Consider the following 57215-nt stretch of genomic DNA (forward strand, 5'->3'; position numbering starts at 1 on the left):
CCACCGCGGCGTGGGCGGCGCGCAACGCCTCGCGGTCGCTCGCCGGGTCGAGCAGCGACAGCGCGTCGGCGACGGCGAGAAAGCGATCGGCATCGCCCAGCTCCTCGGCCGTCACGTCCACCCAGGCGCCGCCGGCCGCCTCCACCGGCGCCCGGTAGCGGCGCTGTCGGTTCTCGATCTCCAGCGCGTACCAGAAGCAGAGCTGGTAATCGCTCCACCGCTGCCAGCGCGGCAGCGGCAGCACGCCCGGGTCCGCCGGATGGAGCAGGTACTTGAGACCGAGCTTGCCGCGCCCCGGAACGGTGCGGCGCGCCAGCAGGCTCGCCGCGACCCGCCGCGGCGCCCGCCGCAGGGCGATCGCCCGCGGCGCCACGCCGAGCGCCAGCAGCGGCTCGAGGAACCCCTTGCAGAAGAGGTGGCCGGTCTCGACGTAGCGCCGGGTCGGCACGGACGCGATGAACGGCAGCTTGTACTCGAGCAGAAAGCGCCGGGCGAGCGCCGGGTCGCGCTGCGCCAGGCGCAGGACGGGAACGAACGACGGCTCCGGTTCGTGCAGGCTGGTGGTGTCGGGACAGCGCGCCAGCAGGTGGGTGAGGAAGGTGGTGCCGGTGCGGCCAGCGGTGACCGTGAGCACCACGGTCTTGGCGCGCACCGCGGCGAGCAGGCGCGCCGCGTCGGCCGGCGGTCGGTGCCAGGGCGCCAGGCGCGACAGCCGCCGGCGCTGTTTGGCGAGGAACGCGCGCTCGCGCAGCTCGAACCACACCCCCATGCGCGTGCTGTAGCACGCGACCGGCACGCCGGCAGCGACGCCGCGCCCGCCGGTTGTGTCGGCGCGCGCCTCGCGTATGCTCGACCCGTGCCCGCCCAACGCAAACGGCCGACCCGGCAATCGCGCGTGCCGGCCGGCCGGTTCGAGCGGCTGGCGCGGCTCGGCCTGCTCGCCGGCGAGGTGGCGATCGGCGGCCTCGGCGAAGCGGCGCGACGCCTGGTCGGCGGCGACCGCGCCGCCGACAGCGTCTTCGTCACCGCCACCAACGCGCGCAAGCTCGCCGCCCGCTTGTCGCGCATGCGCGGCGCGGCGATGAAGCTGGGGCAACTGCTGTCGCTCGAGGGACAGGACCTCTTGCCGCCGGAGGTCGCCGACGCGCTGTCGATCCTGCGCGCCGAGGGCGACAGCATGCCCGAGGCGCAACTGCGGGCGGTGCTGGCGCGCAACTACGGCCGACAGTGGGAGCGCCGGTTCCGCACCTTTGGCATGGATCCCATCGCCGCCGCCTCGATCGGGCAGGTGCATCACGCGATCAGCATGGACGGCCGCGAGCTGGCGCTGAAGATCCAGTATCCGGGCGTCGACCGGAGCATCGAGAGCGACGTCGACAACATGGCCTCGATCCTCCGGCTGTCGCGCCTGCTGCCGAGCGGGGTCGATCTCTCCGGCGTGCTCGCCGAGGCGAAGCGCCAGTTGCGACAGGAATGCGACTACGCGGTCGAGGCGCAGCACCTGCGGCGCTATGCCGAGATGCTCGGCGACCAGCCCGGGGTGGTGATCCCGCGCGTCCACGACGACCTGACCACCACCCATATCCTGGCGATGGACTTCGTCGAGGGGCAGTCGCTCGACGTCCTCGCCGGCCCGGGACACGGGCAGCGGCAGCGCGACCGCATCGGCGCCCTGCTCTACCGCATCCTGTTCCGCGAGCTGTTCGAGCTGCGCTACATGCAGACCGATCCCAACTTCGCCAACTACCTGCTGCTCGCCAGCGGCGACATCGCGCTGCTCGACTACGGCGCCGTGCGCGAGCTGCCGAAGCCACTGAGCGAACGCTACCGGCGCATCTTCCGCGCCGGCATGGACGGCGACCGGGCCGCCCTGCGCGCGGCGATGCTGGAGGTCGGCTTCTTCGACGCGCGCGAGCGGATCGATCGGGTGGACGCCCTGCTCGACCTCTTCCTGATCGGCTGCGAGCCGTTCGCCCACCGCGGCGTCTACGATTTCGGCGCCTCCGACATCCCGGCCCGGGCACGCGAGGCGGGCATGGAGCTCACGTTCGGCAAGGGCTTCCTGCGCCCGCCGCCGCCGGAGACGATCTTCCTGCACCGCAAGCTCGGCGGCACCTACCTGCTGTGCGCCCGCATCGGCGCGCGCGTCAACGTCCGCGCCCTGCTGCAGCCGTTCGTCGCCGACCCGCACCCGCGCGGCCACCGCGCGGCGTGACCCGCCGACGGCGGTCAGCGATCGGTGGCCCGCTGACCGCCGTCGGCCGCGGGCCGCTCAGTGTTTCGCGGGCGGCATGGCGGGCGGCGCCGCCGCCGGCGCGCCGGCCGCAGCGCCGCTTGGACCGGGGATGTTCTTCAGCGCATCGCGGCCGGTCGTCTTGCTGAACTCCTGCGGCACGGCGAACAGCGCCGCGTCGACCGGCTTCTGCTCCACGGCGATGATCTCCTCGATGCGATAGCGGCCGCCGCCGAGATTCTGCACCATCACCGGCAGCCCCTTCTGCTGCAGTTGGCGGCGGACGTTCTCCTTGCGCATGTTGGCCGGCGTCAGCTTCTCCATCCGCTCCGACACCGTCAGCAGCGCCTTGTTCAGGTCCGGCTGCTCGTCGGTCACCCAGGCGACGACGGTGTTGTCGTCCTCGCTGGCCTGGTATCCCGAGGCGTGCATGCCGTTGATCGTCTGCTGCTTGTTCAGCGGCCTGATGGCAATCGTCGGCTCCGGCGCCGCATGGTCCTCGGGGAGCTGCAGGTTCTTCATCATCGCCTCGAGCTGCTTGCGCTGATCGGGCGGCAGCGAGGCCATGCGCTCGTTCATCGCCTTCTTCATCTGCGCCATCTTCTCGCCGATCGCCTTGGCATCGGCCTCGGACCACTCGATGTACCGTTTCTCCGACGGGATCACGAACCAGGTGACGCCCTTGTCGAGATCGACCACCGCGTAGCCCGATCCCTTGCTCTCCAGCGGCATGTCCATGCGCACCTTCGCGCCGGCGACGTAGACCATGCTCTCCTTCACCTGCGCCTTGCCGCCCTTGGCGAGCTGCTCGGGGGTCATGGCGAGGATCGCCGCGTTGTCCGGCGTCTTGCCGCCGCCCGCCTCGCCCAACTGGTCGGTGCTGGCCGCGGTGGTGCGCAGCTTGATGGTTCCCTCGAAGGCCGAGGCGTTGATGGCCAACAGCAGCGCCGTGGCGCCGATCACCCATGCGTGTCTCATCTGGTCGTGTCCTCTGGTTGCGGTACGTGGAGAGAGGAGCCGGCACGGCGGGCGCGCGCGCCGCACCGCGATCCGAGCGCGCGACAGCCCCCGCATGGCGGCCACGCGGCACGAGCGGAAACGGCGGCGCGGCGCGACATGGATTGCCGACCCTGCTCACCCCGCTGGTTCGCAGTCAAGCGCCCCCCGGCCAGCCGACATCCGACGCGGCTCCGCCGTGGACGGAGGCGGCGGGCTCCCCTCGTTCGCGGCGCGTCGACCCGCAACTGGCTGCCGCCCACGTGGACTTTCCCCCCGCGCGCCGCTACCGTCCGCCGGCGCGCGCCCGTAGCTCAGGCGGACTAGAGCGGCTGGCTTCGAACCAGTAGGTCGGGTGTTCGAATCACCCCGGGCGCGCTGTTTTCCAGCGCTGGCGTTCGCGCGCGGTGCGGGTCGGCACCTCGTCGGCCAGCGCTTGGGGCGTGGCGGGGCTCGATGACGGCGGCGGGGCGCGTCGGCGCCTCCATCGGTCCACGGCTGACTACCCCGATGGACATACGGGAATTTCCCCGGTTGCCGACAGTGGACGCGGCCGCTTATCGCAGGCCCACCGGGGGCAGGCGTGGCAGGAATCGACGTAGCGGATGCGCTCGGACAATTCGAATCCGAGCTCGAGGCGGGGTGCGCGCCGGGTCGCCGGGCGTTGATCCGCGCCATCCTCGAACGCTGGCGCTACGACCGGGACCTCACCGAGGACTCCCGGCGACGTGCCGCCGCCCTGCTCCGTCGGTGGTTGACCGACGATCCCGACGCCATGTGAGCGCGGTCGCCCGCCCGCGCGGCCGGCGCGGGCAGCGTCAGCACATCGGCGGTGACGTGGGGCGGCGGGACGATCGAGGGCTGGTCGAACGCTCATCCGCCAGGCGATCGGTCGCGGCGCCGGCCACGCGCGACCGCGGCGCGCGGGCGAGGCACGACATGGTGGTCGCGCCATGCGCTCCGCTCCCATCTGTCAAATGCCGCCCGCGGACATCCCGCGGCGGCGCCGGCGGCTCACCCCGGTCCGGGCTCAGCGTTCGATCACCACCTTCAGGGCCTTGGTCTCGGCGGCGCGGGCGAAGGTGTCGTAGGCGGCGAGCATGTCGTCGAGCCGGAAGCGGTGGCTGATGAATCGGTCGACCTCGAGCCGGCCCTCGGCGATCAGCTTCAGCAGCAGCGGCGTCGTGTTGGTGTTCACCAGTCCCATGCTGATGGTGATGTTGTGGATCCACAGGTCCTGCAGGCGCAGCTCGGCGGGCTGGCCATGCACGCCGACGTTGGCGACGTGGCCGCCGGGGCGGACGATCCGGGTCGCCATGTCGAAGGTCGCCGGCAGACCGACCGCCTCCACCGCGACGTCGACCCCCCAGCCGTCGGTGAGTGCCATCACCTGCTGCTGCCAATCGGCGTCGCCGGAATTGACGCCGTGGCTGGCGCCGAAGTGACGCGCCTGCGCGATGCGGTTGGCATCGAGATCGATGGCGATGATCTTCGCCGCCCCGTACAGGCCCGCGGTCATCATCACCGACAGGCCGATCGGCCCGGCGCCGATCACGGCGACCACATCGCCGGGCTTGGTCTGCCCGTACTGCACGCCGATCTCGAAACCGGTCGGCAGGATGTCGCTCAGCAGCACCGCCTGCTGGTTGGTCACCGGCGGCGGCACCTTGTGCACCGAGGTCTCGGCGTAGGGGACGCGAACGAATTCCGCCTGCGTTCCGTCGATGAGATGCCCGAACACCCAGCCGATGCCACTGGCGCCCTCCTCGCCCAGGCAGTGGGCGAAGATCCCCTGCTTGCAGAACGCGCAGCGGCCGCACGACTTGATGCAGGAGAGGATGACGGTGTCGCCGACCGCGAGCGTGCTCACCGCGCTGCCCACCTCGGTGACGACGCCGACGCCCTCGTGGCCGAGAATCCGGCCCGGCGCGACCGCCGGCACGTCGCCCTTGAGGATGTGCAGGTCGGTGCCGCAGATCGTGGTCGTGTCGATGCGGACGATGGCGTCGGTCGGCCGCTGGAGGCGCGGATCCGGAACCTCCTGCCACGCCTTCCTGCCGGGGCCCTGATAGACGAGCGCCTTCATACCGCACCTCCGGGGGCGGCGCGTCCCGCGCGCCGCCGAAGGGACCGTTCGCAGTCGACCGCAGCCGCCGCAATGGGTGACATGCTCCGGCCGCGCGACGGAGCCGCCCCCTCAGGGGCGCGGCCCGTCAGGCGCGGTCGCGCAGGCGGCGGATCAGGCCCTCCTCGCCGAGCGGGCGGCGCTGCGTGACGCGCAGGCCCCCGAAGCCGCCCACGCGCGTGACCACCGTCGGGCCAGGCGCTGATGAACGACCCGCCGGGCCACTGGGCGTGCGCGACTCCGGCCTGACGAGCCAGCGGAAGCTCGGGATGGTGATCGTCCGCGTGCCGGTGGATCCCAGGGCGCCGCGCATCGCCCCGTCGCTGGTCATCGCCGTCCGGCCCGCGCGCCCGGTCTCGGGCCGTCGTGTGGGTATTTCCCGACTTGGCGACGCCACGCGCGGCATGACACTGGTGCTCACCGGCCTGGGAGGGACGCCCGCATGATTCGCACGCCGCTCATCGCTTATGCGCTTCTGCTCCCGCTGTGCTCCAGCGCGGTTCCCACCATCGTCCACGCCTGGGGCTGCGACGGCCACCAGACCGTGGCCCTCATCGCGAGCCAACAGCTCGGCGATAGGGCGGCCAAGCAGGTCGACAAGTTGCTCCGCAACTACCCCATCGATCCGAGTCTGACGCGGGTCTGCAAGCCCCAGGGGCTCACTCGATTTGCCGACGCCTCGAGCTGGGCGGATGACGTGCGCAACACGCCGAGATTCGCGCACACGGCGTCGTGGCACTTTCTCGATATTCCGCGTGGCGCGTCGCGCGACCAGATGATGACCTTCTGCCCCGACAGCGGCTGCGTCACCGAGGCGATCACGGCACAGATCGCGGTGCTCAAGAGCAATGCGAAGGGCAAGAAAAAAGCCGATGCCCTGCGGTTCCTCATTCACTTCGTTGGCGACATCCACCAACCACTCCACTGCACCACGAACGGGGATCGCGGCGGCAACTGCGTGCCGGTCGCCTTCTTCGGCCGCAATCCGTCGGTCACAACCGCCGGCAAGGCAACTCCGAACCTCCACAGCGTCTGGGACAGCGGGCTGATTGAGCGCAACCCGGCCAACACCAATCCGAAGGCGTTCGCCGACCACCTGCGCCAGCAGTTTCAGTCGAAGATGGGCACGTGGCGCGCTGGCGCCATCCACGTCGACGATTGGGCGTGGGAGAGCCACGAGCTTGCCGACGGCACGGCATACGGGCAACTGCCTACTGCCATCCCCGTCGAACCCGATCGGGGCGAGTTGAAGCGGTGCGTGGTGCACGGCGACAACATCAGCGAGCGCATGCTCGGATTCCACGAGCACCTGGCCCAACCCTACCAGGACGTCGCCCAGCCGGTGATCGAGGAGCAGCTCGCCAAGGGCGGCACGCGGTTGGCGATGATCCTCAACGACGTCTGGCCGTGAGCGGACGCCGGCGCTCTCGATGTGCCAGCGGATGAGCTGGCGAATGACCCATTGCCGCACGCGCCGTGAGCGGATCGGGCGGGCCCTCGGCGGCGCCGCCGAGGCGGGTCCGGTGCGTTCCGTTCACACGCGGCGAATCGGGCCTGGGTATCGCCCCAGCAGCGGATCGGCCGTGAGGAGCGTCACGCTCTCGATCTGCGCCTGGGCGACGAGCAGCCGATCGAATGGATCCGTGTGGATCGGCGGCAGGCTGTCCACGGCGAGCGCATGCTCGCCGCCGATGGCCAGCTCGGCGTAGCCGTTGTCGAGCCGGCCGCGGCGCAGCAGGCGCGGCTCGACGCGGAAGTCGTCCCGCCCGAGGCTGCGCGTGACGACGATCTCCCACAGGCTCGCCACGCTGAACAGCAGCTCGTTGCGCGAGTCGTTGATCAGCTTGCGCGCAACCGCCGACAGGCGCTTCGGCTGGCGGTGAACCCGAAGGCAACCTCGGGTCTCGCCCGTGAGCACCTCACTGGCGCACCGAAGACGCCGTCGACCAGGTGCGCGGCGCGTACCGCCGTGTCGATGGCGATGATCTTCGCCGCGGGCCCGTCCCCTCCGGAGCGCGGCCCGTCAGGCGTGGTCGCGCAGGCGGCGGGCGAGGCTCTCCTCGCCGAGCGGGCGGCGCTGCTTGACGCGCAGGCTCTCCGCCCATTCGCGGGCGAAGTCGCGCTGCGTGTAGCGGTTGATCGCCGCCGTGATCAGCATGGCGATGACGGCGCCGGCCGTCGCCAGCGCCATGTCCTTCTGCGCGTCCCACGGATCGCCCTGGGTGCCGAGATAGGCGACGCCGAGGTCGCCGCCGAAGAGCACGGCGGCGCCCCACTCGATGAGCTCGTAGAGCATCGAGGTGGCCATGACGACGTCGAGCGGCAGATAGTAGCCCCAGAAGCCGCGCACGCGGGCGACGCGCAGGAAGACCTCGCGCGCCGGATAGGCGAGCAGCAATCCGTACGACAGGTGCACCAGGCGGTCGTAGTGGTTGCGCTGCCAGCCGGTACGGCTCGAGAGGGTGCGGCCGGTGAGCGCCTCGATCCAGTCGTCATAGGGGACCAGCGAATAGGTGTAGTGGGCCCCGATCGTGTGCAGGCAGAGGAAGAGGAAGATCAGCGTGTACGAGACCCGCGACAGCGGCAGGGCGCGGTGGCTGGCGACGAGCGCCGCGACGGCGGCGAACAGCAGGGCGTTCTCGAGCAGCCAGTCGGCGCGGTCGTGGGGCGCGATCGCCAACGCCAGCGACAACGCGGCGAGCAGGGCCAGCAGCAGGCGCGGATAGCGCCGGTGCGAGAGCCAGGACCGCGATGCCGCCATCGCGCCCGGTGAACACCGATCCGGGCGCAAAGGCAACCGTCGCCGGGGCGGCCAGCGCCGGCGTCGCGCGCCGACTCAGGAGCGGCGCCGGCGCTGGCGCGTCGCCGGCGCGGCGGCCGGCGACGCGACGACCGATCGCGGGCCGAACACGGGCTGCGCCGCGAGCTTCGGCGGCGCCGCCAGGCGGTAGCCGTCGGCGAGGAAGTCGGCGATCTCGTGCCAATCGAAGGCGCAGTCGAGGCGCACGCCGACCCAGCCCGCGGGGCCGACGTACGGCGGGCGGAAGAAGCGCTCGGGTTCGGCTTCGACCAGCAGCTCCTGGACGCCGGTCGGCGCTTTGATCCAGAGCGCGATGCGACCGTCGCCGTGATGGTCGTCGAGGTACATGGCGAACAGCCGGTTCCGCACCCGGAAGGTCGGCGCGCCCCAGGCGACCTTCTCGGACGTCTCGGGCCAGGAGAGACAGATGGCGCGGACCTTCTCGAGCAGGCGCGGGCGGCGGTTCCGGCGGGCGGGATGGCTCATGGCGTCAGGCGGCCTCGGCTTCGACGACGCTGAACGCGGTGGCGGTCGGCAGGATGCGGTTGACGCGCAGGCCGGCGGCCTCGCACAGGGCGCGATACTCGGCCTCGGTGCGCTCGCGGCCGCCGGTCATCACCAGCATGTTGAGGTCGGTGCCGGCGATCATCTGATCGAGCGGCGCGGTGCCCGGGCGCTCCGGGACGACGACCTCGATCAGCAGCAGGCGAGCGCCGGGGCGCAGCGCGGCGCGGCAGGCGCGCAGGATGGCGCGGCTGCGCTCGTCGTCCCAATCGTGGATGACGCTCTTCAGGAGGTACACGTCCGCGCCCGGCGGCACCGAGTCGAAGAAGCTGCCGCTGGCGAAGCCGCAGCGGTCGCCGACGCCGGCCTCGCCGGCCAGGCCGGCGGCGCCCTCAGCGCAGTGCGCGAGGTCGAACACCGTGCCGCGCAGGTGCGGGTGGGCGGCGAGCACGGCGGCGAGCAGCGCGCCGTGACCGCCGCCGACGTCGACCACCGTGCGCGCGGCGGCGAAATCGTAGGCGGCGACCAGCGCCGGCGCGGCGCGACGGGTGAGCTCCTGCATCGACTGATCGAAGATGGCGCGCTCGAGCGGATGGTCGGCCATCGACTCGAAGGCGTCCTTGCCCTCGAACAGCCGCGGCGCGCACTCGCCTGCGCGCACGCAGTCGGCGAGCCGCCCCCAACTGCGCCACACCATGTCGCCGCCCATCAGGAGCACCCAGGCGCGTACCGAGTCGGGCGCATCGGCGCGCAGGCAGGCGCCGAGCGGCGTGAGGAGGAAGCGGCCGTCGTCGGTCCGGCGGCAGAGCTCGAGCGCCACCAGGGCGCGCAGCAGGCGGTGGGTGGCGAGCGGATCGGCGCCGATGGCGCGCGCGACGTCGGCGCTGGCGGTGCCGTCGGCGGCGATGGCGTCGGCGACGCCGAGCCGGGCCGCGGCGTGCAGCGCTTGCGGGATCCACAGGCTGGCGGCCAGGCGCGAGACCTGGAGGGACGGCGGGATCCCGGGGTGGCTCATGGACCCTCTTCTACCGAAGACGACGGCGGCCGTCTTGGAGAAAAGTCGGGCGCCGCGGCCATGCGGCGCATACCGGCGGCGGGATCATCTCGGGTGCGCGGTGCTGAGCGACTGGGCGTAGCGCCGCGCGGTCGCGAACTGGCGCGGGGTCATGCCGGCCATGGCGCGGAAGTCGGCCAGCATGTGCGGCTGGTCGTAGTAGCCGGCCGCCAGCGCCACCTCGACGGCGGGCAGCGCGCCCTCGTGCAGCAGCGCCAGGGCGTGCCGGAAACGGAGGATGCGCGCGTAGCGCTTGGGGCTGAAGCCGATCTGCTCGCGGAACCTGGCCACCAGGCGGCTGGTCGAGAGCCCGGTCTCGGCGCGCAGCGCGGCGATCGGGACCGTGCCGCCACTGCGCTCGATCGCCGCCGCGCTCCAGGCGACCGCGGGCTCGGCGACGCGGGCCGGCGCGAGGCGGGCGCGCGTCCAGTCGTGGACGATGCGGAACCGCTCGCCGACCGACGTCGCCCCGGCGACGCGCTCGGCGAGCTCGCGGGCGACGCGGCCGACGACGTCGTCGAGGCCGACCGTCAGGTCGCTGACCTCGGCCAGCGGCCGGGCGAGCAGCGCGTAGGCGCCCGCCGGCCGCAGGCGCAGTCCCAACGTCTCGTGGCTGGCCCCCATCTCGATCGCCAGCGGCCCGGAATGCAGGCCGCTCAGCGTGCCGCCGACGAAGCGCCCGACGCCGCGGCCCTCCACCAACCGCATCGGCTCGCCGAGCGTCACGATGAGCTCGACCATGCCGTTGGGGAAGATGCGCTTGCGCGGCAGGGCCGCCGAACCGGCGCTGTGCCACAGGCAGTCGACCAGTCCGGCGAGCAGCGGCGGCTTCCACTCGTGGTAGAGCCAGCGGCCGAGCGCGTCGTCGTGGTGGAGCGTCCGCATGCCGGGCGGCGTCGTGCCGCGCCGGCGCGCGGCAGCGCGCGGCGCCCGGCTCATTCGATCTTCCAGGTCGTTCCCTGGGGGCCGTCCTCGAGGACGACGCCCTTCGCCTTGAGCTCGTCGCGGATGGCGTCGGCGCGCCGGAAGTCCTTCGCCCGGCGCGCGGCGGCGCGATCGGCGATCAGCGCCTCGATCGCCGCCGGCGACAGCGCGCGATCCTCGAGGCCGCGCGCCTTGCCGCGCGCCACCCAGGCGCGCGGGTCCTGACCGGCGACGCCGAGCACCCCGGCCATCGCGGCGATCGCGGCGCGCGCGCCGGCGGCCTGCGGCCACTCGCCGGCGTCGGCGTGGCGGTTGAGGGCACGCACGGCGTCGAACAGCGTGGCGAGCCCGCGCGCGGTGTTGAAGTCGTCGTCCATGCCGGCGCGGAAGTCGTCGAGGCAGGCCTCGCGGACCGCCGCGTCGGGCGCGACCGGGTGCGCGGCCAGCGCCTCGTCGATGCGCGCCAGCGAGTCGTAGACGCGGTCGAGCGTGCGCTTGGTCTCGAGCAGGCGGTCGGGCTGGAAGTCGAGCGGCCCGCGGTAGTGGGTGCCGAGCACCAGCAGGCGCAGCGCCTCGCCGCCGACCTGCGCGGCCGCGTCGGCGACCGTCCACACGTTGCCGAGCGACTTCGACATCTTCTCGGTGCCGAGCGTCACCATGCCGTTGTGCAGCCAGTAGCGGGCGAGCTGGCAGCCCTTGGCGCCCTCGCTCTGCGCGATCTCGTTCTCGTGGTGCGGGAAGATCAGGTCGTTGCCGCCGCCGTGGATGTCGAACGGCTGCCCGAGGTACTTGCTGGCCATCGCCGAACACTCGATGTGCCAGCCCGGCCGGCCCGGCCCCCACGGGCTGTCCCAGAACGGCTCGCCGGGCTTGCTCGCCTTCCAGAGCGCGAAATCCATCGGATGGCGCTTCTGCTCGTCCACCTCGATGCGGGCGCCGGCCTGCATGTCCTCGAGTCGGCGACCGGAGAGCTGGCCGTAGGACGGCAGCTTGTCGACCGCGAAGTAGACGTCGCCGTTCGACGCGTACGCGAGCCCCTTCGCCTCCAGCTCGCGGATGAGGGCGATCATCTCCGCGATGTGCTCGGTGGCCTTCGGCTCGACGTCCGGCGCGGCGCAGCCGAGCACCTGCATGTCCTCGCGGAAGGACGCGATGTTCGCCTCCGACACCTCCTGGGCGGTGAGCCCGCGCTCCAGGCCGCGCTTGATGATCTTGTCGTCGACGTCGGTGAAGTTGCGGACGAACGTGACCTCGTAGCCGGAGAACCGCAGATAGCGGTAGATGACGTCGAAGCAGACCAGCGCCCGTGCGTGGCCGATGTGCGAGCGGTCGTAGACGGTGACGCCGCAGACGTACATGCCGACCTTCGGCGGGCGCAGCGGGCGGAAGTCCTCGAGCTGGCCGGTGAGGGTGTTGTGGACGCGGAGGGTCATGCGGAAGGCTGTTACGCTGTCAGGGGGTTAGGCTGTCAGGGGTCTGGAGAGCGGTATTGAGACGAGGCGCCTTCCTCTAACAGCCAACAGCCTGACAGCCAACAGCCTATTCCTCGTCTTCCCGCAGCTTCGCCAGCACGGAAAGATCCTCCAAGGTGGTCGTATCGCCGAGCGTCTCCCGGCCCGACGCGATGTCGCGCAGCAGGCGGCGCATGATCTTGCCGCTGCGCGTCTTCGGCAGGGCGTCGGCGTGGCGGAGGTCGTCGGGGCGGGCGAAGGCGCCGATCTCCTTGGCGACGTGCTCGCGCAACTCCTTCTCGAGCTCCTTGCTCCAGGTGTAGCCGGCCTCGAGCGACACGAAGGCGGCGATCGCCTGGCCCTTGAGGTCGTCCGGGCGGCCGACGACCGCGGCCTCGGCGACGGCGGGGTGGCTGACCAGGGCGCTCTCGACCTCCATGGTGCCGAGGCGGTGGCCGGAGACGTTCACCACGTCGTCGATGCGGCCCATGATCCAGTAGTAGCCGTCCTCGTCGCGGCGGGCGCCGTCGCCGGTGAAGTAGACGCCGTCGATCTGGCTCCAGTAGCTCTGCACGTAGCGGTCGGGGTCGCCCCAGATCGTCCGCAGCATGCCCGGCCACGGCTTGCGGATGACGAGGAATCCGCCCTGGTTGGCGCCGACCGGCTGGCCGTCGCGGGTCATGATGTCGGCGTCGATGCCGGGGAACGGCCGCGTCGCCGAGCCCGGCTTGGTCGGCGTCGCGCCCGGCAGCGGGGAGATGAGGATGCCGCCGGTCTCGGTCTGCCACCACGTGTCGACGATCGGGCAGCGGTCCTTGCCGATCTCCCGCCGGTACCAGATCCAGGCCTCGGGATTGATCGGCTCGCCGACCGAGCCGAGCAGGCGCAGGCGGTCGAGGCGGTGTTTGCGCGGCCACTCGCTGCCCCACTTCATGAACGAGCGGATCGCCGTCGGCGCGGTGTAGAGGATGCTGACGCCGTACTTGTCGATGATCTGCCACAGCCGGTCGGGCTGCGGCCAGTTGGGGGCGCCCTCGTACATCACCGTCGTCGCGCCGTTGGCGAGCGGGCCGTAGACCACGTAGCTGTGGCCGGTCACCCAGCCGATGTCGGCGGTGCAGAAGTAGGTGTCCTCGTCCCGCAGATCGAACACCCACTTGCTGGTGATGTAGGTGTGGACCATGTAGCCGCCGGTGGTGTGGACGACGCCTTTCGGCTTGCCGGTGGTGCCGCTGGTGTAGAGGATGAACAGCGGGTGCTCGGCCTCGAGGGGCGCGCAGGTGCCGACGTCGCTCGCCTCGTCCATCAGCTCGTTCCACCACAGGTCGCGGCCTTCCAGCATCGGCACGGTCTGGCCGGTGCGGCTGACGACGACGACCTTCTCCACCGACGGCGCCTGGCGCAGCGCCTCGTCGACGCTGGCCTTGAGGGGCACGATGGCGCCGCGGCGATAGCCGCCGTCGGCCGTCACCACCACCTTCGCCTGGGCGTCGTTGAGACGGTCGCGCAGCGCCTCGGCGCTGAAGCCGCCGAAGACGACGCTGTGGGTGGCGCCGATGCGGGCGCAGGCGAGCATGGCGATCGCCAGCTCGGGAATCATCGGCATGTAGAGGCCGACCCGGTCCCCCGCCTGGACGCCGAGGCCCTGCAGCACGTTGGCGAAGCGGATCACCTCGCGGTGCAGATCGGCGTAGGTCAGCACCCGGCTGTCGCCCGGCTCGCCCTCCCAGATGATCGCCGCCTTGTTGCGGCGCCAGGTGCCGAGATGGCGGTCGAGGCAGTTGTAACAGAGGTTGGTCGTGCCGCCGGCGAACCACTTGGCGAACGGCGGGTTCCACTCCAGAACCGACTCCCAGGGTTGGAACCAGTGCAGCTCGGCGGCGATCCCGGCCCAGAAGGCCTGCGGATCGCGGGCCGCGTCGCGGCGGATCTCCTCCAGCCGCTCGGCGCCGGCGACGTGGGCCGCGGCGCTGAGCTCGGCGGGGGGCGGGAATACCCGCTCCTCCCTGAGCACGGATTGGATCTGGTCTGACATGTGGCGCTCCTGGACCGCGCCGGCGCGGGCGCGCCGCGGGTCGGCGGTGACGTTACAACAGGCGGCCGGCGAAGTCCCTACGAACGCCGGAGACGGGTGCGCGCGCGCTGGACGGCCTCAACTGGGTGGCGTCGCCTGCGCTTTCGCCTTGGCGTTCTCGGCGAAATCGTTGATCATCTCCCGCGCCTCCTGGGCCCGGGTCTCGATGCGGTCCATGCGATTGCGCTGGGTGCGCAGCTCGACGTCGAGCTCGCCCAGGCGCTCGTGGGCGTCGCTGACCACGTCGTCCAGGTCTCGCCGCGCCTGGTCGGCCGCCGCGTCCACCGCCTTGCCGATGTCGCCGTTCTTCTTGCGGGCGGCGCGCACCACCTCGTCGAGCTGCTTCTGGAACTCGCGCACCTCGGTGGCGAGGGCGCGGCGCGCGTCGCGCACCACGCGCTCCGACAGCGCGTAGGGGTCGGGGCGCAGGAAGGTCCATGCCACATACCCGCCGACCGCCAGCACGGCTACGCCAACCGCGATCAAGAACGACGCGCTCGCCCGCCCCCGCTCACTCATGACCCGGGTGGACATCGCACGAGGGTATCGGGAAAGTCAAAACGCGAGCGCTCGCCGGCGCACGGCGCCGGGCGCGGGGGCCCCGGCGGTTTCGTCCACCAGACGCAGCGCGGCGGCCGCGGCGGGGTTGCAGGTCGGCGCCGGCTCGTGCTCGGGTGCGGCGATGCGCGTCGCGATGCTCGCCGGGCTCCTGTTGGTCGCCGCCACCGCGCTGGTGAAGGCACCGCCGGCAGCGCGCATCGTCAGCCAGCAGGCGCGCTGGAGCGGGCTGGCGCAGGTGGGCGAGCTGGGTGCCGGCGCGGAGGAGCTGTTCGTGATCAGCGGCGAGGTGCGCAACGACGGCGCGGCGCCCCTGGCCGCCGTGCGCCTGGTGTACGAGCTGACGGCCGACGGCGAGGTGGTGGCCCGCGAACACGGATTCAACCGGCGCGCCGAGGCGCTGCGGGAGCCGGCGGTCGAATCCGGCGCCGTTGCCGCCGCCGCGCTGGCCATCGCGCCCTTGCAGCCGGGCGACGCGGATCTCTTCCGCATGGCGTTCGTGCGCGGCAGCGTGCCCCGCTTCGACGGCTGGCGGGTGCGCGTCGACGACGGCTTCGCCACCCTCCCCGCCGCCACCCGCGACGCGCCCCGCGCCCGCTGACCCGCCATGCAACTGCACCTGATCGACGCCACCTTCGAGCTCTTCCGCGCCTTCTACGGCCAACCCGCCCGCCGCGCTCCCGACGGCCGCGAGGTGGGCGCGGTGCGCGGCCTCGTCCGCTCCACCCTGCCGCTGCTGCGCGACCCCGCGATCTCCCACCTCGCGGCCGCGACCGACCACGTCATCGAGTCGTTCCGCAACCGGCTCTACCCCGGCTACAAGACCGGCGAGGGCATCGACCCGGCCCTGTGGTCCCAGTTCCCGCTCGCCGAGGACGCGCTGCGCGCGCTCGGCATCGTCGTCTGGCCGATGGTCGAGCTCGAAGCCGACGATGCGCTGGCCACCGCGGCGGCCCGTTTCGCCGCCGCCAGCGAACGCGTCGTTCTCCTGTCGCCCGACAAGGACCTCGCCCAGTGCGTCCGCGGCCGGCACGTCGTCACCCACGACCGCATCCGCGGCACCACCTACGACGAGGACGCCGTGCGGGCGAAGTTCGGCGTCGGCCCGCGCTCGATCCCCGACCTGCTCGCCCTCACCGGCGACAGCGCCGACGGCTTCCCCGGCATCCCGGGCTGGGGACGAAAGTCGGCGGCCGCCGTCCTCGCCGCCTACCAGACGATCGACGCGATCCCCGACGATCCCACCCGCTGGACCGTCAACGTGCGCGGCCGCGAACGCCTCGCCGCCACCCTGAGCGCGCGCCGCCACGAGGCGCTGCTCTACAAGACCCTGGCCACCCTGCGCACCGACGCGCCACTCGCCGAGTCGCTCGACGACCTGCGCTGGCGCGGCATTCCCCGTCGCGCCTTCCGCGATCTCTGCGACCGCCTCGGCCTCGGCGCATTCGCGACCAGCGACGTGCGTTGGATTGACGACTGACGTTTGGCGGTCGCTTTCGCATCCGCCGCCGCCCCGGCAACGGCGGCCGGGCAGCACCCCCTGCACTTCCGACATGGCCTGACACCCCGCAACGCAGCTCACATAATGAGCGTCGCAAGCTTGCCGCTATCTGAGCGAAATCACGTGGAATTGGCCCTCGGATCGCGATGAGCATGCTGGCAGTGCTGCAAGTCCGATGATGTGAATTGCAAGACTGCCGCAGGCCCACGAGTCATTAGCTCTGGGCACACGTTCCATGAAGGTTTACAGTCGGACTCGGGCACACGGCTTGCTCTCTGCTGTGGCTACCAAACAGAGGAGGCCCTTCGGGGCATGATCATGTCCAGCGACAACCGGATCACCAGAGACGATGGGTTCGGGCGAGAGGTGGGCGACTCCGACCTGGATCTGCTGCGGATCACGTCGCTCGGAGGAGGCGAGACACGGACGACGCAATACACGGGCACCAAGGCACTGATGCTGGCCATTCTCGAGGACGGCATCCGCAGTTATCTCAGCCCGGTCGGACGTGTCCGCAGTGAGGCCGAGTACTGGGTACGCAGCGCTCGCAATCGTTCGCCCTTCAGCTTCCACGTTGTCTGCGAGACGCTCGGGCTCGAGCCGGGCGCGGTGCGCCTGGCGCTCGAGCGCCTGCGCGCCAAGAATGTCTCGCCGCGACGCGCGATCGGCCGCAGCCGGCCGAACGTGCGCCGCACCGGGCGGCTCGTCACCCGGCGCAGCATCGGCTGACGGCACGGGGTCGCGCGGGCACCTGGTCCGCGCGACCCCGTTGCACGCACCGGGGGTACGGCGCTTTGCGGGCAGGCGGGCGTCGCGGCAACATACGGATCGCGTGCGGCATCCTTTCGTCGAGCGACGGCTCCTTCCCACGATGCGACGCGTCCGTATCGCCACGACTCTCGCCCTCGTGCTGGCGTTCTGCGCGCCGGCGCCGAGCGGCGGGCTGATCGCGTTCCAGGCGCGGCGCGAGATCGATCTCGGCGGCGAGGCGACCGCGGCGGTCTTCACGGCCGGGACCGACCGGCGGGCGCTGGTGGCGACGGCGGACGGTCTGAGCGTCCTGCGCTACGACGGCGGCGCGGTCGGCCGCGGCGAGCGCAGCAGCGACGGCCGCGGCGCCCGCATCCTGGTCGCCGGCCCCGATCTGGTCGCGTTCGCGACGCGCGACGCGCACCGGATTTCGATCTCCCGGCTGGGGCCGCGCGGCCTGCCCGAGCGTCCGCAGGACATCGAGCTGCCGGCTCCGCCGCGCGCCGCCCGTTGGTTCCCGCTGGATCAGCGCCCGGGGCTCGCCGTGCTGCACGACGACGGCCTGAGCGTGCTCACCCGCGACGGCGCCAATTGGCAGCGCCGCGACCTGGCGGCACCGCGTTTCGCCGCCGACGTGGCGGCCGCCGACGTCGACGCCGACGGTCGCGCCGACCTCATCCTGGCCGACCAGACCGGCAGCGCTCTCGTCGTGCTGCACGGCGGCGGGGACGGCACGTTCGAGTCGGCGGGGACCCTCCCCAGCGCCCGCGGTGCCCGGCGCCTCATCGCCGCCGACCTCGATGGCGACCAGCGGACGGATCTGCTGGTGATCGGTGACGATGGCCTCTTCTGGCATCGGCTCGGCGCTGACGGCCGCCTGTCGCCGCCGCAGTTGCTCTGGAAGTCGCCCCACCTCGCCGACGCCAGCGTCGCCGACCTGTCCGGCGACGGCCGACCGGATGTCGTCGTCGCCGACCGCAGCGCCGGCACCGCGGTGGTGCTGCTGGGCAGCGGCGATGGACACGTGCGCGACAGCGGCGCCTACCTGGTCGGCGCGGGTCCGGAAACCATCCTCGCCGGCGACGTCGACGGCGACGGCCACGCCGACCTGCTGGCCTTCGGCCGCCTCGGGAGCGGCGGCACCTGGCTGCGCGGCCGCGGCGACGGCAGCTTCGATGGCATCCCCTGCACGCTGGCGTCGTTCGGCGCGCTGAGCGCCCTGGTGAGCGAGGACTTCGACGGCGACGAGCATCCCGACCTGGCGGCGGTGAGCGAGGACAGCGGCCTGCTCGGCATCTTCATCGGCCTCGGCGACGGCCGCTTCCGCGCCCTGCCGCCGATCAGCGTCGGCCGCCGGCCGCGCGGCCTGGCGGTCGGCGACTTCAACCAGGACGACAAGCCCGACCTGGCGGTGGCGGTGTTCGGCGGCGACGCGGTGGCGGTGCTGCTCGGCGACGGCGCGGGCCATTTCTCCGCCCCGCGCCAGATCGCCGTCGGCGGCGGCCCGCTGGCGATCAGCGTCGGCAGCTTCGCCAGCCCGATCAGCACCGACCTCGCGGTCGTCAACTCGCTCAGCGACAGCGTCTCGATTCTCTACGGCGACGGTCATGGCCAGTTCTCCAAGGTGGTCAACCAGCCGGTGCCGGCCCGTCCCAGCTTCCTGATCGTCGGCGACACCAATCAGGACGGCAACCAGGATCTGGTGGTCGGCAGCAACTACAGCGAGACCGTCGCGATCCTGCTCGGCAACGGCGCCGGCCTGGAGGCGCCGACCACCAGCAAACTGGACGGCACCGCCAAGCCGTCGCTGGCCGAGGACTTCGACGGCGACGGCCACATGGACCTGGTCAACCCGGACGAGCTCGGCGGCGCGATCGAGATTCTACCCGGGGAACACCCGCGCGAGTTCGGCAAGCCGATCCGCCTGGCGGTCGGGCGCGCGCCGCAGGCGCTCGCCACCGGCGACTTCGACCGCGACGGCAGGATCGACATCGCGGTCGCCGACCGCATCGGGCAGACTATCGCCATCCTCTTCAATCGCAGCCCGAAATCGCCGCCCCCGGTCGCCGGGGGTCTGCGGCGGGCGGCAGCCGATTGACAGCGCCGCCGGCAGGCGGCAGGACGTGCCCCATGTCGCTGGATGCCGCGCAGGAGGTGGCGGTCGAGATCGCCGCCTCGCAAGCCGAGTGCTTCGCCGCCATTCTCGACTTCGAGCGCTACCCGGAGTGGTCGTCGGCCGTCACCCAGGCCCGCATCCTCGAGCGCGATCGCGCCGGCGTCGGCCGCATCGTCGAGTTCCACATCGACGCCAAGATCAAGACCCTGCGCTACGTGCTGGAGTATCAGCACAAGAAGCCGACGCAGCTCACCTGGCACTCGATCGACGGCGACATCGAGTCCATCGAGGGCATCTACCGCTTCAAGAAGCTGGCCCCGACCCGCACCGAAGCCTCCTGCCGACAGGAGATCCGGCTCGGATTCTGGCTGCCCGGACCGCTCCGCCGGCTGGCGGAACGCACCGCGCTCGCCCAGTCGGTCAACGAGTTCAAAGCCCACGTCGAGCGGGCCGCCGATCCGGCACCGCGCTCCCGCTCCGGTCGCCGCGCGAGCTGAACCCGGCGAGCCGCTGCCCGCCGCGCCCGCGCGGCGGGCGGCTGGTCAGCGGCGGGACTTCTTCTTCGGCCGCGCCGCCGCCCGTCGCGGCGCCGCCTTGGCCTTCTTCGCCGCCGTCGGCTTCTTCGTGGAGGGGGCTTTCTTGGCCGCGGCCGATTTCCTGGCCGCCGCCGGCTTGGCCTTCCCCTTCACCGCCGCCTTCGTGGCCTTGGCCGCCGGCGCCTTCGCCGCCGGCTTCTTCCCGGCGGCCGGGGCCGCCGCCCTGGACTTGCCGGGTGCGGTGGGCTTCTGCAGCCCCATCGCCGCCGCGGCGCGCGCCGGAACCCGGCGCAGGAGCTGGTATTTCACCTTGCTCGCCAGTTGCCCGTAGAGCATGTTCAGCCGGTCGCGATCGAAGCGCATCAGCGCTTCTTCGAGGCGGTTGCGGTGGTCCTCGAGGTAGGTCAGCAGGTACTCCTTCGAGGTGACGATCACCTTGTCGGGTACCTTTCTCCGGCTCTCGATGATCCGGACGATCTCGTGGAGAATGCTGCTGTCTACCGGCTGCGTCACGCCAGGGTCTCCGCCACCAGGGGTCACCATGATCGCACGGGCGGCCCGGCTCTTAGCACGGATTTTGGCATTGGCAAAGTCGCGCCGGCAGACGCCGACGCGGTCAGCGATCGGGAATCGCCGTGGCGGTCGGCAGCGGGCTGGCCACCTGCCGCAGTGCGGCCGGGGTCGGCGTCCGCGGGATGGTCGCCGTCACGCTCGAGTTCGACCCACACCCCGCGCTCGCCAGGACGGCCAGGATGCCGGCCATCGCGCAGACCACGGGCGAATGAAAAAGTACTGTGTTGTTCATGCGCTGACCCCCCAAAACGCAAGTGCTGGTCGGAGGTCCGGCTAGCCGGCCGCGCGGCAGGAGTCAAACCGCGGTCTCGACCGCGGTCTCGACCACCGCGGTCTCGGCATTCGCCGCCAGCCAGGGCCGCAGCGCCGCCAGCAGCTCGCCGGCGACGAAGGGCTTGTCGATGTACCCGCCGACGCCGAGCGGTGACAGCCGGCGGCGGGCATCCTCGTCCAGGCGCGAGCTGCAGACCACCACGGGTTGATGGCGGAGACGGGCGCTGGCGCGCAGATGCTCGACCAGGCCGAAACCGTCGAGGTGTGGCATCTCGAGATCGCTGAGCACCACCGCGTACTGCCCGCGCTCCAACTTGACCAGCGCCTCGCGGCCGTCACGGGCGACGTCGAAGGTGACCCCGGCCTGACGCAGGGCCGCGGCCGCGGCCTCGCGTGCCACCAGCGAGTCGTCGACCACCAGCACGCGGCGGCCGCTCTCCGCCGCCTGCGCCGGCGACAGGCGGGCCGAGAACGCCGCCAGCAATCGCTCGGCATCGAGCACCGGCAGCGGGCGGCCGCGGGGATCGACGGCGGCGCCTGCCAGCCAGGGGTGGAGGGCCAACAGGCGGCTCGGGGGCTCGACCAGCAGTGACACCGGCGGGCGCACGCGATCGACCACCAGGGCGCCGCCGGCGCGCAGCACCAGGGCCACGGCGCGCGGCGGTGGCGCCGGGGCGGACACCAGATCGGCGAGGCGCAGGGCGGCGAGCTGCCGCTCGCCGACCACGATCGGCAGACTCGGCTCCGGGGTGTTGATCGAGACCGCCCGCTCGACGGCGCGCAGCGGCAGGGCCAGCCACAGGTCGCCGACCGACACCGGCACGAGCGCCGCCGGCAGCGTCTGGACGGCGTCCGCCTCGCCGGCGAGCAGCCCCTGCAGCAGCGACGCCAACGCCGGCGGCGGCAGCGACGCGGCGGCGAAGACGGCGTCGAGCACGCCCTGCTCGGGCGCGCTGGCGGCGTCCGGATCGGCGAAGAAGCGCTCCAGGATCCGCGCCGCCGCGGCCAGCTCGGCGCGGCCGACCAGCCCTGCCCCGCCCTTGATGGTGTGGAAGATGCGCGATAGCTCGCGGAACGCGTCCGGGCGCGTCGCGGCGACGGAGGCGCGCGGCCAGGCGGCGAGCGCCGCATGCAACTGCTCGTCGAGCTCGGCCGCGAACACGGCCGCCAGGCCGTCGACCAGCGGGGCGTTGCCCGCGCCCGCCACGGTCACGCCTCCGCCGCCGCGGCCGCGCTGCCGGCCACCGCGGCCGCCTCGCTGGCGACCAGCTCGGCGGTCTGGCGCAGGCGGCGGGCGCTGTCGACCGCCGCCTGCACCGCGGCCTCGACCCCGCCGTCAGCGCTCGTGCGCAGCGCCGCGCCGAGCGCGCCGACCCCCTGCCGCGCCTGTTCGAGCAGGCCGACCAGCGCCTCGAGGTCGTGCGCGACGCCGGCCAGGGACGCCGCCGGCGCCGCCGCGTCGGTCGCGCTCGCGTCGAGCGCGGCGCGCGCCGTGGTGAGCGTGCCGTCGAGCTCCGTGCCCACCCGCTCGGCGCGCTCGACGGCCATGCGGGCGCTCTCCGCCAGGACATCGTCGGCGGCCGGCGCCGACTGGAGCGCGGCGTTGACCGCCAGCACGCTCAGCTCGTCGACCAGCGCCGCCGCCGCCGCCGCGCCGCTGCCGAGGGCCGCCAGGGCGCGGTGCCCAACCGCGCGCTGCGCGCCGGCGGCAGCGTCGGCGCGCGCCAGCTCGGCGGCCAACTCGCGCACGCTCGCCTGTTCGGCGCGCACGGCCCGCTCGACGTGCGCGTTGCCGGTGGCGACGTCGGCGGCGAGCGCCCGCGCCTGCTCGAGGCGCCGACCGGCGTGGCGCGTCGCCTCCTCGGCCGCGCCCAGGGCGTCGAGGTTGCGCTCGACGTCGCGGCGGAGCCGCTCGGCGGCGGCGCGCAGCGCCTCGGCGGCGGGCGGTGGAACGAGGCGCGCCACCCGCCGCGCGTCGTCCAGGCGGTCGGCGAGACGCGCCAGCGCGGTGCCGATCGGCGCCAGCGCGCCGGCCGCCGGCAGGCGCGGCGGCGGCTCGCCGGGCTGCCAGCCGTCGACCGCCTCGGCCAGCGCCCGGGCGTCGCGCTCGTGCTGCTGGCGGCTGGCGGCGCGCTCGCTGCGATGCTGTTCGACCAGTCCGTTCACCTGCAGCGCGATCGCCGCCGCCTCGCCGCCGCCCAGCACCGGCACCCGGGCGCGGGGATCGTTCAGCCGCAACCGCGCCAGGGATCCGGCGAGGTGGCGCAGCGGCAGCGAGCCCCACCAGACGAGCCCGGCGAGCGCGGCGATGACCAGCCCGGCGATCCCGGCCGCGGCGGCGAAGAGCGTGCGCCGCGCCGCGGCGGCGTCGCGCTGCGCGTCGTCGGCGGCCCGCGTCGCCACCACCCGCCAGCCGAGCTCGCCGAACCCGGGAGCGCCGACCGAGGCCAGCATGGGGCGGCCGTCGACCTCGTACGGCAGCGCGCCGCCTTCGTCGCCGCTCAGCAGCGCCGGCGCCAGCGGGCGCTCCGCGTCCGCGCCGCGGCGCGGCGTGCTGCGCGGCCCGCCGTCGGGTCCGACGAGGACGACGTCGCCGCTCGCGCCGAGGCCGAGCGCGTCCCAGGCGCCGCCGGCCGACAGGGCGCGATCGAGCGCGCCGGCGTCGACCGCGGCGATGACGCTGCCAATGGGCTCGCCGTCGACCATCACCGGGGCGGCGAGAAACGCCAGCGCCTGGCCGCGCGCCGCGGCGAAGGGAGCGAAATCGGCGCGCAGCAGGCTGCCGCGCGCGGCCCCGCGACTGCGGCGATACAGCGCCCCGAGGCGGGAATCGGAGAAGGCGCCGTCGAGCAGGCTGGTCTGGAACACCGGCGTCTTGGCGACGTCGTAGACCACGAGGCCGTCGCTGGCCCGCACCAGCATGAGGTCGGCGACGCCCTGTTCGGCGGCCGTGGCGGCCAGGCCCGGATGCCAGCGGGCGTGCGCATCGGCAAAGGCGCCGTCGGTCGCCAGGCCGGCGCCGGCGACGTACTGCGCCTGCAGCCACTGCGCCCGCCGCATCGCCGGCAGGCCGATCGCGTCGTCGAAGGGCGGCCGCCGTTCGCCCAGCGGCGCGTACCACTGCGCCAGGTGGGCGGCGAGGGCGGCCCGCTGCGGCGCCAGCGCGCCGGCGTCGATGCGCGGATCGCTCTCGCTCACCCGGCTCGCCTGCGCCAGCTCCAGCAGGGCACGCGCCGTCGCCTCGTCCGCCGCCAGGCGCCGCACCCCGTCCTCGAGGCGCGCCCAGGTCGCCAGCGCGGCCGCCTGCGCCGCGGCGCGCACCGCGTCGAGGTGAAGCGCGGCGGCGCGCGCCGCCACCGCGTCGGCGCGCCGCGCGCCGATCTCGGCCAGGCCGAACACCGCCAGCGCGACCACCGCCGCGGCGACCGCCAGCAGGCGCCGGGCGCTGGCGGCGGCGCGCTGCTGCGCGGCGACCTCGGAGGGCGACTCACTCGGCACGCGCGTCTCCGCCGGCCAGGAACCCGGCGTCGGTCGCCGCCACCAGCGCGCTCGCCAACGCCGTCGGATCGAGCAGGGACAGCGGACCGCCGTCGGCGTCCCGCTCGGCGCCGATCACCGCGCCGCCGCCCGTCTTCTCGCCGCCCGCGTCGTCCGCGAACGCCGGCAGCCAGCCGACCGCGCCGACGCGGTCGACGACGATCCCGAAGCGCAGCCCGCCGCACTCCAGCACCAGCACCGGCTCGCCGGAACGACAGGCGCGGATCGGCTCGTCGATCCACGGGTCGATGCACACCACCGGCAGCGGCGCGCCGCGATCACTGACCAGGCCGACGACGTGCGCCGGCACGCAGGGCAGTGGCGTCAGCGTGCCGCCGCTCAGGACGCGGCGCAGCGCGCTCGCCGGCAGCGCCAGTCGTCGCTGCCCGCGTTCGACGATGCAGAAGGCTTCCCGTTCCTCGGCGTCCATGTCCCCGCTCCGTCAGGCCGCATGGCGGTCAGCAGAATGCATGCCATGCGCCCGGCGACGCCGCCGCTCATCGCCACTGGCGTTTGCGGCGCGCCGCCGACAACCCCGTGGCGAGGCGTCACTGACGCGCCCGGGCAGCCGGGATTCCTTGACAAATCAAAGGCGAAGTCTCGATATGCCAGACGATGCGCCGCGCCTCGCTGCTGCCCCTGCTGTGCGTACTGGCCGCCTGCGCCCCCAAGTACGCCGACCTGCCGCTCACCCCGACCCAGCTCATCGCCCAGTCCGAGGACGCGCTGCGCCGCGGCGATTACGCCACCGCGGCCAACGGATTCTCCGACTACCTGGCCTCCGGGCAGCAGAGCTTCCGCGCCCGCGCCTACTACGAGCTGGCGCAGGCGCAGTATGGGCTCGAGCACTATGAGGCCGCGCTGGCGACGATCTCCGATCTCGAGGCCGAGTACCCGAGCGAGCGCTGGGCGCAGCCCGAGGCGCTGCGCGGCGACATCATGTACGCGCTCGGCAAACGCGTCGATGCGATCGACGCCTGGCAGCGGGCGTGGGCCGATGGCACCGCCTCCGATCAGGCGTTCCTGCGCTCGCGCATCCAGGAAACCGGCGACCAGCTCACCGTCGCCGAGCGCGACGAGCTGGCGGACACGCTCACCCAACCGGACGTGCGCACGATCCTCGGGTTGGGCGCGCCGAACGAGCTCGGGGCGCCGCCGATGCCGCCGCCGCTGGCGGCCGCGCCGACCGCCGCCCAGCAGCGACAGGCGGCGGCCGAGTCCGAGGCCGACACCGCGGCGGGCTATCAGGCGCTCGAAGCCGCGCCGCTGCCGCTCGGCGATCAGGCGGCCGGCGACGCGCTGGCGGCGGGCGCCCAAGTCGCCTGCCTGCTGCCGCTGACCGGTCCCGACCGCGCCAGCGGCCAACAGGCGCTGAACGGCCTGCGGCGGGCTTTCGCCGGCGATGCCAGCACGCTGCTGGTGCGCGACACCGGCGGCGACCCCGATCTCGCGGCGCGCCTGGCGGACGCGCTGGCCGCCGACGTCAACGTCCTGGCGATCATCGGGCCGACCCAGGATCGCACCGCCGCCGCGGTGGCGCCGATCGCCGAGCGCGCGCAGCTCCCGACGGTGCTGCTGACCAACGCCAGCGGGCTGACCGGCGCCTACGTCCTGCGCTCGGGCATCGCCAGCAGCCAGGGCGCCCAGGGACTGGCCTACGACACCGGCGTCATGGTGCGCGACGCCATCGCCGACGGCGCCCGTTCGCGCGGCGCGCTGCTCGCCGCCCTGCGCCAGCAGACGCGGCGCGGCGACAACGCCGGCGCCGGCTCCCTCGCCAACGGCGATCGCTGACCGCCGCGGCGCGCCTCAGCGCGCGGCGGCGTCGGCGGCGCCGAAGTACGGCTCGGCGTCGGCGCCGCGCCAGGCGCAGTAGCGGCGCAGGTCCGCCTCCGCGGCCCCGAACACCAGCGACAGCACCGCCGCGTCGTCGAGCAGGCCGCCGACCGGAATGACATCCGGCACCGCGTCGAACGGGGCGACGAAGTAGGCCAGCGCCGCCGCCAGGGCAGCGGCGGTGCGCCACGGGACGTGCGGATAGGTCCCGCGCGCGACGTCGCGCAGGAATCGCGCGCTCAATTCGATGCGGGCGAGGAACTGGCGCAGTTGCGCCGGGCTCACGCGCCGCAGTTGCGCGGCGATCGCCGCGCCGCGCGCCGCCACGCCGACGGCGCCGCTGGCGAGAAACGCCGCACGGCCCATTCGCGTCATGCCGTCACCATCGATGGGCCCGTGGCCAGTGTCAAGGCGCGGCGCCGGCGCCGCGCCACCTTGCGCCGCCGGCCGCGAGGCGGCACTATCCGCCCCCTGATGCAGACCACACAGTCCTCGCGCGTGCTGGTGATGGGCAGCGGCGGCATCGGCGGCATCGTCGCCGCCAGTCTGAGCGAACACGGGCCGGCCCCGAGCGTCGTCACGCACAATCCGGCGATCGCCGCGGCCATCAACGCCGACGGCTTCGTCGTCCAGGACGGCGAGCGCGCGCGCGCCGTGCCCGGCCGCGCGACGGTGGTCCTGCCCAACGACGCCGGCATCTTCGACGTCGTCTTCCTGGCCACGCAGCCGCCGCAGGTGCGGGCGGCGGCGCGCGCCGCCCTGCCCCACCTGCATCCGCGCGGCGTGATGGTGTGCCTGCAGAACGGGCTCTGCGAGTCGCACGTCGCCGAGGTCGCGGGCGAGGAGCGGGTGGTGGGCGCCATCGTGGTCTGGGGCGCGTCGATGACCCGGCCCGGCGTCTACGAACGCACCTCCGCCGGCGGCTTCGTGGTCGGGCGCCTCGACGGCCGCGACGATCCGCGCCTGGCGCTGGTGCGCGATCTGCTGGCGCCGATCGGCGAGGTCGAGATCACCCACAACCTGCTCGGCGCGCGCTGGAGCAAGCTGGCGATCAACTGCGCCATCAGCTCGCTCGGCGCCATCGGCGGCGAGCGCCTGGGCGAGTTGCTGCGCCACCGCTTCGTCCGCCGGCTGGGCCTCGAGGTGATGAGCGAGGCGGTGGCGGTCGCCCGCCGCCGCGGCGTCCGGTTGGAGAAGGTGTCGGGCACGCTCGACCTCGGCTGGGTGGCCCTGACGCCGGCCGACGTGAGCGGCGCCGGCTCGCCGTCGCTGCTCGCCAAGCACGCCCTGCTGCTGGCGGTCGGCGCCAAGTACCGCCGCCTGCGGTCGTCGATGCTGCTCGCCATCGAGCGCGGGCGCGAACCGGCGGTCGATTTCCTCAACGGCGAGGTGGTCCGCGCCGGCGCCGCGCTGCGCATCCCGACGCCGATCAACCAGCGCATCCAGGACTACATCCACGCCATCGCGCGGCGCGAATTGCGGCCCGCCCTGGGGCTGCTGCGCCGCCTGTACGACGAGAGCCGCGGCGCCGCCTACGCGGCGGTCGCCCAGCAGGCGCCGTAGGGGCGAGGCCGCGGCGGGTCAGCGGTCGCCGCGCGCCAACCGTTCGGTGGTGTCCTCGAGGCGGTCGCTGAGGATGCGCGACAGGTTCAGGAGCACCGTCGCGGCGATGCGCGGGTGGCGGCGGCGCAGGCGATCGAGGACGCCGCGGTCGAGGATGAGGTACTCGGTCGGCTGCGTCACGACGACCTCGGCGGAGCGCGGCCGATCGCGCACCAGCGCCATCTCGCCGATGGCGTCGCCGCGGCCGACGCGGCGGATCACCGGCTCGCCCGGGGCGCGGCGCACCTCGGCGCCGCCGCTCAGCAGCACGTAGATCTCGGGCCGCAGCTCGCCGCGCCGCATGATCCGCTCGCCCGGCGCGGCGGCGGCCAGCCGCCCCATGAGGACGACGATCTTCGCCTGGAACGCCCGCAGCCCGGCGAAGAGCGGGATCTGCTTCTCCGGCTCGGGGCCGAGCTTGAGGAACAGCAGATCCCACAGGGTGATGATCGTCGTGCTCAGGAGCAGCGCCGGCGTGATCAGCAGCTCGGCGAGGAGGCCGATCGCCACCGTGGCGCTGGCGAGGAGGCCGAAGTGGCGGATGGGCTGGAAGTTCGACAGGCAGGTGATGGCGAAGCCGGCGGTCAGGGCGAGCGCCGAGTAGACGATCGGCGTGCCGACCCGGCGGGCGACGTCGAGGATCGCCCGCTCCCGGTCGCCGGTGGCGCGCAGCCGGACGTTGAGCGCGCTGAAGTAATGGATGGTATCGCCCACCGCGATGCCGATGGCGATCACCGCGATCATGCTGGTCGAGATGTCCAGGGGGATGCCCGTCCAACCCATGAGGCCGAAGAGGACGATGATCGGGGCCACGTTCGGCACCAGCGACAGCAACCCGGCGCGCACCGACAGGAAGATCAGCGACATGATGAGCAGCAACACCGCCAGCACCTGCCACAACGCGGTCACCTGTCCGCGCGCCAGGTCGTCGGCCGAGCGGTTGAGCAGCACCACGCTGCCGGTCGGCGTCACCGTCAGGCCGCGGCGGAAGCGCGACCGCGCGTAGGCGGCGATGCTCTCCACCAGGGCGCCCACCTGGGACGATCCCGCCAGGTGGGTGCGGACGACGATGTTGGCGCGCCCGAAGTCCCGGCTCACCACCGGCGCGACGTCGGCCGGGTCGACGAACAGCAGGAGCTGGTCGACCTCGTCCTGTTGGTCGGGCAGGCCGCGGCCGCGATCCGGGTTGAGCGCGCCCTGCATGACCGCGACGTAGTCGGCGAGCGAGAGGCTGCCGTCGACGCCCGGCTGCTCGGCGACGAACCGTTGCAGGTCGCGCATGGCGGTGAGCGCGTCGAGCCGCCCCATGCTGCCCGGCCCGTCCCCCTCGACGGTGACGTAGATCGGCTGCGTGCCGCCGAGCGCCTCGGCGATGCGCAGGGTGTCCCGGCGCACGGCGCTGCCACGGCTGAAGAACTGGAGATAGTCGGTCTCGACCCGGATGCGTGCCGCCCCCCACGCCGCGACGGCGCAGAGGAGAACGCCGCCGCCCAGCACCAGCAGGCGGTGCGCCATCGCCCAGCGGGCGAGGGCTTCGACGGTGGTGGCGACGCGATCGCGCGGCTGGGCCAGCGGGCCGGCTGCCGGCCGCGGGTGTGGCAGCAGGAGCAGGACGGCCGGGATCAACAGCAGCGAAAGGACGACGATCGCCGTGACGCCGACCACCGAGTAGACGCCGACGTCGCGGATGGCATGGATCGGGTTGCCGATCAGCGTCGCGCAGCTCGCCGCCGTCGTCAGCCAGGCGACCAGCACCGGCAGGCGGACGTGCCGCACGGTGGCCGCGACGACCGCCTCGCGCGGAAGGCCGGTCGCCAGCTCGACGTAATAGCGGCCGACCACGTGGATGGCGTAGGTGAGGCCGATGGCCATCAGCAACGGCGGCAGGATGAGCGTGCCCATGTTGATGTCGCTGCCGCACAGGACCATGACGCCGGCGGTCCACACCGTGCCGGCGACGACGCAGGCGAGCGGCAGCGCGACGCCCCGCCGGGTGCGGAGCGCGAGGAACAGGACCACGAGCACCAGCGCCAGCGACAGCGGCACGAAGCGGATGAGGTCCTGCGTCATCAGGCGCGCGCCGCTCCCCTTCAGCGACTGGGCGCCGGTGATCGCGAAGCGCGACGGCTCGCCGAGCGCCGCGACCGCCCGCCGCACCCGGCCCTCGAGATCGCGGGCGAACAGCTCCTGATCCGACAGCGGCTCGTAGAGCACGAGGATGCTGGTCGCATCGCCGGCGGCGTTCACCAGGTTGCCGACGTAGAGCGGATCGCCGAGCACCCGGGCCTTGAACGCGGCGGCCTCGTCGGCGGTGCGCGGCGGCGCGCCGAGCAGCGGCCCGACGCGCAACCCCATCTCGTCGCTCGTCACGCCCTTCACCGTGGTCAGGCTGATCACCTCGCGCACGCCGTCGAAGTCGGCGATCTGGCGCGACAGATGCCCGATGGTGGCCAGCGTCGCCGGGGAGAAGACGTCGCCGAAGACGCCGATGACCGTCGCCTGCTCGCTGCCGAAGGCGCGTATGACGCTCTCGTAGTAGAGCCGGTCGGCGTCGTCGCGCGGCAGGAGATTCTCGATCGCCGCGTCGACCCGGATGCGGACGGCGCAGACGGCGAGCGCCAGCGTAATTGCCAGCAGGCCGGCGATCGTCAGCCGCGGCGCGCGCAGCGGCAGGTCGAGCAGACGACTCGGCATCGTCGGAACGCGTGACGTCGGGCGGATCGGGCGGCGGCGGACGGCCGCCCGTCAGAGATCCGGCGACTGGCTGCAGTCGCGGGCGCGCTGGAACAGCGCCTCCGCCACCCGGTCGAAGATCGCGAAGCGCTGATCCCTGGTCTGCCCGAGATGGTAGCGGTGGAAGATCTGCTGCAGCACGACCGCCATCTTGAACTGGCCGAAGACGTAGTAGTACGGCACCGCGTTGACGTCGACGCCGCGGCGCGCGCCGTAGCGCGCCACCGCCTGGCGGCGGTCGAGGAAGCCGGGCACCGTCGACGGCATCGTCCCCGCGGTCATGCCGGCCACCTCCTCGCCGGGCTGGCGCCAGCTCGAGAGCAGGGTGCCGAGGTCGGCCAGCGGGTCGCCGACCGTACACATGTCCCAGTCGAACACCGCCACGACGCGTCCGGGATCGGCCGGATCCATCATCATGTTGTCCAGCCGCCAGTCGTTGTGGAGCAAGGTCGGCGGCGGCGACGGCGGCTGGGAGGCGCGCAGCCAGTCGACGAGCTCGCCCACCACCGCCAGGTCGCGCGTCCGCGCCCGCTCGTAGCGCTGCGCCCAGCCGTCGATCTGCCGGCGCAGGAAGCCGTCGGGCCTGCCGAGGGTCTCCAACCCGACGGCGCGACAGTCGACCTGGTGCAGATCGGCGAGCGCGTCGATCAGCGCTTCGCTGAGCCGCCGATTCGCCGTCGCGTCGGCGCCGCCGCCGAATTCGGGCGGAATCACCAGACGCACCACGACGCCGCGCCGCCGCTCCATGACGAAGAACGGGGCGCCGATGACGCCGGCGTCGGCGCAGTAGACATGGGCGCGCGGCGCCGGCGGATAGACCCGGTGCAGGACCGACAGGACGCGGAACTCGCGCCCCATGTCGTGCGCCGATGCGGCCACCGGCCCGAGCGGCGGCCGCCGCAGCACGTACTCCTGCTCGCCGTACTGCAGGAGGTAGGTGAGATTGGCGTGCCCGCCCCCGAACTGGCGCACGGCCAAGGGGCGATCGCTCCCCGGCAGTCGACCGCGCAGGAAGGCCGCCAGGCGATCGTGATCGAAATCCTCGTCGGCGCGAATCGCGATCGTCTCGGGCGCCACCGCGTCCGTCGGCCCGTCACCCATTCGGCTCGGCTTCGCTCACCGCCGCCGATTGGTCAAGCCGCGCCGCGGGGTGCTGAACACCGCCGCCGGTGCGGCGCGTAAACCGCCGCCGGATCCGTGACGAGCCGAGGCCCGCCACGGATCCGCGCGACGTATGCGCGCCCGATCCCGGCACCCCTACGGGCAGCCGGCCCCCCCGGACGCGCAATCCGGGGACTTGCCGAGGATCTTGATGCCGGCGGTGGCGATGCGCCGCTCCGGCACGCCGACGAAGCCGCCCTCGAAGACGTCGATCTGCAGATCCTGGATGTTCTGCGCCACGTCCGAACAGGCCGGGTTGGTGAAGTCGATGAAGAAGAGGTTGCCCTTGCAGTTGGCGTCCCCCGCCGCGCCGACCGTGCAGATCATCGTCGAGGTGGCGAACGGGCCGCTGACCACGGTGTTGGCGAGCGCACAGGGCGCGTTCTGGTCCTGGCCGTAGAACGTGGTCCCGCTCAACTGCGCCTCGAGGAACGGCGGAATCGGCGGCCCGCCCAGGCGGCGCAGCGCGGTGATGCGGATGTTGCCGAGCTTGCGGTTCGACACCAGCTTCGGCTGCTTGGCGCGCCGGATCAGCGTCGCGCCGCCGCTGAAGGTGTACCAGGGATCGCACGGTCCCGTGGTGCAGTAGGCCTGCGCCATGCGGAAGCGGCTGGTGGCGGTGTTGCGCGTCTGCGCCTCGACCGCGCCGACCCACAATACCGCGCCGGCGATGACCCCGACTGCCAGACCTGTCTTCATGCTTGTTCCCCCTCGGATCCCCTGCGCGAATGCGCCCCGGAAGGGCAGCGTCGCACAGCCATTCGCACTTTTTCAAGGCGTTTTGCGGATGATCCGGGGAAACGCCCGAGCGGCGCGGGACGGGCGGCGACCGGTCGGTCGCCGCCGGCGCGATTGCAACGGGGGTTGCGGGCGCGCGGCGGGCGCGCGCTGCGCCGTCTACTCGTCGTCGTCGGCGCTGTTGCTGCGCTCCTGGGTCTTGTCCTCGATGTCCGGCAGACCCTGGGCGTCGCCCCCGAGGCTCCAGAAGACCGCCTCGCAGGCGCACAGGGCGCCCTGCTCGGTCAGGTCGGGGACCTTCATGAAGCTGCCCTTGCCGTCGAGATCGGCCGCCAGCTCGCGGCATTTGTCGACGCTGCCGATCTTGTCGTTCTTGGCCACCACCGCCTTCTGATACGCATCCCAGCAGGCCGGGCTCATGCTCGCGCACATCGCCGGGCTGCAGGACTCGCCGAACGCCGGCGCCACGCCGGCCACGCCGGCCAGGGCCATCATCGCCAACAGGATACGCCGCATGCTGCCTCCAATTCTCCGGTCCACCGATTCCGGCGGACGCCGACCAGCGGCTAGTATCGCATGCGCGGCAGCGGACGGAAGAGCGGAGGCGCCGGCGATGATCGGGGATGAGGACGACGTCACGAGGATGAAGGGATGACCGCTCGCGGACCGTGCGCCCTGGCCCCGAAGCCCGATCTGGACGGCCGACCATGCGCCTGATCGTCACCAACGACGACGGCGTCGATGCCCCAGGCCTGGCGGCGCTGAGCGAGCTGGCGGGCGAGATCGGCGAGGTCGTGGTCGTCGCGCCCGTCGGCGCCCAGTCTGGGGTCGGGCACCAGCTCACCACGCACGCGCCGATCCGCGTCGATCGGCTGGCGCCGGCGCGCTACGCGGTCGGCGGCACGCCCGCCGACTGCGCCCGCCTCGCGCTCACCGACTTCGCGCCGGACGCCGACTGGCTGCTCTCCGGCATCAACGCCGGCGGCAATCTCGGCGCCGATGTGTACACCTCGGGCACCGTGGCCGCGACCCGCGAGGCGGCGCTGCTCGGACGGCGCGCCATCGCCGTCTCGCACTACATCGGGCCGGGCCGGGCGATCGACTGGCGGCTCGCCGTCCGGCGCCTGCGCCCGGTGCTGGCGCTGCTGGTGACGCGGCCGCTCGATGCCGGCCATTTCTGGAGCGTCAACCTGCCGCACCCGGCGGACGACGCGACGCCGGCGATCGTCTTCTGCGGCCTCGACACGCGGCCGCTGCACGTCCGCTACCGCCGCGCCGGCGACAGCTACGTCTACGTCGGCGACTACCACACCCGGCCGCGACAGCCGGGGCGCGACGTCGACGTCTGCATGGGCGGCCACATCGCCGTGACCAAGGTCACGCTCGAGATCGCCGCCGAGTGAACGCGGGGCGGCGCGCTGCCGCGCCGCCCCCCGCCGCGCTCACTGCGCTTCCGCGAAGCGGAAGATGTTCGACACGTCGCCGATTGGCGCCTGCGTCGCCGGCGCCGGCGCCGCCAACCGCCCGCCCGAGCCGGGCGTCGCGAAGCGGGCGCAGTCGAACGGCTGCCCCTCGACCTCGAGCGTCAGGGTGCCCTTGACCGAGGTCGCCTTGGTGGTCGTGAACGGGAACGTCTGCACCGGGTTGGTGTAGGTGATCTCGCTGCACGGCTTGTTGAAGTCCGGGCTGGTCCCGCCGACGATCTGGTACAGCACCGGCACCAGCAGGTTGCCGTTGCCCGGGCCCGACGGGCTGCCGAGGCCGGTCTCGATCGCGAACGGGAAGCCGACATCGCCCGCCGGCTGCGTGCCCTTGGTGTCGTAGGCCGTGCCGCCGTTGCAGTCGACGCTGCCGTCGCTGTTCTCGGCCAGCAGCTTGAAGCAGAGGTGGCTGCCGTCGACGATCTCGATCGTCAGGACGACGTCGCTCTTCAACGCCAGCGACGCGACGCCGTTCGCATCCTGCGCCCCCAGCACCAGGGTCAGCGGACCCGGGCTGAAGCTCATCGCCGCGTTGGGGCCGCCGAGGCCGGTGGTGAACAGACCGGTGCCGGTCATGCTCGGATCGGCGAGCAACTCGCCGGGCTCGATGGTGAAGGTCCGCTCGGTGCCGATCGGTCCGACGTTGCAGCTCCCGAGCGCATTGTTGACCGCGGTGATCAGCTCGTTGATGCCGACCATGTTGTCGCCGTTGACGTCGAAGGACGGACAGGCCGACAGCGGCGTCGCGCCGAGCGCGATGTTGACGCCGGTGATCAGCTCGTTGATCGCCACCATGCCGTCGCCGTTGCAGTCGCCGACGCAGGTCTGCGCCGAGGCGCGCGATGCGGCGAACAGACACGCCGCGATGCCCACGAACGTTGCCACTCTCTTCATCTGGACTCCCTCCCCCGCGCGCTGTTGGCAGACGCGGGAACAAAGTTCAAGCGTTTGACCGAAGGAGCTGTTCCGAAGGTGCGAAAGGCCCCGGTGGGCGCCGGGGCCTTCGCGGCGGCAACTACCCCCCTGGCTGGGCAGCCAGGGGACCAAACAAAGAAGGAAGAATCATCTTCGACGTATGAGCCTGGTCGCGCTTAGTCAACAGAATTTTCGACCGCGGTGGCGCCGGCGCCCGCCGGCGGCGGCCGTTGCAACGCAAGGCCGTTTGCGTAGGATGCGCAACCGCCGATGGGCACACCGCAGAACGCCATTGACGCCGGACCCGGACGCTGCGCGCGCTTCCTGGTGCTCGAGGTCGGCACGCAGGCCGGCGCCGTCGAGCAGGTGCGCGGCGCGCTGGCGACGGTGCCCAATCTGGTTCGCGCCGTCGGGCACCGCGACGAGTCCGCGGCGCTGAGCTGCGTGGTGGCGATCGGCGCCGATGCCTGGTCGCGCCTGCTGCCCGATCGCAGCCGCCCGGCGCAACTGCACCGCTTCCCCGCGCTTGCCGATGGCGGCCGCACGGCGCCGTCGACCCCGGGCGACGTCCTCCTGCACATCCGCGCCGAGCGCGAGGACTTCTGCCACGAGCTGGCGCGCCTGGTGCTCGCCGCCCTCGGCGACACCGTCGCCGTCGTCGACGAGACGCACGGCTTCGCCTATCTCGACAGCCGCGATCTGATCGGCTTCGTCGATGGCACCGAGAACCCGCGCGGCGAGGAGCGGCTGGCCTGGACCATCGTCGGCGACGAGGACCCCGAGCACGCCGGTGGCAGTTACGTCACCGTCCAGCGCTACGTCACCGATTTCGCCGCCTGGCAGGCGCTCCCGACCGAGGCGCAGGAAGCGGCGATCGGCCGCACCAAGGCCGACGACGTCGAGCTCGACGACGCCGTCTGCCCAGCGAGCGCCCACAAGGAGCGCGCCAAGCTCGTCCGCGGCGGCGTCGAGCAGAAGATCCTGCGCCACAACCGCGCCTACGGATCGGCGCGCGAGTCCGGCACCTACTTCATCGCCTACGCCCGCGACCTCTCGGTGACCGAGGGGATGCTGGAGCGCATGTTCGTCGCCGACGCCGAGGGCGTGTACGACCGTCTGCTCGACGTCACCCGCCCGGTCACCGGCTGCCACTTCTTCGCCCCGGCCGAGGAGGTGCTGGAATCCCTGCCCGACGTCGCGGCCCCGCCGCCGGCGGCGGCAGACGAGCCAGCCCTGCCCATCGGCAGCCTGCGCGCGGGTCGCTGACGTCGGCTTTCTGCTTCCCAGCGCCACGCGCCGCGCCCTATAACTCCCGTCCTGGGGGGGACGCGATGCAGGGCACGGGCAAGCATCATCTGGTGATCGCGGCGGCGGTGCTGTTCAGCGCCGCGCCGCTGGCCGCGGCGACCTGCACGCAACAGGCCGACAGCACCTTCGCGCTGCTCCGTTCGATCTTCCAACGGAAGGGTTGCGCCAGCGCGTACTGCCATGACGGCACCGCCTCGGGTGGGCTCGACCTGACCGCCGACGATCTCTACGACCGCCTCGTCGACGCCCCGGTGCAGAGCGTCCCGAGCCGGCCCGGCCTGCACCGGATTTCCCCGGCCAAGAAGGAGAACAGCCTGCTGTGGCTGAACGTCGCGGCCGCCACCCTGCCCAGCCAGTGGACGGCGCCGCTGCGCGCCATGCCGCTCGGCGGCCTGCCGCCGCTGACCCAGAACGAGCTCCAGGTGCTGCAGCTCTGGATCGAGGACGGGGCGCCGCGCACCGGGGTCGTGCCCGGAAGCGGCGAGCTGGTCGACGCCTGCCTGCCGCCACCCGAGCCGCTCGAGACCAAGCCGCTCGCACCACCGCCGGCCGGCACCGGCATCCAACTGCGGGCGCCGCGCCAGGTCCTGCCGCCGCGCAGCGAGCGCGAGGCCTGCTTCGTCACGTACTACGACGTCACCGACCAGGTGCCGCCGCAGTTCCGCGGTCCGAACGACGACACCTTCCGCTACAAGCGGATCGACGCTCGCCAGGATCCCCTCAGCCACCACGCCGTGGTGATCCCCTACCATGGCGCGACGCCGATCACCTCGCCCGTGTGGGGTCCCTTCACCTGCGGCGGCGGCGCGCGCGACGGCGCCGCCTGCGATCCGCGCGACCTCCACGCGTGCGGCGACGACGGCGTGTGCGGCAGCGCGCCGACGCCCAGCGTCGCCTGCATCGGCTACGGCCCCGGCGACGCCGGCATCGGCGTCGGCAACGACAGCCTCTTCAACACCATGGCCGCCGGCCTGGGATCGCAGGCCGGCGTCTACGCCGAGGCGCCGCTGCGCGGCACCCTGGTGTGGAACTCGCACGCCTACAACGTGACCGACATGCCCGGGAAGCTGGACATCTGGGTCAACCTGGAATTCGCGGCGCCGGCGGAGCAGCGGTTTCCGCTGCAGCGCTTCACCGAGGTGTTCGAGCAGTTCCGCCTCGCCGTGCCGGCGTTCGGCGCCCAGGAGCTGTGCGCCCGCTACGTCGTGCCGCCGAACGCCGCGGTCATCGAGCTCAGCTCCCACAACCACAAGCGCGGCAAGCGCTTCCAGATCTGGGAGGGAGCGTTCACCTGCGCCGGCGGCGCCAACGTCGGCAAGGCCTGCGCGCCGACCGGCGCCGACCCCGGCCTCGGGCTCGACGATCCCTGCGGCGGCGCCCCCTGCCTCGCCCCCAACGTGCCACGCGTCGGCGACTGCGATCAGAACGACGCCGTGACCGTCGACGAGCTGCTGCTCGGCGTCAACATCGCGCTCGGACAGATGCCGCTGGAGAGCTGCGCTCGCTTCGACGGCGATGGCGACGCCGCCGTCGGCATCGACGAGTTGCTCGCCGCGGTGCAGGCGCTGCTCAATCCGTGGCGCGACGCCGACGCCAGCCTGCTCTACACCAGCCTCTCGTACTCGGACCCGGCGGTGGCGCGCTTCGATCCGCCGCTCCGCCTCGGCCGCGCCGGATCGAGCGAGCGGGCGCGGACGCTGACCTACTGCGGGTTGTACGACAACGGCGCCACCAACCCGGCGCAGGTGAAGCGCCGGTCGACCTCGCCGCTGCCGACCGCCGGCTTCCCCGGCGGTCCGTGCCGCCAACCGGTCGCCTGCGTCAGCGGGCGCGTCGGCGCCGCCTGCGCCGGCAGCACGCCGGCGCAGCGCGACGCCGCGTGCGACTCGACGCCGGGCGCCGGCGACGGCGACTGCGATGCCTGCCCGGTGACCTTCGGCACCACCACCGACGACGAGATGTTCATCATCCTCGGCGCCTACTTCACGGAGTGACCGCCGACGCGGCGGCGGGGCCCGCGACGGCTTCAGCGGCGCTGGAAGCTCGCCCGCTGGCGATCCCGCAGCGCGGCGCGCACACGCGTCAGCGCCGCCGGGTCGATGGCCCGCGGGCGCGCCGCGGCGGTGCCAGCCTGCGGCACCACCACTTCCTCGAGCATGCCGCGGTACTGGCTGAACGCGCACTGCTCGATGTCGAAGGGCGGCGCGCTGGCGTCGACGTTGAGCGTCTGGCCCTGCGGCCCGAGCGTCAGGCCGCCGCCGAGCTCGGTGAGGTCGGAGGCGTCGGGCTTCCTGAACCAGCCGACGATCGTCGCCGCGTTGGGGCCGGTCACGGTGCCGCCGATGAACAGGTCGGGCGTGAAGCCGAGCAGATTGACGATGACGACCTCGCCGTCGCTGCGCCACAGCGCCTCGAGGTCGGCGGCGCCGCAGCCGGCATTCCAGCGGCCGATGTAGTAGCAGTCGGCCGTCCCCGGTTGGGTGTTGTCGTCGCGGAAATTGATCGGACACTGGGCGCTGGGCTGACACTGGCCGAGGGCGTTGTTGACGGCCGTGATCAGCTCGTTGATCGACACCTGGCCGTTGCCGTCGCAGTCGCCGCAGCACTGGGCGTCGGCGCCCGGTGGGGCCAGCAGCAGCACGGCGAGCAGGATGAGCGGCATCGGGTATCTCCAGGCAGCCATGCGCCCAGCCTCGCCCGCGCCGGTGGACGATGCAAGCCGCCGTCTCAGAGCCAGCCGCGCAGCGGGCCGCCGTCGCGCAGGTCGAACCCGGCGCCGCCGAGCAGCACCGCCGGCAGCGTGCGCACCTCCGACGCCGGCAGGCGGACCACGCCGCCGCTCGCTTCGACGACGTCGCGCCGCGGGTCGATGCCGGGCATGACGGCGACCACCTCCACTCCGCGCGGCGCGAGTTGCAGCAGGCCGACCGGGGTCGCCCAGAATACCCGTTTCCCCGCCGCCAGGGCGCGGCGGCCGTTGAAGGTGATCTGCTCGACCGCGTCGACGAACTTCGGCGCGCCGCGGGCGACGACGCGCAGCCGCCCGTTCTCGATCGCCAGCGTGCCGCGCTGCGCCCAGTGGCAGACGAACAGCACCGTCGCGGCCGCGGTGCTGAGATCGATGAAGCCGCCCGGCCCGACGAAGTGGCGCGGGCCCTCGCCGCGCTGCGAGACGTTGACGTTGCCATGGCGGTCGACCTGCAGGGCGCCGAGACAGGTGACGTCGAGCCGCTGGTAGCACAGGCGGAACATCTCGGCCGACGACAGGATCTGGCGCGGCGCGATCGCGGCGCCGAAGTAGATGCCCGACGCCGGCACGCCGCCGACCGGCCCGCTCTCGACGAGGAAGGTGACGCGCTCGAGGCCGCCGGCCTCGTACACCGCCGCCGGGATCTCCTCCGGCATCCCGGTGCCGATGTTGACGTAGGCGCCGCGCCGGCCGACCGCGCAGAGCACCGCCGCCGCCAGGCGCGCCACCGCGGCGTCGACCGCCGTGCGCCGGGCGGTGATGCCGACCAGGCGGTTGATGAACCGCACCCGCGCCAGGGCGGGGCCGATCGCGCCGCCGGCGTCGGTCGTCACCGCCAGCCACGGGTCGCGATGGAACACCGCCGCCGTCTGTTCGGCGTCGGGGTGGACGACGATCGCGTCCACCATCTCCGCCGGCAGGTAGACCTGCGCCGCGTCGTGCGGCACCAGGCGGCCGACCACCGCCAGCACGCGGCCGCCGTTGCGGCGCGCGGCGCGGGCGATCTCGGCCGTCTCGCCGATCATCGCGCAGTGGCGCACGTAGATGTTGCCGGCGCGATCGGCGGCCGGCGCGTTGAAGATCGCCACGTCCACCGGCGGCACCTCGTAGCGCAGCTTGCCGCCGACGACGTGCACGAGCTGCTCGTCGCTGGTGCCGGCGACCGGCGACCCCGGACCGACCCGCGGATCGATGAAGGTGCCGATGCCGGTCTCGCTCACCAGCGAGCGCTCGCCGCGGCCGAGCCCCTCGAGCAACAGCGCCAGCGTCCCCTGCGGGATGCACTGCAGCGCGCAGCGCCCGCGCGCCGCCAGCTCGAGCATGGCGTGGAACGTCTCCAGGTGTCCCGAAATCAGGCGCGTGCACAGGCCGTCGCGGCCGAGCTCCTCGAGCGTGCCGGGCGCGCGCCCGCGGCCCCCGTGCCCGCCGAGGTTGATGACCGTCAGGCCGGCAGGATGGCCGGTCTCCTCGAACGACTCGCGGATCGCCCAGTAGAGGATCGAGGCGCGCTGGTTGCCGCCGAGCCCGGAGCAGGCGACGACGTCCCCGTCGCGCAGCAGCGCCGCGGCGCTGCGCGCGTCCATGAAGCGCGGATCACCGACCACCGGGCTGGGGTAGCGGGTGTCGTGCCGCTGCCAGGCGAAGGCGGCGCGGGCGAGCTGGGCGAGGATCGCGGCGCGTTCGCGCAGACCGAGCGACGGCACCGCGTGGGGCGCGCCGGCGCGCGACCGCGCGGCGCTCACCGCCGGCTCGCGACCGCGCGCAGCCGGCCGCGGCGTCGGCTCGGCAGGCGCTGGCGATGGCGGTCCAGCCAGGCGCCGACGATCGGGTAGACGTCGTCCGGCGCGTGCAGACCGAGGATCAGGTCGGCGTGACTGTAGTCGTGGGCGTCGCCGTGGGCGCGACCGACGACGCGGAACGCCTTGTCCGGCGAGGCGATGCGGCGATGCACCGCCTCGAGATCGCGCACCGGCGTCAGCTCGTCGTGGCTGCCGGCGATGATCAGCACCGGCGTGGTGACGCGCTCGAGGTGCTCGGTGAAATCGAACATCTGGTAGCGATCGCTCATCGCCCGCGTGTCGTACCAGCGCGCGAACTCGCGCAGCAGCGATGCCGGCACGTCGTCGATCGCGGTCAGCATCAGGACGCGCAACAGCTCGGCATCGGCATTGCCGGGATGGAAGCCGAGATCGGCGATGCTCCGCTCCAGCAGACGCGACAGCGGCCGCGCGAACGGCGCGCCGAGCCGCGCGGCGAGGCCGAGCGGCAGGCGGGTCGGCACGTAGCGCAGCAGGCCGCGGTACGGCAGGCCGAAGTCGAGCACCGGATGGCCGACGGCGCTCATGGTCGGCGACCCGAGCGTGACGGCGCTGGCGATCTTGCCGTGGATCGGGCTCATCAGCAGCGCGTAGGCGATCATGCCGCCCATCGAGTGCCCGACCCAGTGCACCTGCCGCGCTCCGGTCTCGCGCAGCACGACGCGCAGCGCCGCGGGGGCGTCGTGCTGGACGTAGTCCTCGAAGCTCCACGTGTACCGCTTGCCGTTGAACCAGGTGGGGCGGGTCGACCGCCCGGCCCCGCGCAGCTCGATCACCCAGACATCGTACCCCTGCCGCCGCAGGTAGCGCGCCAGCGACAGGCGGCCCGGCCCGTCCATGTCCCAGCGGTTGGACGACATCCCGTGGCAGAGCACCACCGGCGTCGCGTGCGCGCGCTGAGCCGGCTGATAGCGGTAGAGGGCGAGGCGCCAGCCGTCGCGGGTCCGCGCCGCGTACGGAGCCGGCTGCGCGTCGCGGTCGCGTTCGAACCAGGCGTCGATCACCCGCTGCAGCGTTTGCATCCGCTCGACACCTAGCAGAGGTCGGCCGTCGTCACAGGCCCAGGCGCAGGCGCGACGCCGCGCAACCGCCAGCCCACTCCGGCTCCCGAGGAAGGCGCGTCGGCGACGCCGGCGTCGAGGGTTGGGCGCGCCACGGCAACGCGCAGCTAGCCCCGGGGCTGGCCTTGATGCGACAAGAGCCTTTCACCACGGAGGCACGGAGACACGGAGAGTACTGATCTCGAAGCCCGCCCAGCGTTCATCCCAACGTTCATTGGAAATGGAGTGAGAAGAGGCCCCGCGCCTTCGCCATGGCACCGAGCCCTCCGTGTCTCCGTGCCTCCGTGGTGAGGAGTTTTCTGTCTCATCGACGCAGGCCGCATGCCGACGGAGGGCTGAGCGAGCACGGCCGAATGGCGTGCGATCGGCGCTCGCCGTGGTAGCGCATTCATGAAGGATCCGGGCTAGGGTGCGGCGACCGTCGCCGCCCGATGCCAACCATCCAGCTCACCTACCGGGGACTGTGCACGCGCGTCGAGGGCGCCGACGCGGACGAGCTGGCGTGGCTCACGGAGTTCCTGTCGCCCGCCTTCGGGCGCGATGATGCGGCGCCCGCCGACTGCGTCGTGGCGGTCGAGGACGACGCCGCGCGGCTGGCGCGGCTCCGCGCGGTGGTCGACGACGCGGCGCCGCCGGCGCTCTGCCTGGTCCAGGACACCGGCCCGATCTGCCTGCCGGCGCGCCACGACGCCGAGCGGTCGGTGGTCCGCCACGACGACGCGCAGCTCGCCTACGTGGCGAGCGCGGATCGGCGGCGGATCGCGGTGGTGGCGGCGCGCCGCCACGAGAAGCGCCGCACCGCGCTGATGAAGCTGGTGCGCGAGCTGGCGATGTCCGCCGCCTGGTCGCGCGACAGCCTGGTGCTGCACGCCGCCGCCGGCGTCGCCGGCGGCTCGGCGATCCTCATCGCCGGCCCGAAGCGCGCCGGCAAGTCGAGCCTGCTGCTGCACCTGTTGCGCGCGCCGGGCGCGCGCCTGCTCAGCAACGATCGCACCGTCCTGGCGCTGGCGGACGAGGGAACGGTCGCCCACGGCATGCCGACGATCGTCAATCTGCGGCCCGACACCGTCGGCGCCCGCTTCGCCGACGACGCGGCGCGCGGCGACGCCTACCGCCATCGCTTCGCGCTCACCGTGGCGGAGGCCGCGGCGCGCCCGCCGGTCGCCGCGCCCGCGGACCGGCCGCTCTCCTGCTCGCCGCCGCAGCTCGCGCACCTGCTCGGCATCGACCTGGTGGGCCAGGCGCCGGCCGGCGTCCTGCTGCTGCCGCGCGTCGATCCGACCGCGCGCGGCATCGCGCTGCAGCGCCTGTCCACCGGCGAGGCCGCCGACCGTCTGGCCGAGGTCCTCTTCGCCGCCCACAGCGGGCCCCGCATCTCGGAGGTCTTCGCCCTCCCCGATCGCAGCCGCGCGCCCCGCCCGGCCGAGCTCGCCCATCTGTGGCGCGCCTGCGTCGAGCGGCTGCGCGTCTTCGCCTGCCGTCTCGGTCCCGACGCCTACGCCGGCGACGCCACCTCCCTGCTCGCCCGCCTGCGCGACTGAGCGCGCCGCGCGGGGCATCCGCCGCGCCTGCGGCGCTCGAACGACGACGGCCCGCGACTCCTCGGGAGCCGCGGGCCGTCGATTGGTTGCGGGGGGAGGATTTGAACCTCCGACCTTCGGGTTATGAGCCCGACGAGCTACCGGACTGCTCCACCCCGCGTCAGGGGAATCGCAGAGTTAGCCGCAGGGGGTGGTGAAGTCAACGGGGGCGATTGACACCACCGACACAGCGGGCAGAGTCCGCGCGTGCCGATCGCAGAGACCTCCGCCGCGCGCGGGCGACCACCGTGCTGACCGTCCTCTTCCTCGGCCTGCTGGTCGGCTTGCGGCACGCGCTGGAGGCCGACCACATCGCGGCGGTGACGTCGCTCGCCAGCCGCGCCGCGTCGTGGCGCGAGCGGCTGGCGGTGGCGGCGGTCTGGGGCAGCGGACACGCCCTGGCGCTGATGCTGCTCGGCGGCACGCTCGTCGCCCTCGGCACCGCCCTGCCGGAACGCGTGGCGCGCGGCTTCGAGATGGCCGCCGGCGGCATGCTGATCGCGCTCGGCGCCGACGTGCTGCGCCGCCTGCGCCGGCGGCGCGTGCACCTCCACGTCCATGCGCACGGCGACGGCGTCCGCCACCTGCACATCCACGCCCACGACGCGACGCCACAGCACGCGCCCGCGGCGCACGCGCACCGGCACCCGTTCGGGCTGCTGCCGCGCGCGCTCGCCGTCGGCGGCATCCATGGCCTCGCCGGCTCGGGGGCGCTGGTGGTGCTGTCGATGCAGATGCTCGGCTCCGGCGCCCTCGCGGTCGTCTACGTCCTCTGCTTCGCGATCGGCTCGATCCTCGGCATGACCGCCTTCTCGCTGGTGCTCACCCTGCCCTTCGCGCTCTCGCCGCGCCTGCTCGAGGCGACCGCCGGCCGCCTGGAGGCCGCGGTCGGCGTCGTCACCATCACCCTCGGCGGCTGGATGGCGCTGCAGGCGGCCGCCTTCTGACGGGCGCGGTCGCGCCGGCTTCGGCGGCGGACGCCGCCGCCGGGCCAGCGTCCCGCTCGCGCCTGCCTAGCGGCGCGGCGCGGCTGCGGCCGCCCGCGCCGGCGCGCGGCGACGCCGTGCGCCGCGGCGCGGGCCGCCGGCGCCACGCGGGTGCTCGTCGTCACGCCCGGGCGGCACGGATGGGCCCGCACGCCGGGGCTGGCGGGACGGCGCGGCGGCCCCGCGATCCTCGCCGCGCATGGCGGCGGCGGGCGCGGCGCGCGGCGCGGCGGCTGGCCGCCCTGCTGCCAGCGACCGTGGGCCCCCCGAGTTGGCGGCCGCGCTGGCGCGCTGGCATCCCCGGCGTCGTCGCGGCGGACGGGCGGGCGCTGGCGGCCGCGCGGCGGACGCGCCGGACGCGGCGGCGGCGCCGGCCGGCGGAGCTGCTCGACCTCACCCGGATCGAGGTGGCGCCAGTGGCCGGGCGGCAGCGCGCCGAGCCGCAGGCCGCCGAAGGCGACGCGCACCAGCTTCTCGACCGGCAGGCCGACCGCCTCGCACATGCGCCGCACCTGGCGGTTCTTGCCCTCGGCGAGCGTGATCGAGAGCCATGTCTTGTGCGCGCGCTGGCGCAGGATGCGGACCTCGGCCGGATTGGTGGTGCCGTCGGCGAGGCGCACGCCGCCCGCCAGCGTGGCGAGCTGGCTCGGTTGCGGATCGCCCTTCACCTTCACCTGGTAGGTCTTGCGGATTCCATAGCGCGGGTGGGTGAGGCGCAGCGCCAGCTCGCCGTCGTTGGTGAGCAGCAGCAGGCCGGCCGAGTGGTAGTCGAGGCGGCCGACCGGAAAGACGCGCGCCCGCACGCCCTTCAGCAGGTCGCGCACGGTCGGCCGGCCCTCCGGGTCGTCGAGCGTGGTGACGACGCCGACCGGTTTGTTCAGCAGCAGATAGATGGGCGGCGCCGACGGCCGCAGCGGCTTGCCGTCAACCGCGATCCGATCCGTCCACGGATTCGCCCGCGTCCCCAGCTCCGTCGTCGTCCGCCCGTTCACCGTCACCCGCCCCGAGCGGATCAGCGCTTCCGCCGCTCGCCGCGAGCTCACCCCCGCCTGGCTGAGAATCTTCTGCAGTCGCTCGCCACTCGTCGGCGTCGTCGATGACCGTTTCATCTTCCGGCTCCTGCACCGGACCGATTTCCTTCAGCGCCGGCAGTTGTGCGAGGTCGTTGAGGCCGAAGACCTCGAGGAACTCGGGCGTCGTCCCGTACATCAGCGGCCGGCCGACGGCCTCCTTGCGGCCGGCGATCTTGATCAACCGCCGCGCCAGCAGGGTGGTGATGGCGCTGTCGCAGTCGACGCCGCGCACCGCCTCGATCTCGGCCCGCGTCGCCGGCTGCTTGTAGGCGACCACCGCCAGCGTCTCGAGCGCCGCGCGGCCGAGCCGCGCCGGCCGCTCGCGCAGCAGCGAGCGCACCCAGTCGGCGTTGGCCGGCGCGCTGCGCAACTGGAAGCCGCCGGCCACTGCCTGCAGCGTGATGCCGCGCCCTGGCTGATTGTAGGTCGCCATCAGGCGCTCGACCGACGCCCGGACCTCCTTCGCCGTCGGCCCCTGCAGCACGTCGACCATGCGCTTGAGCGCCAACGGCGAGCCCGCCGCGAAGAGCAGGCTCTCGACGATGCCGTCGAGCCGTTCGGCCAGCGCCTCGGCGCCGCTCGCCACCTCCGGCGGCAGCGCGCCGCCGCCCACCACCTCGTCCGTCACAGCCTCCACCACATCCTCCTCTCCCATCGCCGGCTCCGCGCTCACTCCTCGGCCGCGAGCCCCGGATCGGGCTGCGCCGCCGCGCTCCCGTCGTACTCCTCCAGCAGGTCGATCGCCACCGTCGAGACGTCGTCCACCGCGAGGGTGATGACGATCGGCCCGAGCACCTCCTCTTGCAGCGCCTCGACCACGTGTTGCTTCATCAGCTCGAGCACGGCCAGGAAGGTGACGATCACGTAGCCGCGCGTCGGGCGCTCCCCGAACAGGCTGTCGAAGGCGACCCGGCGGGCGACGCCGAGGGTCGCCAGCAGGCCGTCGATGCGCGACCGCAGCGAGATGGCCTCGCCTTCGACCTGATGCACCGGGTCCGGCGCCGCCCGCTTGAGCACGGCGCGGAACGCCTCCATGAGCTCCCACAGGGTGACACGGATCCGCGGCACGCCCTCGGGCTCCGGCGGCAGGCCCTCGCTGCTGGGCTCGCGCGCGAACGTGTCGCGGCGCAGCAGCGGCCGCTCGGCCAGCGCCTCGGCCGCCTCGCGGAAGCGCTGGTACTCGAGCAGTTGGCGGACCAGGTCGGCGCGCGGGTCGGCCTCCTCGCCCTCCTCCGGCTCGGCCGACGGCAGCAGCAGGCGCGACTTGATCAGCGTCAGCGTCGCCGCCATGACCAGGTACTCGCCGGCGATGTCGAGGTTGAGGTCGCGCATCAGGTCGAGGTAGCCGAGGTACTGCTCGGTGATCCGCGCCACCGGCAGCTCGCGCACGTCGACCTCGTTGCGCTTGATCAGGTGCAGCAGCAGATCGAGCGGCCCCTCGAACAGCTCGAGCCGCACCCGATAGGGCAGCCGCAACGGCAGTTGGACGCCGCCCGCCTGGTCCTGCTCCCCGCTCATGGATGCCGTCTTCCTAGCCCGAAATGGTCCGAGATTGCACGCGCGGCGCCGACGGGCCGCTCTCCCCGCCGCTCAGATCTTCATCGCCTCGCGCACGGCGCCCATGGTCTCGGCGGCGGCGCGCCGGGCCCTGGCGTTGCCGCTGGCGAGCACGTCGCCGACGATCTCCGGGGTGCGCTCGAGCTCGCCGCGGCGGGCGCAGATGGGGGCGATCTCGGCCAGCACGTGCTTGATCATGAGGCGCTTGCAGTCGAGGCAGCCGATGCCGGCGCTGCGGCAGCCCTCGTTCACCACCGCCAGCTCCTGCGGCGTGCAGTAGATGCGGTGCAGGTTGTAGGCCGGGCAGTCGTTGGGATCGCCGGGATCGGTGCGGCGGACGCGGCGCGGGTCGGTCGCCATGCGCTCGAGCTTGCGCGCGATGTCGTCCGGCGGCTCGGAGAGGAAGACGGCGTTGTGGTAGCTCTTGCTCATCTTGCGGCCGTCGGTGCCGGGGATCTTCGGCGACTCCGTCAGCAGCGCTTCCGGCTCGACCAGCACCTTGCCGTAGAGATGATTGAAGCGGCGCGCCACTTCGCGGGTCATCTCGAGGTGCGGCACCTGGTCGACGCCGACCGGCACGCCGGTGGCGCGGTAGATGAGGATGTCGGCCGACTGCAGCACCGGGTAGCCGAGCATGCCGTAGTTGAGATGGCTCATCGCCGTCTCGTCGTCGCCGCTGTCGAGCAGCCCCAGCTCGCGCGCCTGCTCCTTGATGGTCGGGTTACGCAGCAGCCAGGGCGTCGGCACGATCATCGACAGCAGGAGGTGCAGCTCGGCGTGCTCCTTGACGGCCGACTGCACGAACAGCACGACGCGCTCGGGGTCGAGGCCGGCGGCGAGCCAGTCGAGCACCATCTCACGGGTGCTGTCGCGGACGCCGCTCGGATCCTGCCAGCCGGTGGTGAGCGCGTGCCAGTCGGCGACGAAGAAGAAGCACTCCCCCTCGTCCTGCAGGCGCAGCCAGTTGACCAGCGCGCCGCGCAGGTGCCCGAGATGCAGCCGGCCGGTCGGCCGGCAGCCGCTGACGATCCGCCGTCGGCCTGCCATCATCCCCTCACCAGCACGTGGACCAGCAGTCGCGTCACCGGCCCGATCAGCGAGCCGACCACGCCGGTGTAGAGGAGCCCGACGACGATCAGCATGCCGTAGGGTTCGAGCCGCCCGAACGCCCGCGCCACCGGCAGCGGCAGCAGGCCGAAGAGGACGCGGCCACCGTCGAGCGGCAGGATGGGCAGCATGTTGAACACGGCCAGCGCGACGTTGATCTGCATGCCGACGATCGGCACCTGGGCGGCGGCCCGCAGGTCGTGCAGGAGGAGCTGGTGCGCCAGCCAGACGCAGATGACGGCGAGCGCGAGATTGGTCGCCGGCCCGGCGAGGGCGACGAAAACCATGTCGCGCTTGGGACGGCGCAGGCGGCCGAAGTGGACCGGCACCGGCTTCGCCCAGCCGAAGATCGGCAGCCCGGTGACCGCCAGCAGCAGCGGCAGGATGACGCTGCCGAAGGGGTCGATGTGGGGAATCGGGTTCAGCGTCAGGCGGCCGGCGCGGACCGCCGTGTCGTCGCCCAGGCGATACGCCACCCAGCCATGCGCGATCTCGTGCAGGATGATGGACAGCAAGAGCGGCGGCGCGACGAGGATGATTGCGAGGATCGGCGTGGCCACGCCCTGGGGTTATCAGAAACCCCACGCGAACCACAGGGAGGGCGCCCCCTCCCCGCGCCGCTCCCGCCACCCCCTGCCCGTCGAGCGCGCGGGCGCGGGCCTGGCGAGACGGCGCCGCGTTGATCGGGATGGAGGTCAGCCCCGGGGATGGAACTTCTTGTGCACCTCGCGCAGGCGCTCGCGCGCCACGTGGGTGTAGATCTCGGTCGTGCCGATGTCGGCGTGGCCGAGCATGAGCTGCACCGCGCGCAGGTCGGCGCCGCCCTCGACCAGGTGGGTGGCGAAGGCGTGGCGCAGGGTGTGCGGGCTCACGTGCTCGCGCAGGCCGACCTGCAGGGCGCGCCGGCGCAGGCGGCGCCAGAACGACTCCCGGGCCATCGGCGTGCCGGCGCGGGTGACGAACAGGTAGGGGCTGAGGCGGCGGCCGAGGAGTTGCGGCCGGACGTCGCGCAGGTAGACGAGCAGCCGCTCGCGCGCCAGCGTGCCGATCGGCACCGCCCGTTCCTTGCGCCCCTTGCCGCTCACCGTCAGGTAGCCGGCCTCCAGCTTGACCTGGGCCACCGTGAGGCCGACCGTCTCCGACACCCGCAGGCCGGCGGCGTACATGAGCTCGATCATCGCCAGGTCGCGCTGCAGCAGCGGGTCGGCGGCGGCGGCGCCGAGCAGCTCGGCCACGCTCACCTGGGCGAGCGCCTGGGGCAGCGGCCGCCCGAGCCGCGGCCGGCGCAGCTCGCGGCTCGGATCGACGGCGAGCACGCCGTCGCGGACGAGAAAGGCGAAGAGGCCGCGCAGCGCGGCGAGCGCACGCGCCCGGCTGCGCGCGGCGAGGCCGCGCCGCTGCTCGGCCTCGAGGAAGGCGACCAGGTGCCCCGGCAGCACCGCCGCCGGGGTGCGCACGCCGGCGCGCTCGAGGAACTGGACCAGCGCGGCGCAGTCGCGTCCGTAGCCCGCCAGGGTGTGGGGCGAGAGCCGCCGCTCGGCCGCCAGCCAGCTCAGGTACCGATCCACCGCCGCGTCCACCGCCGCCCCTCCCCGCCCGCGCTCAGCCGGTGGCCGCCAAGGGCGCCGCCACCAGCGGCTTCAGCTCCTCGAGCACCGTGCCCTGGATGAGCGCCAGGGTGCCGGGATCCTCGATCTTCCGGCCCTCCCCGTCGGTCACGTAGAAGACGTCGAAGACGCGATCGACGGTGGTGGTGATCTTCGCCAGGTGGATCGACAGCCCGAGGTGGTAGAGGGCGTTGGCGATCGCGAACAGGACGCCGACGCGATCAACGGTGAAGACGTCGATGACCGTGTAGTCCTCGGACACCGCGTTGTCGATCTCGACCGTCGTCGGGAAGCGCGGCACCACCTTCTCCGCCAGCACCGACGGCCTTGCCGCCCTGGCCACCATCTGCTCGACGTCGAGCTCGCCGGTCAGCACCTTGCCGACGGCGCTCTGGATGCGGTCCCAGCGCTCGCCGTCGGTGGCGATGGCCGCGCCCTCGAGATGGGTGACGCGGAAGACGTCGAGCGCCATGCCGCTGCCGCCGGTGGCGATGCGCGCCGCCGCGATGTTCATGCCGTAGGCGCGCAGCACGCCGGTGAGGCGGGCGAACAGGCCGGGTTGGTCGCGGGTGACGACCGTGAACTCGCTGAACTCGCGCTCGGGAAAGTGCGCGACGCTGGTCACCAGCGGCTCCTCGGCGAAGCGGCGCACCAGCTCGAACTGCTGCTCGATGTCGTCCTCGGGGGTGCTGAGGAAGTAGCGGTCGGGGAGATCGGCGAGGAACCGCTGCAGCGTCTCGTCGGCGCGACCGGCGAGCGCCGCGCCGACGCGGGCGCGGATGCGGTTGGCGCGCTCCACCTGCGCCTGCCCGACCGTGTCGCCGCGCTCCAGCGCGTCCACCGCCAGGGCGTAGAGCTCGCCGAGCAGCAGGTCCTGCCAACTGTTCCACAGCTTGGGGTTGGTCGCGCCGAGGTCGGCGAAGGTGAGGACGAACAGCTTCTGCAGGGTCGGCAGGGTGCCGACGGTGCGCACGAAGTCGAGCACCAGCTTGGGGTCGTGGATGTCGCGGCGGGTGGCGAGGTGGTGCATCAGCAGGTGGTGGCGCACCAGCAGCTCGAGCTGAGCGGTGTCGTCGGCGTTGAGGCCCAGGCGCGCCGCGGCGGCGCGCGCCATCACCGCGCCCTTGTTCGAGTGGTCGCCGCCGAGCCCCTTGCCGATGTCGTGGTACAGCATCGCCAGGTACAGCACCTCGATGCCGTCGATCTCGCGCATCACCTGCGTCAGCAGCGGCGCCTGCGCCTTGAAGGCGCCGTGCAGCAGCGCCTCGAGCCGGGCGACGGCGCGCAGCGTGTGCTCGTCGGCGGTGTAGATGTGGTAGCGGTCGTACTGCGCCAGGCAGCGCAGGTGCGCGAGCTCGGGCAGGAAGGCGTCGAGCACGTCGAGGTCGTGCATCTCCTGCAGGGTCTCGGCGACGCCGTGCGTCCACTGCAGGATGTCGAGGAAGGCCTGCACCGCGGCCGGGTCGCTGCGCACCCGGTCGTCGATGAGGTGGGCGTGCGCGCGCACCGTGCGCCGGCTGGCGGCGCTGAGCGGCACGCCGTGGCGCTGCGAGTCGGCGAAGACGCGGAGCAGCAGCGCCGGCTGATCGCGGAACAGCGCCGGATCGCCGACGATCAGCTCGGAATTGGTGACGCGGACCCCGGGTCGCAGTTGGCGGGCCGCCAGCGCGCCGAGCAGCCGGTACGGCGCCGGCGTGGCGATGCAGCGCGAGATGATGTTGTCGCAGAAGCGGTGCACGGCGCGCGCCTGCAGGTAGTAGTGGCGCATGAACTGCTCGACGGCGCGCAGCGCCGGCGTGTCGCGATAGCCGAGGTCGGCGGCGATGCGTTCCTGGAACTCGAAGGTCAACTGGTCCTGGTGCTGGCCGGAGAGGAAGTGGAGGGCGTTGCGCACCCGCCAGAGGAAGTCGCGGGCGGCGCGCACCTCGTCGTACTCGCTCTCGGTGAGCACGCCCTTGGCGACCAGATCGGCGAGGTCCTGGATCACGTACTTGACCTTGGCGAGCCACATCGCCGTGTGCAGGTCGCGCAGGCCGCCCTCGCCCTCCTTCACCTGCGGCTCGACCAGGTAGACCGAGTCGCCGTAGCGACGGTGGCGCTCGGCGCTCTCCGCCACCTTGTCGCGAAAGAAGCGGCCGGAATTGCGCTTGAGCAGATCGCGCTCGAGGGTGCGCGCCACCTGCTCGTAGAGGGCCCCGTCGCCGGCGAGCAGGCGGGTGTCGAGGAGCGCCGTCTTCACCTTCAGGTCCTGGCCGCCGAGCTTGACGCAGTCGCGCACGCTGCGCACCGCCTGACCGACCGTGAGGCCGGTGTCCCAGAGCGCGTACAGCACCTTCTCGGTGACGGTCTCGACGAACGCGTCGGCGCGCTGCGGGTAGACGAACAGCAGGTCGATGTCCGAGCAGGGATTGAGCTCGCCGCGCCCGTAGCCGCCCTGCGCCACCAGCGCCACCCGCTGGTCGAGGACCGTGAAGCGTTCGGCGTAGCTGGCGCGCGCCGCCTCGTAGAGGCTGCGCACCAGGTGGTCGATGACGCCGGTCCACTCGCGCACGATCGCCTCGCCGCTGGCGCCGGCGAGATGGCGGGCGAAGAGGACCTCGCGCGCCGCCGCCAGGAACTCCTTGCCGCCGCGGCCCCAGGCGTCGCCAAGCCGCAACGGCGGGATCGCCTCGAGCACGGGGACGGCGTTCATGGCGGGTCAATACTCCGCACGTCGACCCGCGGGGCGCAAGATCGGGCACCCCTGGAACCGATGGCCATCGGTGGCCTCTGACATCAGCCGGAGCGGCGGGCGCGGGTGACCAGCTCGTGCAGGCGGTTCAGCGCTTCGACGGGCGCCAGGCGGTCGACGTCGATGGCCGCCAGCTCGTCGCGCAGGCGGTCGTCGGGCGGCGCGAACAGGCCGAGCTGGCCGCCGGCGGCCGGAGCGCCGTCGAGGGCGAGCCGCGGCTGGCCGTTGGCGGTCAGCTCGTTGCGCTCCAGGTTGTGCAGGATCTGCCCGGCGCGCTCGATGATCGGCGCCGGCACGCCGGCCAGCCTGGCCACCTGGATGCCGTAGCTCTGGCTCGCCGGGCCGTCGACGATGCGGCGCAGGAAGACCACCTCGCCCTTCCACTCGCGCACCGCCACCGAGGCGTTGCGCACCCGCGGCCGGCTGCGCGCCAGGTCGGTGAGCTCGTGGTAGTGGGTGGCGAACAGCACCAGCGGCCGCTCGCCCGCCTCGTGCAGGTGCTCGGCGACCGCCCAGGCGATCGAGATGCCGTCGAAGGTGCTGGTGCCGCGGCCGATCTCGTCCAGCACCGCCAGGCTGCGCGGCGTCAGCTCGTTCAAGATGGCGGCGGTCTCCTTCATCTCGACCATGAAGGTCGACTCGCCGCCGGCGAGGTTGTCGGAGGCGCCGACGCGGGTGAAGAGGCGGTCGACGACGCCGATCTCGGCGCTCGCCGCCGGCACGAAGCTCCCCATCTGGGCGAGCAGCGTGATCAACGCCACCTGCCGCAGGTAGGTCGACTTCCCCGCCATGTTGGGGCCGGTGATGATCAGGATCTGGCGCTCGTCGGGATCGAGGCGGCAGTCGTTGGCGACGAAGCCCTCGCGCCCGGCCACCGCCTCGACCACCGGATGGCGACCCTCGACGATGGCGAGGCAGCGGTCGCGGCGCAGGCGGGGTCGGGCGTAGCGCCGCCGCTCGGCGACCAGCGCCAGGGCCGCGAACACGTCGAGGCGCGCCAGCGCCGCCGCGCTGCGCGACAGCGCCGCGTGGTGCGCCGCCGCCGCGCCCACCAACTCGGCGAAGAGCTGCGCCTCGAGCGCGCCCAGCCGCTCCTCGGCGCCCAGCACCTTGGCCTCGTGCTCCGCCAGCGCCGGGGTGACGAAGCGCTCGCCGGTGGCGATGGTCTGCTTGCGCCGGTAGTCCTCCGGCACCAGGTGCAGGTTCGGCTTGGTGACCTCGAGGTAGTAGCCGAAGACCTGGTTGTAGCGGACCTTGAGCGAGCTGATGCCGGTGCGCTGGCGCTCGCGCGTCTCGTACTCGACGAAGAAGCGCTTGCCGTGCAGCGCCAGCTCGCGCAGCTCGTCGACCTCGGCGTGGCAGCCGGCGCGCACCAACTGGCCCGGCCGCGGCTTCAGCGGCACGTCGTCGCTGATCGTCGCGGCGATGCGCTCGCGCAGCGCCGGCAGCGGGTCGAGCGCCGCCGCGACGTCGCGCAGCGCCGCCGCGGCGACGTCGGCGAGCTGGGCGCGCAGCTCGCCGATGCGCGCCAGCGCCGCCGCCAGGCCGAGCAGGTCGCGCGGCGTGACGCGCGCCGCCGCCAGACGGGCGGTGAGGCGCTCGAGGTCGCCGATCCCGCCGAGCAGCGCCGCCAGGCCCTGGCGCCGGCCGGGCTCGCGGACCAAGGTCTCGACGGCGTCGAGCCGGGCGCCGATGGCGGCGATGTCGGTGAGCGGCGCCAGCAGCCACTGGCGCAGCAGGCGACCGCCCATCGGCGTCTGCGTCTCGTCGAGGACGCTGAGCAGCGAGCCGCGGCGCTCGCCGCGCGTCGTCGCCAGCAGCTCGAGGTTGCGCCGGCTCGCCTCGTCGATGCGCAGCACCGCCTGCGCGGCGTCGGCCTCCGGCGCCCGCAGGTGGTCGACGCTGGCGCGGTGGGTGGCGGCGAGGTAGGCGAGCAGCGCGCCGAGCGCCGCGGCGACGCGCGGCGGCGCCTCCGCGCCATGGGCGGCGAGCCAGGCCGCGCCGGCGGCGGCGTCGAAGCGCGCCGCCGGCAGCGGCGTCAGCATCGCCGCCGGACAGGCGGCGCGCAGCGCCGCGGCCAGGGCGTCGTCGTCGGCCGCGATCAGCAGCTCGCGCGGCGCCAGCCGGCCGAGCCAGTCGGCCAGGTCGGCGAGGTCGGCGAGCACCGCCTGCCGCGTCTCGCCGGTCGACAGGTCGGCCGCCAGCAGCGCCACCGCGTCGCCGTCGCGCGCCACCGCCGCCAGGTAGTTCGGCTGCTTGGGATCGAGGTATTCCTCCTCGGTCACCGTGCCGGGCGTGACGACGCGCACCACCCCGCGCGACACGATGCCCTTGGCCAGGCTGGCGTCCTCCAACTGGTCGCAGAGCGCGACCTTGAAGCCGGCGGCGAGCAGGCGCGCCACGTAGGCCTGCGCCGCATGGTGCGGCACGCCGCACATCGGGATCGGCACCTCGTCCTTCTTGCTGCGCGTGGTCAGCGTGATGTCCAGCACCCGCGCCGCCGTCTCCGCGTCCTCGAAGAACAACTCGTAGAAGTCGCCGAGCCGGAACATGAGCAGCGCCTCCCCGACCTCCGCCTTGGCGCGCAGGTACTGCTCGAGCATGGGGGTGAGCTTCATGCAGCGGCGGATATTGTCACCCGCGCCCCACCCCGGCAACCTCCCACCGGCGCACGACGCATCGCACGGATGTCACGGAGCGCGCGCGACGCCGCTCCGCGACATCCGCGTGACCCGTGATCGAGCGCGGCGCCCGGGCAGACGGCTCACAGCCGCTTCCGCTTGCGCGCGATGTAGTCGACGAGCAGGTACTCGCCCAGGCGATCCGGCCGCGTGAACAGCGCGCGGCCGCGGTTGATGCGGGTCATGCGCTCGACGAACGCGCGCAGGCTGGGGCTGTCGTCGAGCATGAAGGTGTTGATGACGACGCCGTTGCGGGTGACGCGCTCGACCTCCTTCAGCGTCTCCTGCGCGGCGCGCATGCTGATGCCGCCGAACGACAGCGGCCATTCGCAGTAGAGGCGGCCGCGCGCGTAGTAGGCCGTCGGCTGGCCGTCGGTGATGACGATCATCTGCTGGTTCGGGCTCGGGTGCTTGGCGAGCAGGTCGCTCGCCAGACGCAGGCCGTCCTGCAGGTTGGTGAACGGATCGCCCATGTTCCAGCTCGCCTCCGGCAGGTCGCGCAGGGTGAGCTCGGTGGCGCGGGTGTAGAAGCCGACGACGGCGAAGTAGTCGCGCGGGAAGCGCGAGCGGATCAGGCTCTCCATCGCCAGCGCCACCTTCTTGGCGGCGGCGAAGCGGCCCTCCCAGCTCATCGACCAGCTCATGTCGAGCAGCAGGACGGTCGAGGCGGTGGTGGCGTGGATGGTCTCGTAGACCTCGAAATCCCCGGCCTGCAGCCGCAGCGGCGGGCGCGGATCGCGCGCCAGCGCGTGGCGCAGCGTGCGCGCGACGTCGACGTGCATCGGATCGCCGAACTGGTACGGCCGCGTCTCCTCCGGCCGCACGTCGCTGAGCCCGCGGTGGTCGGCCTGGTGGCCGCCCGCCCGGTCGCGCAGCAGGTCCTGGTAGATGTCGCGCAGCGCCAGTTGGCCGATCTTGCGCATGCCCTTCGGCGAGAGCTGGACGCGACCGCCGCGCTGGCCGACGTAGCCGGCCTGCTGCAGCACGAGCAGGAACTGGCGCAGGGTCTGGAAGTCCTGCGCCGCGTCGTTGCCGAGCGCCTCGCGCAGGTCGTCGAGGCTGATGGTCTCGAGCCGGCCGGCGAGCAGGTCGTCCTCGAGCTGCTTCAGGCGCTCCATCTCGCGCATCAGGTCGACCGCCTGCTCGTAATCGAGCGACTGCGGCCCCTGGAACAGCTCGCCGTAGCGGCGCTGGAAGTCCTCCAGGGCGCGCAGCGTCTCCAGCTCCTCGAGCAGCGATTCGAAATCGGCGCGGGCGTCGCCGTCCTCGAAGTCGTAGTCGCGCAACTGCTCGATGGCGTCCGACAGGCGGCGCGGCAGTTGGTCGAGCTGCGCGCGCTTGGCGGCGGCGGACTCGTCGTCCTGGGCGTCGAGCGTCGCCCGCTCGAGATCGAGCAGCTCCTCGAGCTTCTCCGCCATCGGGTCGAGGGCGCGGTCGAGGTTGTACTGCCGCTGCCGCGCGCGCCCCGCCTCGCGCAATTGCTCGAGGAACTCGTCGAGCCCCATGACCCGCACGCCGTCCATCTCGAGCCCGTGGCGCAGCAGCCACTCCCACGCCTGCTGCAGGTCGTCGGTGTACGACAGGTACTCGGCGAGCTTCTCGAACACCCGCTCCGCGGTCAGCCGCCCCTTCTGGCTGCCGTCCCACTCGGTGTAGCGGATGCGGTGCATGAAGGCAGGCTGTTACGCGGTTAGGCTGCTACGCTGTTAGGGATGGTGTTCGGACTCGATCTCATCGCTCCGACCCCCGACAGCGTAACAGCGTACCCCCCCTCACAGCCTCTCTTAGCCCTGTTGTGACGAAAACGTTCCACCACGGAGGCACGGAGACACGGAGTCACCTGGACAAGAGAGGGTTCAGGGGCGAGATCCCCAACGCCATCAGTAATGGCCATAGGGATTGCGCCCACCCGCCTTTCCCACGCTGCACCCTCCGTGTCTCCGTGCCTCCGTGGTGAAATTCTTTTGTCGTATCGAGGTTAGGCCTTGTAGCTCCATCGCGTCCCCTCGCCGTCGCGATTGAGCTTCTGGTGCAGGTGCAGGCCCTCGAAGATGAGCTCGCTGGCGGCGGCGATGAAGCCGGGGCTCTCGTAGGGCCCGAGGTGGCACACCGCCTCGCGCAGTCCGGGGATCTTCTCCACGCCCTCCAGGTAGTCCTGGGCGGGCATGGCGTCGCTCACCTCGACGCCCCAGCCGGCTTCGAAGTGGGCGATCACCGGCGCCAGTTGCTCGAGCGTCAGATGGCGGTCGAAGATCGCCAGGATGGCGCGGTTGACCAGGCGTTCGATGATGTCGGCCTCGCTGCGCTCCTCGGCGGCGTACTCGATCTCGATCTTGCCGGCGGTCGAGGCGTGCAGCGCGTGCAGGTCGCTCAGGCGCGGGACGATCTCCGACTCGCCGTTGCGCACGGCGCGCTTCTCGGCGTTGCTGAGCACGCTCTCGTAGTTGTTGATGGTGACGCGGACGCTGACCCCCGACGCCTGGTTGA

Annotated in this window: 48 protein-coding genes, 2 tRNA genes and 3 pseudogenes (2 of these 53 running past the window's edge); 17 read left to right on the forward strand and 36 right to left on the reverse strand. The window is 73.0% G+C overall.

Annotated features, from left to right (window positions below; all coding sequences use genetic code 11):
• Positions 1-769, reverse strand: the 5' portion of a protein-coding gene (locus KF840_21120; protein MBX3027409.1) for a hypothetical protein. It extends 140 nt beyond the left edge of the window; the window shows 769 of its 909 coding nt (coding positions 1-769); it begins with the start codon at positions 767-769; the stop codon falls past the left edge of the window.
• A gap of 76 nt (positions 770-845) precedes the next feature.
• Between KF840_21120 and KF840_21125 the strand changes: the two are divergent.
• Positions 846-2215 (forward strand): annotated as a pseudogene (locus KF840_21125) (AarF/ABC1/UbiB kinase family protein).
• Between the two features lie 57 nt (positions 2216-2272).
• On the opposite strand, the gene KF840_21130 reads toward KF840_21125, so the two are convergent.
• The gene (locus KF840_21130) at positions 2273-3211 is read right to left on the reverse strand and encodes a DUF4412 domain-containing protein (protein MBX3027410.1); all 939 of its coding nucleotides are present in this window, start codon (positions 3209-3211) and stop codon (positions 2273-2275) included.
• Between the two features lie 321 nt (positions 3212-3532).
• On the opposite strand from KF840_21130, the gene KF840_21135 reads away from it, so the two are divergent.
• Both KF840_21135 and KF840_21140 read left to right on the forward strand, forming a co-directional pair.
• Positions 3533-3607 (forward strand) — tRNA-Arg (locus tag KF840_21135).
• Between the two features lie 205 nt (positions 3608-3812).
• Positions 3813-4010, forward strand: a complete 198-nt coding sequence (locus KF840_21140; GenBank protein MBX3027411.1) for a hypothetical protein — start codon at positions 3813-3815, stop codon at positions 4008-4010.
• 249 nt (positions 4011-4259) lie between these two features.
• Here KF840_21140 and KF840_21145 read toward each other — a convergent pair whose 3' ends face one another.
• Complete coding sequence (locus tag KF840_21145) at positions 4260-5315, reverse strand: zinc-dependent alcohol dehydrogenase family protein (GenBank protein ID MBX3027412.1); 1056 nt, start codon at positions 5313-5315, stop codon at positions 4260-4262.
• Between the two features lie 308 nt (positions 5316-5623).
• On the opposite strand from KF840_21145, the gene KF840_21150 reads away from it, so the two are divergent.
• Positions 5624-5800, forward strand: a complete 177-nt coding sequence (locus tag KF840_21150; GenBank protein ID MBX3027413.1) for a hypothetical protein — start codon at positions 5624-5626, stop codon at positions 5798-5800.
• Positions 5797-6765 carry a S1/P1 nuclease gene (locus KF840_21155; protein MBX3027414.1) on the forward strand — a complete coding sequence of 323 codons (969 nt, stop codon included), beginning with the start codon at positions 5797-5799 and terminating at the stop codon, positions 6763-6765. Before KF840_21150 ends, KF840_21155 begins: the two co-directional genes overlap by 4 nt.
• 123 nt (positions 6766-6888) lie before the next feature.
• On the opposite strand, the gene KF840_21160 is transcribed toward KF840_21155, so the two are convergent.
• From KF840_21160 to KF840_21195, 8 genes are all read right to left on the reverse strand, one after another.
• A complete protein-coding gene (locus KF840_21160; GenBank protein MBX3027415.1) occupies positions 6889-7272 on the reverse strand; it encodes a type II toxin-antitoxin system VapC family toxin in 384 nt (127 codons plus the stop codon).
• Between the two features lie 105 nt (positions 7273-7377).
• Complete coding sequence (locus KF840_21165; protein MBX3027416.1) at positions 7378-8115, reverse strand: DUF2238 domain-containing protein; 738 nt, start codon at positions 8113-8115, stop codon at positions 7378-7380.
• Between the two features lie 75 nt (positions 8116-8190).
• Positions 8191-8640: an MmcQ/YjbR family DNA-binding protein gene (locus tag KF840_21170; protein MBX3027417.1), complete on the reverse strand. Its 450-nt coding sequence runs from the start codon at positions 8638-8640 to the stop codon at positions 8191-8193.
• 4 nt (positions 8641-8644) lie between these two features.
• The gene (locus KF840_21175; GenBank protein MBX3027418.1) at positions 8645-9673 is read right to left on the reverse strand and encodes a hypothetical protein; all 1029 of its coding nucleotides are present in this window, start codon (positions 9671-9673) and stop codon (positions 8645-8647) included.
• 84 nt (positions 9674-9757) lie between these two features.
• Positions 9758-10597 carry an AraC family transcriptional regulator gene (locus tag KF840_21180; GenBank protein MBX3027419.1) on the reverse strand — a complete coding sequence of 280 codons (840 nt, stop codon included), beginning with the start codon at positions 10595-10597 and terminating at the stop codon, positions 9758-9760.
• A gap of 50 nt (positions 10598-10647) precedes the next feature.
• Positions 10648-12069 (reverse strand): cysteine--tRNA ligase, encoded by a 1422-nt coding sequence (cysS, locus tag KF840_21185; GenBank protein MBX3027420.1) that lies wholly within the window; start codon positions 12067-12069, stop codon positions 10648-10650.
• 106 nt (positions 12070-12175) lie between these two features.
• Positions 12176-14122 carry an acetate--CoA ligase gene (acs, locus tag KF840_21190; protein ID MBX3027421.1) on the reverse strand — a complete coding sequence of 649 codons (1947 nt, stop codon included), beginning with the start codon at positions 14120-14122 and terminating at the stop codon, positions 12176-12178.
• Positions 14123-14239: 117 nt separating this feature from the next.
• Positions 14240-14695, reverse strand: a complete 456-nt coding sequence (locus KF840_21195) for a hypothetical protein (protein ID MBX3027422.1) — start codon at positions 14693-14695, stop codon at positions 14240-14242.
• Between the two features lie 148 nt (positions 14696-14843).
• On the opposite strand from KF840_21195, the gene KF840_21200 reads away from it, so the two are divergent.
• The 5 genes from KF840_21200 (at position 14844) to KF840_21220 (ending at position 19583) form a co-directional block, all read left to right on the forward strand.
• A complete protein-coding gene (locus KF840_21200) occupies positions 14844-15320 on the forward strand; it encodes a hypothetical protein (GenBank protein ID MBX3027423.1) in 477 nt (158 codons plus the stop codon).
• 6 nt (positions 15321-15326) lie between these two features.
• Positions 15327-16199, forward strand: coding sequence for a flap endonuclease (locus KF840_21205; GenBank protein MBX3027424.1), 873 nt, complete (start codon positions 15327-15329; stop codon positions 16197-16199).
• Positions 16200-16532: 333 nt separating this feature from the next.
• Positions 16533-16949 carry a hypothetical protein gene (locus tag KF840_21210; protein ID MBX3027425.1) on the forward strand — a complete coding sequence of 139 codons (417 nt, stop codon included), beginning with the start codon at positions 16533-16535 and terminating at the stop codon, positions 16947-16949.
• A 142-nt stretch (positions 16950-17091) separates the two neighbouring features.
• On the forward strand, positions 17092-19068 hold the full coding sequence (locus KF840_21215) for a VCBS repeat-containing protein (protein ID MBX3027426.1): 1977 nt from the start codon (positions 17092-17094) through the stop codon (positions 19066-19068).
• A gap of 32 nt (positions 19069-19100) precedes the next feature.
• The gene (locus KF840_21220) at positions 19101-19583 is read left to right on the forward strand and encodes an SRPBCC family protein (GenBank protein ID MBX3027427.1); all 483 of its coding nucleotides are present in this window, start codon (positions 19101-19103) and stop codon (positions 19581-19583) included.
• A 45-nt stretch (positions 19584-19628) separates the two neighbouring features.
• Here KF840_21220 and KF840_21225 read toward each other — a convergent pair whose 3' ends face one another.
• From KF840_21225 to KF840_21245, 5 genes are all read right to left on the reverse strand, one after another.
• Positions 19629-20135 carry a hypothetical protein gene (locus KF840_21225; GenBank protein ID MBX3027428.1) on the reverse strand — a complete coding sequence of 169 codons (507 nt, stop codon included), beginning with the start codon at positions 20133-20135 and terminating at the stop codon, positions 19629-19631.
• A 103-nt stretch (positions 20136-20238) separates the two neighbouring features.
• Positions 20239-20385: a hypothetical protein gene (locus KF840_21230; protein ID MBX3027429.1), complete on the reverse strand. Its 147-nt coding sequence runs from the start codon at positions 20383-20385 to the stop codon at positions 20239-20241.
• Positions 20386-20490: 105 nt separating this feature from the next.
• Positions 20491-21681 carry a response regulator gene (locus KF840_21235; GenBank protein MBX3027430.1) on the reverse strand — a complete coding sequence of 397 codons (1191 nt, stop codon included), beginning with the start codon at positions 21679-21681 and terminating at the stop codon, positions 20491-20493.
• Entirely contained in the window at positions 21678-23966 is a 2289-nt protein-coding gene (locus KF840_21240) for a cache domain-containing protein (protein MBX3027431.1), read from the reverse strand. The genes KF840_21235 and KF840_21240 overlap by 4 nt, the downstream gene beginning before the upstream one ends.
• Positions 23956-24435, reverse strand: coding sequence for a chemotaxis protein CheW (locus KF840_21245; protein ID MBX3027432.1), 480 nt, complete (start codon positions 24433-24435; stop codon positions 23956-23958). The genes KF840_21240 and KF840_21245 overlap by 11 nt, the downstream gene beginning before the upstream one ends.
• 509 nt (positions 24436-24944) lie before the next feature.
• Here KF840_21245 and KF840_21250 point away from each other — a divergent pair.
• Positions 24945-25799, forward strand: coding sequence for an ABC transporter substrate-binding protein (locus KF840_21250; GenBank protein MBX3027433.1), 855 nt, complete (start codon positions 24945-24947; stop codon positions 25797-25799).
• A gap of 15 nt (positions 25800-25814) precedes the next feature.
• Here KF840_21250 and KF840_21255 read toward each other — a convergent pair whose 3' ends face one another.
• Positions 25815-26216 (reverse strand): DUF1232 domain-containing protein, encoded by a 402-nt coding sequence (locus KF840_21255; protein MBX3027434.1) that lies wholly within the window; start codon positions 26214-26216, stop codon positions 25815-25817.
• 132 nt (positions 26217-26348) lie between these two features.
• Here KF840_21255 and KF840_21260 point away from each other — a divergent pair, with 132 nt between their 5' ends.
• The gene (locus KF840_21260; protein ID MBX3027435.1) at positions 26349-27404 is read left to right on the forward strand and encodes a 2-dehydropantoate 2-reductase; all 1056 of its coding nucleotides are present in this window, start codon (positions 26349-26351) and stop codon (positions 27402-27404) included.
• Positions 27405-27422: 18 nt separating this feature from the next.
• Here KF840_21260 and KF840_21265 read toward each other — a convergent pair whose 3' ends face one another.
• From KF840_21265 to KF840_21280, 4 genes are all read right to left on the reverse strand, one after another.
• On the reverse strand, positions 27423-30137 hold the full coding sequence (locus KF840_21265) for an MMPL family transporter (protein MBX3027436.1): 2715 nt from the start codon (positions 30135-30137) through the stop codon (positions 27423-27425).
• Between the two features lie 51 nt (positions 30138-30188).
• Positions 30189-31277 carry a phosphotransferase family protein gene (locus tag KF840_21270; protein MBX3027437.1) on the reverse strand — a complete coding sequence of 363 codons (1089 nt, stop codon included), beginning with the start codon at positions 31275-31277 and terminating at the stop codon, positions 30189-30191.
• A 156-nt stretch (positions 31278-31433) separates the two neighbouring features.
• Positions 31434-32036, reverse strand: coding sequence for a hypothetical protein (locus KF840_21275; protein ID MBX3027438.1), 603 nt, complete (start codon positions 32034-32036; stop codon positions 31434-31436).
• Between the two features lie 198 nt (positions 32037-32234).
• Entirely contained in the window at positions 32235-32591 is a 357-nt protein-coding gene (locus KF840_21280) for a hypothetical protein (protein ID MBX3027439.1), read from the reverse strand.
• Between the two features lie 191 nt (positions 32592-32782).
• On the opposite strand from KF840_21280, the gene surE reads away from it, so the two are divergent.
• The gene (gene surE, locus KF840_21285) at positions 32783-33478 is read left to right on the forward strand and encodes a 5'/3'-nucleotidase SurE (protein ID MBX3027440.1); all 696 of its coding nucleotides are present in this window, start codon (positions 32783-32785) and stop codon (positions 33476-33478) included.
• 39 nt (positions 33479-33517) lie between these two features.
• Here surE and KF840_21290 read toward each other — a convergent pair whose 3' ends face one another.
• A complete protein-coding gene (locus tag KF840_21290) occupies positions 33518-34450 on the reverse strand; it encodes a hypothetical protein (protein ID MBX3027441.1) in 933 nt (310 codons plus the stop codon).
• Positions 34451-34741: 291 nt separating this feature from the next.
• Here KF840_21290 and KF840_21295 point away from each other — a divergent pair, with 291 nt between their 5' ends.
• Both KF840_21295 and KF840_21300 read left to right on the forward strand, forming a co-directional pair.
• Positions 34742-35737: a Dyp-type peroxidase gene (locus KF840_21295; protein MBX3027442.1), complete on the forward strand. Its 996-nt coding sequence runs from the start codon at positions 34742-34744 to the stop codon at positions 35735-35737.
• Positions 35738-35802: 65 nt separating this feature from the next.
• The gene (locus KF840_21300) at positions 35803-37773 is read left to right on the forward strand and encodes a hypothetical protein (protein MBX3027443.1); all 1971 of its coding nucleotides are present in this window, start codon (positions 35803-35805) and stop codon (positions 37771-37773) included.
• A 32-nt stretch (positions 37774-37805) separates the two neighbouring features.
• On the opposite strand, the gene KF840_21305 is transcribed toward KF840_21300, so the two are convergent.
• From KF840_21305 to KF840_21315, 3 genes are read right to left on the reverse strand one after another with little or no spacing between them, the layout of a single operon-like run.
• Positions 37806-38462: a hypothetical protein gene (locus KF840_21305; protein MBX3027444.1), complete on the reverse strand. Its 657-nt coding sequence runs from the start codon at positions 38460-38462 to the stop codon at positions 37806-37808.
• A 44-nt stretch (positions 38463-38506) separates the two neighbouring features.
• Positions 38507-40270, reverse strand: coding sequence for a malonate decarboxylase subunit alpha (locus tag KF840_21310; protein ID MBX3027445.1), 1764 nt, complete (start codon positions 40268-40270; stop codon positions 38507-38509).
• Entirely contained in the window at positions 40267-41367 is a 1101-nt protein-coding gene (locus tag KF840_21315) for an alpha/beta fold hydrolase (GenBank protein MBX3027446.1), read from the reverse strand. Before KF840_21315 ends, KF840_21310 begins: the two co-directional genes overlap by 4 nt.
• 470 nt (positions 41368-41837) lie before the next feature.
• Between KF840_21315 and KF840_21320 the strand changes: the two genes are divergently transcribed.
• A complete protein-coding gene (locus tag KF840_21320; GenBank protein ID MBX3027447.1) occupies positions 41838-42947 on the forward strand; it encodes a hypothetical protein in 1110 nt (369 codons plus the stop codon).
• 83 nt (positions 42948-43030) lie between these two features.
• Here KF840_21320 and KF840_21325 read toward each other — a convergent pair.
• Positions 43031-43107: transfer RNA gene (locus tag KF840_21325), tRNA-Met, on the reverse strand.
• 127 nt (positions 43108-43234) lie between these two features.
• Between KF840_21325 and KF840_21330 the strand changes: the two genes are divergently transcribed.
• Positions 43235-43933 (forward strand): urease accessory protein, encoded by a 699-nt coding sequence (locus KF840_21330; GenBank protein ID MBX3027448.1) that lies wholly within the window; start codon positions 43235-43237, stop codon positions 43931-43933.
• A gap of 428 nt (positions 43934-44361) precedes the next feature.
• Here the strand turns inward: KF840_21330 and KF840_21335 are convergent.
• From KF840_21335 to KF840_21380, 10 genes and pseudogenes are all read right to left on the reverse strand, one after another.
• Positions 44362-45081 (reverse strand): annotated as a pseudogene (locus KF840_21335) (rRNA pseudouridine synthase).
• A 22-nt stretch (positions 45082-45103) separates the two neighbouring features.
• Positions 45104-45700, reverse strand: a pseudogene (gene scpB, locus KF840_21340) (SMC-Scp complex subunit ScpB).
• 14 nt (positions 45701-45714) lie between these two features.
• Positions 45715-46563 (reverse strand): segregation/condensation protein A, encoded by an 849-nt coding sequence (locus KF840_21345; GenBank protein ID MBX3027449.1) that lies wholly within the window; start codon positions 46561-46563, stop codon positions 45715-45717.
• A gap of 72 nt (positions 46564-46635) precedes the next feature.
• Positions 46636-47649 carry a tryptophan--tRNA ligase gene (gene trpS / locus KF840_21350; GenBank protein MBX3027450.1) on the reverse strand — a complete coding sequence of 338 codons (1014 nt, stop codon included), beginning with the start codon at positions 47647-47649 and terminating at the stop codon, positions 46636-46638.
• Positions 47649-48269: a site-2 protease family protein gene (locus KF840_21355; GenBank protein MBX3027451.1), complete on the reverse strand. Its 621-nt coding sequence runs from the start codon at positions 48267-48269 to the stop codon at positions 47649-47651. Before KF840_21355 ends, trpS begins: the two co-directional genes overlap by 1 nt.
• 135 nt (positions 48270-48404) lie before the next feature.
• Positions 48405-49289, reverse strand: coding sequence for a tyrosine recombinase (locus tag KF840_21360; GenBank protein MBX3027452.1), 885 nt, complete (start codon positions 49287-49289; stop codon positions 48405-48407).
• A gap of 22 nt (positions 49290-49311) precedes the next feature.
• The gene (glnD, locus tag KF840_21365) at positions 49312-52008 is read right to left on the reverse strand and encodes a [protein-PII] uridylyltransferase (protein MBX3027453.1); all 2697 of its coding nucleotides are present in this window, start codon (positions 52006-52008) and stop codon (positions 49312-49314) included.
• 83 nt (positions 52009-52091) lie between these two features.
• A complete protein-coding gene (gene mutS, locus KF840_21370) occupies positions 52092-54665 on the reverse strand; it encodes a DNA mismatch repair protein MutS (GenBank protein MBX3027454.1) in 2574 nt (857 codons plus the stop codon).
• 146 nt (positions 54666-54811) lie between these two features.
• Entirely contained in the window at positions 54812-56398 is a 1587-nt protein-coding gene (locus KF840_21375; protein MBX3027455.1) for a VWA domain-containing protein, read from the reverse strand.
• Positions 56399-56706: 308 nt separating this feature from the next.
• Positions 56707-57215, reverse strand: the final stretch of a protein-coding gene (locus KF840_21380; protein MBX3027456.1) for a magnesium chelatase. The gene runs 913 nt beyond the window's last position; the window shows 509 of its 1422 coding nt (coding positions 914-1422); its start codon lies beyond the right edge, outside the window; the stop codon is at positions 56707-56709.

Source organism: bacterium, assembly GCA_019637795.1.
GTDB lineage: Bacteria > Desulfobacterota > Binatia > HRBIN30 > CADEER01 > JAHBUY01.

Bases quoted from the DNA above. Each gene is read 5' to 3' on its own strand.
- KF840_21260 (MBX3027435.1), top strand. From the start codon at position 26,349: ATGGGCAGCGGCGGCATCGGCGGCATCGTCGCCGCCAGTCTGAGCGAA.
- KF840_21220 (MBX3027427.1), top strand. From the start codon at position 19,101: ATGTCGCTGGATGCCGCGCAGGAGGTGGCGGTCGAGATCGCCGCCTCG.
- cysS (MBX3027420.1), bottom strand. From the start codon at position 12,069: ATGACCCTCCGCGTCCACAACACCCTCACCGGCCAGCTCGAGGACTTC.
- KF840_21210 (MBX3027425.1), top strand. From the start codon at position 16,533: ATGATCATGTCCAGCGACAACCGGATCACCAGAGACGATGGGTTCGGG.
- acs (MBX3027421.1), bottom strand. From the start codon at position 14,122: ATGTCAGACCAGATCCAATCCGTGCTCAGGGAGGAGCGGGTATTCCCG.
- KF840_21170 (MBX3027417.1), bottom strand. From the start codon at position 8,640: ATGAGCCATCCCGCCCGCCGGAACCGCCGCCCGCGCCTGCTCGAGAAG.
- KF840_21230 (MBX3027429.1), bottom strand. From the start codon at position 20,385: ATGGCCGGCATCCTGGCCGTCCTGGCGAGCGCGGGGTGTGGGTCGAAC.
- KF840_21130 (MBX3027410.1), bottom strand. From the start codon at position 3,211: ATGAGACACGCATGGGTGATCGGCGCCACGGCGCTGCTGTTGGCCATC.
- KF840_21270 (MBX3027437.1), bottom strand. From the start codon at position 31,277: ATGGGTGACGGGCCGACGGACGCGGTGGCGCCCGAGACGATCGCGATT.
- KF840_21280 (MBX3027439.1), bottom strand. From the start codon at position 32,591: ATGCGGCGTATCCTGTTGGCGATGATGGCCCTGGCCGGCGTGGCCGGC.
- KF840_21320 (MBX3027447.1), top strand. From the start codon at position 41,838: ATGCCAACCATCCAGCTCACCTACCGGGGACTGTGCACGCGCGTCGAG.
- KF840_21275 (MBX3027438.1), bottom strand. From the start codon at position 32,036: ATGAAGACAGGTCTGGCAGTCGGGGTCATCGCCGGCGCGGTATTGTGG.
- KF840_21290 (MBX3027441.1), bottom strand. From the start codon at position 34,450: ATGAAGAGAGTGGCAACGTTCGTGGGCATCGCGGCGTGTCTGTTCGCC.
- KF840_21165 (MBX3027416.1), bottom strand. From the start codon at position 8,115: ATGGCGGCATCGCGGTCCTGGCTCTCGCACCGGCGCTATCCGCGCCTG.
- glnD (MBX3027453.1), bottom strand. From the start codon at position 52,008: ATGAACGCCGTCCCCGTGCTCGAGGCGATCCCGCCGTTGCGGCTTGGC.
- KF840_21200 (MBX3027423.1), top strand. From the start codon at position 14,844: ATGCGCGTCGCGATGCTCGCCGGGCTCCTGTTGGTCGCCGCCACCGCG.
- KF840_21205 (MBX3027424.1), top strand. From the start codon at position 15,327: ATGCAACTGCACCTGATCGACGCCACCTTCGAGCTCTTCCGCGCCTTC.
- KF840_21255 (MBX3027434.1), bottom strand. From the start codon at position 26,216: ATGACGCGAATGGGCCGTGCGGCGTTTCTCGCCAGCGGCGCCGTCGGC.
- KF840_21345 (MBX3027449.1), bottom strand. From the start codon at position 46,563: ATGAGCGGGGAGCAGGACCAGGCGGGCGGCGTCCAACTGCCGTTGCGG.
- KF840_21250 (MBX3027433.1), top strand. From the start codon at position 24,945: ATGTACGCGCTCGGCAAACGCGTCGATGCGATCGACGCCTGGCAGCGG.
- KF840_21155 (MBX3027414.1), top strand. From the start codon at position 5,797: ATGATTCGCACGCCGCTCATCGCTTATGCGCTTCTGCTCCCGCTGTGC.
- KF840_21215 (MBX3027426.1), top strand. From the start codon at position 17,092: ATGCGACGCGTCCGTATCGCCACGACTCTCGCCCTCGTGCTGGCGTTC.
- KF840_21195 (MBX3027422.1), bottom strand. From the start codon at position 14,695: ATGTCCACCCGGGTCATGAGTGAGCGGGGGCGGGCGAGCGCGTCGTTC.
- KF840_21150 (MBX3027413.1), top strand. From the start codon at position 5,624: ATGGTGATCGTCCGCGTGCCGGTGGATCCCAGGGCGCCGCGCATCGCC.
- KF840_21300 (MBX3027443.1), top strand. From the start codon at position 35,803: ATGCAGGGCACGGGCAAGCATCATCTGGTGATCGCGGCGGCGGTGCTG.
- KF840_21180 (MBX3027419.1), bottom strand. From the start codon at position 10,597: ATGCGGACGCTCCACCACGACGACGCGCTCGGCCGCTGGCTCTACCAC.
- mutS (MBX3027454.1), bottom strand. From the start codon at position 54,665: ATGAAGCTCACCCCCATGCTCGAGCAGTACCTGCGCGCCAAGGCGGAG.
- surE (MBX3027440.1), top strand. From the start codon at position 32,783: ATGCGCCTGATCGTCACCAACGACGACGGCGTCGATGCCCCAGGCCTG.
- KF840_21145 (MBX3027412.1), bottom strand. From the start codon at position 5,315: ATGAAGGCGCTCGTCTATCAGGGCCCCGGCAGGAAGGCGTGGCAGGAG.
- trpS (MBX3027450.1), bottom strand. From the start codon at position 47,649: ATGGCAGGCCGACGGCGGATCGTCAGCGGCTGCCGGCCGACCGGCCGG.
- KF840_21175 (MBX3027418.1), bottom strand. From the start codon at position 9,673: ATGAGCCACCCCGGGATCCCGCCGTCCCTCCAGGTCTCGCGCCTGGCC.
- KF840_21315 (MBX3027446.1), bottom strand. From the start codon at position 41,367: ATGCAAACGCTGCAGCGGGTGATCGACGCCTGGTTCGAACGCGACCGC.
- KF840_21265 (MBX3027436.1), bottom strand. From the start codon at position 30,137: ATGCCGAGTCGTCTGCTCGACCTGCCGCTGCGCGCGCCGCGGCTGACG.
- KF840_21375 (MBX3027455.1), bottom strand. From the start codon at position 56,398: ATGCACCGCATCCGCTACACCGAGTGGGACGGCAGCCAGAAGGGGCGG.
- KF840_21295 (MBX3027442.1), top strand. From the start codon at position 34,742: ATGGGCACACCGCAGAACGCCATTGACGCCGGACCCGGACGCTGCGCG.
- KF840_21305 (MBX3027444.1), bottom strand. From the start codon at position 38,462: ATGGCTGCCTGGAGATACCCGATGCCGCTCATCCTGCTCGCCGTGCTG.
- KF840_21245 (MBX3027432.1), bottom strand. From the start codon at position 24,435: ATGGACGCCGAGGAACGGGAAGCCTTCTGCATCGTCGAACGCGGGCAG.